Genomic DNA, 57,671 nt, shown 5'->3' with positions numbered 1-57,671 from the left:
TTAAAAAAAGTATGACAAACAGGTCTTAAACAATTCTTTCCAGACTCCGCCGAAGGCGAGCTGGTTTGTTACGCGTTCTTCTCCATAAAAAAAGGCGCCCTGACCATGGCCGGGGCGCCTTTTCATTTTCTTGCGGGTGGGGTTATTTCAAGAAGGCGAAATGATCCCCGGGGCTCAATCCCTGGGTGGAGTAGGTGACCAGGATGGTGGAGGTCTCCTCCTGGGCGTCCAGAACAATAAAGTTGCCGATGTTGACGGGAACTCGAAGGCCCTTGTCACTCAGGGCGTCGGTGGGCTTTTTGGTCTCGTAATAGAACGCCGTGTAGGTCTGGCCCTTAACGATGCCGTCGGAGGTGCCCCGGTTGATGAAGCCAACCATGTCCTGGCCAAAGGTGGTCTCTCCCTCTTCGGCGGTGATGATCTCCCCTTCCATGGATTCAAGGCCGTCCAGGATGGGAATGTTCCGGGAGCGCTTCTTGTAGGGCATGATCATGTCGTTGAGCTTGATGGATCGGTAGGAGTCGGTGATGCGGCCAATGAAGAAGCCGCCGCGCTCGCCCGTGATCTCCACAACCCCGCTCAGGTAATGCTGGGTGCCGATTTCCTTGCGGACACGATTGAGCTTTTTACGGTCCACGTCCAGAAACCGCGCCGTGATCTGCCTCGGAGTGAGGGTGCGGTAGGTGACGTAGCGCGCACCGATGACAAGGGGCGTTTCTTCGCTGGCCTTGATGTAGATGGTGTCGCCTTCTCCCAGCATCAGCTGGTCGGTGCCCTTGAGCTTAAAGACAGAACCGTGGGGGGTGATAGGCTCCCGTCGCATGAAGCCGACCCGCTCGATTTTTGAGTAGTAATATGTGCGGGGCTCCGCTTTTTTTGCGGTTTCTCCGGATTCCATGGCCCCTGCATCCTCAATGGCTGCGTCCATGGCCTCATCGGCGGTGCCCAGTTTGTCCAGGTCGCTGCGATGGACGAGTTTGATTTTCTGGCCGGGGTAGATCAGGTGGGGATTGGACAGCTGGCCGTTTTTGCTCCAGAGGTCGGGCCAGGTGTACGGGTTGTCGCTGAATTTTTGAGAGAGTCCCCAGAGGGTGTCCCCTTTTTTGACCGTGTAATACACCCCTGTTTCCGAGGAAACCTGCGTGGTGGTGTCGGCCAGGCCCGATACCCCGGAGGAGAGAATGAAAATCAGTGAGAGTAGGGCGGCGTATCGGAGTTTTGCCTTGATATCCATAATCGCTCCGGTATGATGATTGAGGTAAGTTGGTATAGACCGTATCCGGTCTGAAATAAGGCCCCTGCGTCACTCTTTACTGTCCGGTTTTTTCATCCTTGTGTCAACACAAAATAGTGGAAAGTGCTCACGTATTTTTGGCCCTGGCGGAGCCTGAAATATAAGGTGAACCCAAGGGATGGGCGCCATCGGATGCCTCTTTTTTTCATGGGGGGTTGAGATGGCGGAACAACCCCTGTATAGGGTGGCAACGGCTGCCGCCCGGATTGTCTTGTGAGGGGCCGCAGGGGGTACATACTGCTGATATATCCTGTATTATCCTGATTTGTCAATGTATTCAAAAATGGTCCTCCGACGGTGGGAGTAAATGCCGACAGGTTGCCGGGGAACGGGCCGTACAGGGAGAGGATCGTTATATGGAACGGATTGCCGATTTTTTGTTTGAAGCGGGGATGTTGAAGCGGATCCCGCGCTCCGGTTACCACTTTCTCGGGGGGGGCAAGGAGAGCATTGCCGAGCACTCCTTTATGATCACCACCATCGCCTTTGCCCTGTCCCGCATGGATGAGGCCGTGGATGCCGGAAAGCTTCTGGCCATGTGTCTGCTCCATGACCTTCCCGAAGCCCGCACCGGGGACCTGAACTATGTCCAGAAGAAATACTGCTCGGCCGATGAGGCCCGTGCCGTGGCCGATCAGGCCAGGGGCCTTCCCTTTGGAGGTGAGTACGCCGAGCTGGTGGCCGAGTTCAATGCCGCTGAGACCCGTGAGGCCAAGCTGGCCAAGGATGCGGATCAGCTTGCCTTTGTCCTGGATCTGCGGCAACTCATGGACACCGGGCATACCGGTGCGGACAAGTGGCTGGCCGTGGTTCTGGATCGCCTGAAGACGGACGCCGGGCGGAAGCTGGCCGATGCCATCGTGTCCAGGGCCTGGGACGACTGGTGGCTGACGGGTTACACCGAATAAAGCCCGTACGCGCCTTGTGGCCCCGGTGGGTAGGCATCCCGAAGGAGGGCCGCGGATCGTGCTGTCTCAGCTTATCCCGGGTGGGACGGGGAGAGAAAAGACGAAAATGGCTTTAACTTCGGGGCCGGTTTGGCCGATCAAGAGGAATGCATTCGGTATCAGAACGGATGGCCACGCGAGGCGTGACGGACAACATGAAGGGGGAGGCGTGCCCGGTACGTGTTCGGGCCAAAGGGCGGAAGGCATGGAAAAAATGGATACGGCGAAAATTTTGTACGTGGATGATGATCAGGACCTGATCCAGATCTACACCCGGTTTCTGGAAGGGGAGAACTACAGCCTCAAGACCGCAGGCGATGCCGAGGAGGGGCTGGAGGTGGCTTTGGATTTCATGCCGGACCTCATCATCAGCGATGTGGCCATGCCCGGCATGGACGGCCTGGAGTTCTGTCGCAGGGTGCGGGCATCCGAGACCCTTGGGGACGTGATCTTCATGCTGGTCTCCGGCATTGACGTGGAGCCAAGGGATGTGGTGGCGGGCCTGGGGGCCGGTGCCGACGAGTATCTGGTCAAACCCTTTTCCCGCGATGAACTCGTGGCCCGCATCGGGACCCTCCTGCGGATAAAAGGGCTAAAGGAGAAGGCTGAAAAAGCCGATACTTTTTTCAAAGACGAACTCCGGAACCGCGACACCCTGGAGGCCAGGCTGGCAGAGCTCAAGGAGGAGCTCGCCGGTGAACGGGAGGCCCTGTCCGGGGCCCTTAAGCAGGTGGCTTCACTTGTGGGAGAGCGGCAAAAAGCCGTGGAGCGGGCCGACACCATGGAAGCCAGGGCTGCAAAGACTCTGGAAACCTGTGTGGGGCTGCTGGCATCGGTTTTGGATGCGCGGCCTTCATTCAAAAAGGGGCACGGTGTGGATGTGACCCGCCTGGCACTGGCCATGGCCGACGAGCTCGGACTCGACGGCGACAAACGCCGCGAACTGGAACGGGCCGCACGGCTCCACGAACTGGGGCTGCTCTTCGTGTCGGAGGAACTTGCCGGAAAGAACCCCCTGGACCACACCGAGTCGGAAGCTGATTTTCTCTCCCGGCACCCCGAGCGTGCCGGCAAGATCCTGGCCGGTGTGGAAGGGCTGGAAGAGACGGCCCGCATTGTCCGCCACCTGTTTGAATATCTTGACGGGAGCGGGACCCCCGGTGGCCTGAGAAAAGAGGCCATTCCCCTTGCATCGCGGATCATTTCTGTTGCAGATGCCTGGGAGACCCTGGCGGCGTGGCCCGAGGGCGGCAGCGAAAGAGATCGTCTGAACAGGCTGGAAGAAGAAGCAGGGACGCGATTCGACCCCAAGGTTGTGCACAGTCTGCGCAAGTGTCTGGGACGAAAGCCTGAAACGGAAATCGGTGGTCGTGTGGAGATGAGTGTGTTTGATGTGAAGCCCGGAATGGTCCTCGCATCCGCCATCTATACAGCCAAGGGAGCCATGCTCCTGCCCGAAGGTACGGTCCTCACGGATGAGTACATCAGGCAGATCGCACGCTACAACCGGATCGAGTCCCTGGAAGAGACTGTATTTATAAAGGGATAGGTTGGGTTGATATGGATCTGGCTTCATTGATAGGTGTGATTTCCGGGGTTGGCTTTACCGCCGCGTGTATTCTTCTTGGCAGCAGCCTGATGCTGTTCTGGAACCTGCCGTCGGTCATGATTGTCGTTGGGGGGACCATTGCCTCCTCCCTCATTGCCTACCCCCTCAAAGAGTTCCTTGGCGTGTTCAAGACCGTGGCCAAGGTGTTCATGTTTAAGATCGAGAAACCCGAAGACCTGGTGAAGAGCCTGGTGGAGATCTCCAACAAGGCCAGGAAGGGCGGCCTCCTCTCCATTGAGGCGGACATCAACAACACCGAAGACCCCTACCTCAAAAGCGCCCTTCAAATGACCGTGGACGGGGTGAAGACCTCGGACATCGCCGCGGTGATGCAAAAAAGGATGGAGCTTACCCACCGGGAGCACAAGGTGGGTTACTCGGTCCTTGCCTCCATGGGGGCCTATGCACCGGCTTTCGGCATGGTGGGCACCCTCATCGGCCTGGTGCAGATGCTGGCCAACCTCGACGACCCCTCATCCATCGGACCCAAAATGGCGGTGGCCATGATCACCACCTTTTACGGCGCCCTGATGGCCAACCTGTTTTTCATTCCCATGTCGGACAAGCTGAAGCTTCGCAGTGAAGAGGAGATCATGAACATGACCCTGCTCTACGAGGGCGTGGTTTCCATCCGCGAAGGAGAACACCCCAGGCTCATGGAAGACAAGCTCAACGTCTACCTGACGGCAGGGGGCGGAAAAGCCGCCAAAGAGGAGTAGACCATGGCTGAAGAAAACAGCACCGGCGCAGGCGAAGAGGAGGCGGCCCCGGCCCTCAACCCTCCGGCCCCCATCGGGGGGGATGACGAAGAGGGGGGCGGCGCCCCTGAATGGATGTGCACCTTCTCCGACCTGGTCACCCTGCTCATGTGTTTTTTTGTGCTGCTGTTTGCCATGAGCACCATCCAGGAGGAGACCTTTAAGGAGCTTGTCCAGTCCCTGAAATCCGCCCTTGGCGTGCAGCAGGTCCCCGAGACCGGCACCCGTGAAGGATTGAGGATGGACCCGGGCACCGACACCACCGATCCCCAGGCCCATGCCGTGGACGAGTTGGGCGGGATGGTCCAGAAGGAGATGGAGGAGATCGTCAGCGATGTGCGAGAGCTGATCATGTTCAACAAGCTCGGCGGCCAGGTTCGGGTGGAGGAGACCGAAGACGGCGCGGTGATCACCATCGCGGATATGGTCATCTTCGGGCCCGGTGAGGCCCGCCTCTCCGAGGACGGGCGTATCGTCATGGAGAAGGTGGCCATGGTGCTGGCCCAGTTCCATTACCCGGTCACCGTGTCGGGGCACACCGATGCCCTGCCCATGGCCAGGCGCAACGACGACTCCAACTGGGAGCTCTCCACCCGCCGCGCCACAAGTGTGGTGCGTTTTCTCATCTCCATGGGTATCGACCCTTCCCAGCTCAAGGCCCAGGGCTTTGCCCACTACCGGCCGGTGGCCGACAACCGGACCCCTGAAGGCCGTGCCAAGAACCGCCGGGTGGAAATTACCTACGAGCGTACCTACATCGCCCGCGCCCTGAGCGGAGGCCTTTACAGGTAGCCCCTTTTTGCTGGTTTCTGAATGCGTTCACCCTGCCCCTGTCCATGATTGCGGTTGAACTCTCAATTTCTATCGGATAGAATACGAAGTTTTTAAAATATCGCCGGGACGACGGCGCGTCGGGGAAAACGTGTTCCCGGACCGTCGGTCGGCCCTGTTTTTGACGTTTTTTTTTGGTGACGGATATGAAATTGAGATTGGATGAGCTTGCCGAGGCCATGGACCTGCCGCGGGATACCCTGGAACGCTGGATTCGACAGGGGCGCATCCCTGTAAAGAAAAGCGGGGCAGAGTGCTCTTTCAGCTTTGCGACCCTTAAAAGCTGGGCCGGAAAGCACAACACCTCCTTTGTGCTCAAGGAGCCGTCCTCGCCCGCGGGCGATACCCGTGAGGCGGTGATTCTCTCCCAGGCCATAGAGCGGGGCGGGGTGGTTTTCGATCTTGATGGCGACGACGTTCCTTCGGTTCTCAAGAACATGACCGCCTCGGTGCGGGGTTTCGGTGAGGGGGAGCGGGACGCTCTTTTTCATCTCCTTGACGAGCGGGAGCGCCTGGCCTCCACCGGCGTGGGGCGCGGCGTGGCCCTGCCCCACCCGAGAACGCCCATGGACGCCTGCAGGGTTCCGTCCATCACCACCTTTTTTTTGAAGCATCCCGTTGATTTTGATGCCGTGGACGACCTGCCGGTGCGCGTGCTCTTCCTGATCCTGAGTCCCGATGTGGGGACCCACCTGCAGCTGCTGTCCAAAATCTCCTTTTGTGTGCGGGAACCCGCGTTTTTGCGATTCCTGGAGAGCGTGCCTTCGGAGGCGGCCCTCCTGGAAAAAGTGGCGGAGTTCGAGACCAGGCTTTAAGAGGGCTTTGGAGGAGCCCGAGGTTCCAGCAAAAAAGGGGGATGGGGTCCCCTTTACAACGGGGGTGGAATCTGTTAGTCCGGCGGTGTCGGTTCGGTACCGACAGTGCTTTAGAATCCAGCCGGGAGAACCCCTGGCCCGGAGACCCTGCGGACGGGTTGGAACCCGATGCCGCAGTGTGTCCGAACCAGGCGTTTTTCAAGGCTTTTTTGCGTCGTGACACCGGGGCGCTTTTCTTGTTTATCGTCGGGAACCCGTTTCCGAACTTTTTTTGGGGATCTTTTAAATGCTGAAAAGGCTGTGTAGACTTCCGTCGAAATTGCCGCGTATTCAGTCGGATGATCGGTTGATTTTGATGGTGGCCGGCGTGATGGTGGGGATTGCAAGCGGGCTGGCGGCCCTGGCCCTGAACCGGAGCCTTGAGGCGATGATGGAGTTTGTGCATCACCTGAAGGACTACCCCTGGGCCTTTGTGCTGCCCGGGATCGGTGCGGCCGTCTCTGCCATTTACCTTGATTACGTGATGAAGGAGGGGGCCGGCCACGGTGTGCCGGAGGTGATCTATGCCGTCTCCCGCTACGGTGGGCTCCTGAGGCTGCGCTCCAGTATTTCCCGCCTGATCTCCAGTTGCCTGACCATCGGCAGCGGCGGCTCTGCAGGTCCTGAGGCCCCGGTGGTGATGAGCGGGGCAGCCATCGGCTCCAATATCGCCAAGCTGTTCAACCTGAATGACCGTCAACGCGTCACCCTGGTGGGGTGCGGGGCGGCCGGTGCCATCTCTTCCATCTTCAACGCCCCCATTGCCGGTCTGGTTTTTGTGCTGGAGGTGGTGCTGGGCGAGTGGTCCACGGTAAACATCGTGCCCATCGCCATTGCCGCGGTGGCAGGCACCGAGGTGAGTCGCTTTTTTAACGGCAACCAGATTGCCTTCAGCCATACCGGTTTTGATATCGGTGTTGCCGATACGGTGGCGGCAGCCGGGCTGGGTCTGGCCACGGCCCTCTTTTCCATCCTTCTCACCCGGGCCCTGCGGTCCATGCACGGGGTTTCTTCCCACGTCAAGCTCCCCAAATGGGGGCGGGCGGCCGTGGGCGGTTGTCTGGTGGGTCTTCTGGGGCTGGTCTTCCCCGATGTGCAGGGGGAAGGGTACCACGCCATCCGTGAGATGATCGTGGGGGCCTACAACGGCGCTTTTCAGCTGGCGGCCATTGCCATTTTTGCCAAGATCCTGGCCACCTCCCTGACCCTGGGGTGGGGGGGCTCCGGCGGGATTTTTGCTCCCTCCCTTGTGGTGGGCAGTTTTACCGGTCTGGCCTTTTACCGGGGCGTGACCCTGCTCTGGCCCTCCATTCCTCTGGTGGGGGAGGGCTGTTTCGCCCTTCTGGGTATGGCCGGGCTCATCAGCGGAATCCTTCAGGCTCCCCTCACCGGCATTTTCCTTATTGTGCAGATCACCGGGGGGTACGAGGTGATTCTGCCCCTCATCGTGGTCTCTGCTGTTTCCACCACCATCACCCACTACTTTGAGCCCGCCTCCTTTTATATGAAGGACCTTGTGGACAGGGGGCAGCTTCTGCGTCCCGGCACCGACGCCCGGGTGCTCAACGACCTTTCCCTGGGCGAACTCATCGAAAAGGATTGCCTGGCCGTGACGCCCCATATGACCTTAAGGGAGTTCGTGGAGGTGGTCAAGCGCTCCACCCGCAACCATTTTCCCGTGGAAGACCCGGGCAGCGGTGATTTTCTGGGCATGGTGGACCTCGACAGGGTGCGGCCCTACCTCTTTGACACCATCATGTACGATGCCGTGGTGGTGGAGCAGATCATGGACCGGAAGGTGGCCACCGTGGCCTACGGGGATGAGCTGACAGAGGTCCTGCACACCATGGACACCCAGGGGCTTTTTACCATTCCCCTGGTGGTAAACCGGCGGTTCGTGGGGATGATCTCCAAGGCCACCCTCCTTGACAAATACCGAAAAGAGCTGATGGTGCAAACCACCGACAACGCGTGATACGGGTAGGAGACCGACATGGACACTCAACTTTTTCACATTTTCCGGAACACGCCCACCGGGCGGGAGACCTTTCTTCAGTCACTCTACTTCTGTCGCCTCATGGGGGCGTCGCCTGTGGTGTATGTGCCCAAGCACACGAAGTTCCTGATGTATTTCGAGCGGGACGTGGTCCAGGTGGATCTGGACAGCTCCTACCTCACAGCCCCGGAGACGGCCGAAAAGCATGCCCGGGAGCTGGCCGAACAGGAGGGGCTGGAACCCGGGGTGTTCAAGGCCAAGAATTTTACGGCCTCCACCCTGCCGGACATTCCCGTGGATTTTGATTTCATGTGCTGCCCGCGCAGCATCAGCGACCTGACCAGCAAGATCGGGCTGGGGTTCATCGGCTCGCGGGTGAGGCGCATCATCCGGTCGGCTTTTTTTCCCGTGCTTATCACCAGCCCCTCCTTTCGTAAGTGGAACAGCATCACGGTTTTTTTCGGTGGTTCCAAAAACGCGGTCAATGCTCTTCGCTTGGGGGCCCGCATTGCCCGCAAGACCGGTATGAAGCTCAGGCTCTTTACCCAGGTGGAGGGAGGCAAGACCCGGGACGATTACGAGAAAGTGATCGTGGAGAGCGGTCTGGGGGATGATATGTCCGCCTATGTGGATGACTGGCTCCTGTTTTTTGGCGGCAAGTTCGAAGAAAACCTCTTTGAAGTGCCCCATGACAGCCTCCTGGTCCTGGGGGCCTACGGTCACGGACTGATCCGTGATCTGCTCTTTGGAAGCAAGATGGAGACCATTCAGTCGGTGATGCCCAATAACCTGATGGTGGCGGGGCCCAATTACGTGGACAGGGGCGCGTGATTGGATGATGCGTTATCCCGGGGCGTTGTGGAAGAGCCCCGGATGGGGGCCCGGCAGGCTTGGCAAAGCCTTTTTCAGGGACCCCTGAAAAGTGTGAGAAAACCCCTTGACAAAGGGAGGGGGATGACGTAAATCTTCTCTCGCTTTTGGGGCAGTGTTCAACAACACGCTGCTCGATGAGCGCGGCGCTTCCCACCGGCCTGGTCGGTAAGAGTGAGCGCCAGACATAAGGGTAATATGCGGAGAGGTGACCGAGTGGCTGAAGGTGCACGCCTGGAAAGCGTGTGTGCTGTAACAGGTACCGAGAGTTCGAATCTCTCCCTCTCCGCCACTACCCCTTGTGCCTGAATCAAAGGGCCGCCAACAGTGAACAGGTTTTCACCACTTCCTTGACAGCAACGGACGTGGGGCGCCTGTTTTTTTCGTTTTGGCCCTTTGCCTTGCCCGCGGCGGCAACGGGATGCACGGGGCGCTTGCAGTGCCCATCGTTTTATGGTTTCATCCCTGGTAGTGACCCCATGCGTGATGTGGGGCTTTTAAGGCGGCACCAGGCCGCGGCTGATTTGATGACACGCCGGCACCTTGCCCGCGTTCCGGTCCGGAACCGGTCTTCGGCCGGCAGGGAGAACCGGTCACCATGTCCTATCTTGTCCTTGCCCGAAAATACAGACCCCAGCTTTTTGACGATGTGGTGGGGCAGTCCCACGTCACCACCACGCTGACCCGTCTGCGCCATTTCCGCCGAGCGTGATGACGATTTCTCTTTTCCGGCCCCCGGGGCACGGGAAAAACCTCGGTGGCGCGCATCCTGGCCAAGGCCATGAACTGCTCCGGCAGGCGGGAGACCGGTTCTCCTCACCCCTGCAACTCCTGCCGTTCCTGTCGGGAGATCACCCAGGGCAGCTCCGCCGACGTCTTCGAGATCGACGGTGCCTCCAACAACAGCGTGGAGCAGGTGCGGGAGCTGCGCAGCAACGTCAGCTACATGCCCGTCTACAGCCCCTTCAAGATCTACATCATCGACGAAGTGCACATGCTCAGCACGGCGGCCTTTAACGCCCTGCTCAAGACCCTGGAGGAGCCCCCTCCCCATGTCCTGTTCATGTTCGCCACCACCGAGGTGCACAAGATCCCGGTGACCATCCTGTCACGCTGTCAGCGCCACGACATGCGGCGCGTCTCACACCGTGACCTCAAGGCTCACCTTCAAAAGCTCAGCTCCCTGGAGAACGTTTCCGTTCCCGACGAGAGCCTGGATCTTATCACCGTGGAGGCGGGGGGCTCTGTGAGGGACTCCCTCAGCATCCTCGACCAGGTCATTGGCAGCGCCGTGGACGGCCGCTACCGATGAACTCGTTCCTGACCACCCAGGCCGTGGAAACCAGCGACGTTATGGCCCTGACCGAGGCCCTGATCCGGCGGGACGGCGGGGCCGTTCTCTCGGCCGTGAACCGGTTTTATATCCAGGGCAACGACCTGCGACGCCTCTTTTCCAGCCTCACCCAGACCTTACGGAACCTGTTGGTGCTTGAGGTGGCCGGCCCCGAGGTGCTGGACCTTCCCGACGGAGAGATGGCTGCCATGGGGGCCATGGCCCAGTCTTCCACCCGTGGGTTTCTCACCAAGGCCCTGGAGGTGCTCCTGGCCGAAGAGTCGGCCGTGCGCTATGCCGCCGCCCCCAAGATGGCCCTGGAGCTGGCCCTGATCAAAATTCTTCAGGTGCCCGATGCCCTTTCCATCGATGCCCTGATTCGAAAGATTGACACCCTGCAGAAAAACGGCGGCGGTCCCCCTGCGCCTTCGGGGCCTTCCGGTCCTTCCGGGGGCGGGGTTTCCGAAACACGTGCGGCCTATGCCCCGGCGCCCCCTGCAGCTCCCTCGGCCAAGTCGGCACCCGTCACCCCCGAACCGGTCGCCCCGGTCCGAAATCAGCCGCCTTTGAGTGGCTCGGCTCCGGCAGTGTCCGAGCAGGCGCCCCGGCAAATATCGCCACAGGCATCGCAGCAACAGCCGCAGCAGGCACCACCGAAGGCGCCGCAGCAAGTATCGCCACAGCCCTCGCAGCAAGCGCAGCAGCAGACACCACCGCAGGCATCGCAGCAAGTGCAGCAGCAGGCGCCACCGCAGGGATCGCAGCAAGCGCCACAGCAGGCACCTCAACACGCGCCCCAGCTGCCGCCCTCGCCGGTGCCTGACCGGGGGGCAGCGCCCGCGTCGTCCGGGGCCCCGGGACCCTCGCCGGCCTGGAACCCCTCGGATTCCCCGGAAAAGGCCTGGGGGGCATTTCTTGATGACTTGCGGAAAAATCGGCCTTCGCTGGCCCCGCTCCTGGCCAAAAGCGCCTTGAAAAAAGTGGCGGGAAAGAGTATTGAGATCGAAATCACCGCCAACCGTTTTGCCGTGGGGCGACTCAAAAACGGCAAGAAAAAAGAGTTGGAAGATGAGATCCGGGCCTGGTTCGGCTCGGAGATGGACGTGACTTTACACACCATCATTGCCGGAGAAGAGACCCATTCCGGGGGGCGCCACGGGAACGACCGCATCGTGACCGAGGCAAAGGAACACCCCGTGATTCACGAAGCCATTCGGGTCTTCGGGGGCAAGGTGGATGTCAACATCATTAAGGAGGAAGACCATGAAAGGCATGGGTAACATGATGAAGCAGGCCCAGAAGATGCAGGCCAAGATGATGAAGCTTCAAAACGAGATGGACCAGTTCACCGCAGAAGGCACCGCCGGGGGCGGCGTGGTCAAGGCCGTTGCCAACGGCAAACAGAAAGTGCTCTCCGTCACCATCGACCCGGAAGTGGTGGATCCCGAAGATGTGGAGATCCTCCAGGACATGGTGGCCGCAGCCGTCAACGATGCCCTGACCAAGGTGGGGGCCATCGTCAACGAAAAGATGAGCAAGGTAACCGGCGGGATGAATATCCCCGGCCTGATGTAGTTATTTACCCTGCTTTGTTGTCCCGGGCTGCCGGAGGGATTCCTCCGGCACGCTGATTTCGGGCCGTGCGTTTTGCTTTGCACCCATTCCCAGGTCCAGCATGAATCATTATCCAGCCTCGTTGAAGCAGCTTATCGACAATCTCGCCCGTTTGCCGGGGATCGGCCGTAAAAGTGCCGAACGACTGGCCCTTCACATCCTGAAGGCACCGCACCGCGAAGCAGACCTCCTGGCAGGCAGCATCGCCGAGGTCAAGCGCCGGGTGAGGCTCTGCCGCCGCTGTTTTGCCCTTGCAGAGTCCGATCACTGTCCTGTCTGCGCCAACACGGGGCGCGACCAGTCCCGTATCTGTGTGGTGGAGAAGCCGGCCGACATGGCGGCCATCGAGACCTCCGGCGGGTACGCGGGGACCTATCACATCCTCCAGGGGGCTTTGTCTCCCATGGATGATATCGGTCCGGACGATCTGCGTATCGCAGAGCTCCTCAACCGGGTCAAGGCCGAGGGCACCGTGGAGGTGATCCTGGCCACGGGGACCAATGTGGAAGGGGAGGCCACCGCCGCCTACATTGCGGAGCAGCTGCATCACCTGTCGGTGCGGGTGACGCGCATTGCCTCCGGGGTGCCCATGGGCGGGGATTTGAAATATGTGGATCAGGTGACCCTGAAACGGGCCATGGAGACGCGACATGACACATAGTAGCACCACAAGCGAAGATATTTTCGAGTGCACCCAGTGCGGCGAATGCTGCACGGGGTTTGGGGGCACCTACATGACGGAGGAGGACGTGCAGCGCATCGCCGCCTTCATCGGCGTGTCCCCCGAGGAGTTCGTGGCCACCCGCTGCCAGATCGTGGACGGCATGCCGGTTATCGCCTCAGGCAAAGACGGCAAGTGTGTTTTTTTTAAAGACAACTGCACGATTCATTCAGTCAAGCCCCGCATGTGCAGGGCCTGGCCCTTTATCGACGCCGTGGCCCGGGTTCCCTCCAACTGGGACCTCATGGCCGATGCCTGTCCGGGGATCCGCAAAGGGTTTCCCCACGAGGTGATTCGCCGCATTGTCTGCGGGGAGCAGGAAAAGCTCAACGAGGCCAGGCACGAGGTGGGATCAATCTCGCCACATCTCAGGGGGCAGAAGGCGTAAAGGGTCTTCGGTCGTTTTGGAAACGGCTATGATGCCGCGGCGTTCAAGCTCTTCAAGGGCCGCATCAAGCCCCGGGCCATCCCCGGCCCAGAGACGCGTCACCTCAGGGCGGGTCAGGGGAAGCTCCTGATCGGCCAGGCCGGTGAGGAGCAGGTAGCACGAGACGGTCTCCGTGGGGAGGCCGAGGGTAAATATTTTCTGGTCCATGTGCATGGGACCTCCTTGTGGAAAAATGTGTGCATGACCGGAAGCGGGGACTCCTTCTGGGAGCCTCACTTCGCTGACACTGCGGAGTATACCAAACGGTGTCCAATTCACAACCTTTGCAGGGCCATGGCCGACACCGGTGGACCCTTCAGCATGAAACACAGGCGTTTTAACTATTATGATTGGTATTTTTGATTCGGGCATCGGTGGGCTAACCACCTGTCGTGCCCTGAAAGAACTTCTGCCCGGTCACGAGATGATCTACTTTGGCGATACCGCCCGCACCCCTTACGGCAGCAAGAGCCGGGAGACCGTTGTGCGGTACAGCCTTGAAAACACCCGCTTTCTCATGGAGATGGGTGCGGAGATGATCGTGGTGGGGTGCAACACCGCCTCCAGCGTGGCCCCTGCGGCCATCCGGGAAGCCTATGACGTGCCTGTGTTTGAAGTGGTAACTCCGGCTGTGGAGCAGGCCCTTGCCGCCTCGAAAAAGGGGCAGATCGGGGTCATCGGGACCCGCGGAACCATCACCAGCAAGGTGTATGAGACCCGTATCAAGGAGATGCGGCCCGACGCGTCGGTGCACTCCAATCCCTGTCCCCTGCTTGTTCCTCTCGTGGAGGAGGGGTGGTTCGACCGCCCCGAAACCCGAAGGATCGTCAAGAGCTACATCCACCCCTTACGGGTCCGTCAGATCGACACCCTGATCCTGGGGTGCACCCACTACCCCATGCTGGAGCCCATCATCAAGCAGAAGGCGGGGAAACGGGTGACCATCATCAACTCCGGCGCGGCCGTGGCCCGCCAGGTGAAGGCCTTTGTGGATGCTCACCCGGAGTGGCGGGACAAGGGTGGCAGTCGTCGCGGGTGTGATCGGTTTTATGTCTCCGATTATACCCCCCAGTTCCGCTCCATCGCCGAATCCATCCTCAACCAGAAGGTGGAGCTCCAGCTGGTGCAGCAGTAACCTCCCTTCCCGGTTCCGATTAAAGATTGATCAAAAATCCGATTGATATTATAAATAAATACGGCGTCTTCTTCGGGCGCCGTCTTTGTCCGGGCCGTTGACGTTGGGGCATGCCCCCTTAAGCCGCCCGAGCCCTTGTCCGGCTGATTCGCCTCTTTTCCCGTACGCTTTTTTCCCCGCCGCGCCTGTCCCCATGCCGGATGTGTTGCCCTTTCTTCTTCCGTGACATCCACGCCAGTGCATCATGCATTTCCCACCCGCAATACCGTGTGAGGAGGACTCCATGACCGTACGCAAGATTTTTATCGCCGGGGCAGGCAATGTCGGCTCCGCCGCCGCAGCTTTTATGGCCACAAAACAACTGGGGAATATCTACCTGTACGATATTTTGGAAGATTTTGCCGTGGGGCAGGCCATGGATATCAACCAGTCCCTTCCCTATTGGAGATCTGACTCCAAGGTGACGGGGTGCCGATCCTTAGGAGAGATGGAAGGGGCGGACGTGGTGGTGATCACCGCCGGTGGCAAGCGGGCCGAAGGCATGACGCGCCTGGACCTTCTCTACCAGAACCTTGATATCATGTACGAGATCGGGGAGGTGGTGATGACCCTGGCTCCGGATGCCTTTGTCCACGTCACCAGCAACCCCGTGGATGTGCTGACCTGGGCCCTGAAAGAGCGGTGGCCCAAGATGAAGGTGACGGGCCTCGGGTGTGCCCTGGATGCCATGCGGTTTCGGTTTTTCCTTGCCGAGCACCTCAACGTCTCCCGTGAGGCCGTGAACTGCACGGTTATCGGGACCCATGACGACAACATGATCCCCCTTGTAAACCGGGCCGATGTGGGAGGCACCCCGGTGAGGGAGCATCTCTCCGCCGACGATGAGGCGCGTCTCATCACCCTGGTGAAACATGGGGGCGGGGACATCGTCAAGCGCCTGAAGACCCGCAGCGGGTTTTTTGCCGCAGCCACCAAGGTGACCCAGATCGTGGAGTCCCACCTTCACAACAAGCAGCACATCTTTCCCTTGAGCGTGATTATCGACGGAGAGTACGGCTATTCGGACATGGCCCTCTCCCTTCCTGTCTCCATCGGGGAGCGGGGGGCCCACAAGGTGTTTGAGTTTGACCTGAACGATGAGGAGCGTGCCCAGCTGGATGTCTGCGCCGACTCCATGCGCACGGTGATCGCAGAGATCCGTGCCCGGGCTTAAGATGTGGGTGGCGTGCCGTATACAGAAGCAGGACGGAACGCCAGATCCATGGCCCGGATGCCCGACAAACCGATCCCTTTACAGGAGGTGACGGTGGTTGATTCAGGCCCTGAGGTTCCCGTCGAACGACGGATGACAGTGGACAGACGAGTGTATTCCTACGACAGGTACTACCCGGAGCGTCGAAAAGGAGGCGACCGGAGGGCTGAAAGCGAGTCCCTGCCCGAAGAGGCGAACTGTTCTTCGGCAGGGGCGGTCCCCCGCCCCTCGATTCCCTGAGCCGAGTCATGCTGCCCGCACGGGTGGCTGGCTTCCTGCCATTTGATGGTGTGTACCGGTTACCCTTTGGTGTCCAGGCAACTACCATTGCGTTTTTTTGTGCACACCCTTTCCCGCCTTTTTGATCCCCCTTTGATTTTTCTTACCCTTGCGCATCCTGCTGTCTGGTGATGTTGAGCTGCCCGATTTTTGTCAGCAGGGTTTTGTAGCTGATTTTAAGGATTTTTGATGCGCGGGTCCTGTTCCAGTTCGTCATGTTTAAAATCTGAGAAATGGCCTCTCTTTCAACGATATCAACAGCGCTTTGCTTTACTACTTTGAGTGAGAAATCAGCCAAATCATCAGGCGATTTCTCCGTGAGGTCACTGATCTGGCCCAGAAGGTTGCCCACCATGGGCGGCGGCGAGGACCCGTTGATGCGGGGAGACTCCTCGTCCAGAATTTCACGTAAGGTCTCTTCGTCACAACCGATGAGCAGGACCCGCTTCAGGGCGCTCAAGAGCTGCCTGACATTGCCGGGCCAGGAAAACCGGCAGAATCGGTCGAAGATGTCTCCGCTGAGGGGAGGGATGTGCCGATCCGCGTATGCTTCATCGTAGACCCTGGTGTAGTGGCGGATCAGTTCCGGAATATCCTCGGGGCGTTCACGCAAAGGGGGGATGTGGATACGGACCATGTTCAGGCGGTAGTAGAGGTCGTCTCTGAATTCTTTGGTCTTGATTTTCTGTCGAAGGTCATGGTTGGTGGCGGAAATAACCCAGGTGTCGGATTTCATACTGCTTTCCGAGCCAAGGCGGCTGTACTCCCCGCTCTGGAGGACATGGAGGAGCTTTGCCTGGAGGTGGAAGGTCATGTCTCCGATCTCGTCCAGGAAGAGGACCCCGTCGTCGGCCAGTTCAAACTTGCCTTTCCGTGTTTTGAGGGCGCCGGTGTAGGCGCCCTGCTCGGTACCGAAGAGTTCGCTTTCAAGGAGTGTGTCCGGAATGGCGGCACAGTTGACCTTGACGAACTCGTTTTTATTTCGCGGAGACGCTTCGTGGAGGCATCGTGCGACGACCTCTTTGCCTACGCCGGTTTCGCCTGTGATGACGACGTTGAGGTCGGCGTTGGACGCGATGCGGTTCAATGTATCACGAATTTTCCTGATGGCGGGGCTAACCCCGACGAGGATGGTGCTCATGGTGTTACCCCGGGGAATGTAAAGGTTCGGCATCACGTTTTGTGATATGCCAGATTGTAACTGCTTGCTTTGAAAAGATTAGGTGCGTTGGGGGCGTGACGTGATTACCGACATGTCTCTTCGTCTGTGCGGTCGTTTTGTGACCGCTCCGCACCCGGCTCGAGCCCTGAGACTCAAGGCACCGATGGGGGGGCGATACGAATCGGTGTCTCTGGTCTGTCTAAAGACGTTATTCCCACGTTTGTGCTGTGTCGTAATAGAACCAGAAATGTAAAATTAAGGAGTTATTAATAGATGAAAAAACACTTTGTGGCAAGAGTAAAAAAGACTTTTCGCCAAGATCGTGTTGCCGTGATCCTTGACAGGTAATAACGTATTGTATTTTTTAAATCTGTTGACGCATGCTGTTCGCATGGGTATATAAGTTAATCTTCATGTACTCGATATTGTCTTCTACTATGACTATGTGTGGGGTTTGATGGGGGAATCGAGTAGTAATATCAATATTGATTTTGAGTTTATCGCAGGAATGGTAGTCAAGTGGTACTGGATCCTGCTGATCCCTCTTACGATGGCCGCCCTGGCGGGGATTTATCTTATTTACAGCTCCCAGAGGTATTATGTGGCCAGTACGGTGATTCTGGTTCAGCCGCAGAGATTACCATCGGATGTCGTGCGAAATATCATCGCTGAAGACATCAATACACGTGTCAGTACACTGTCTCAACGCATTAAAAGCCGAACAAATCTTGAAAAAGTTATCGACGAATTCAATCTGTTTTCCAGTGATGAGTCAAAAGACATGTATATGGAAGACAAGATCGATACCCTTCGTCGTCGCATCTCATTTAAGGTAACCAACGGGCGAAATCGCAATGCGGATTCTTTTGCCGTTACTTACAAGGGCACCGATCCCGTTCGTGTGACCAAGATTACCCAGTCCCTTGCGTCCTACATCATCGATGAGAACCTGAAGCTCAGGGAAACCCAGGTGCTGGGAACCAACTCCTTTCTGGAGGATGAGCTGGAGGCCATGCGCAAGAAGCTTGTCAAGACCGAGACGGAACTCAAGGAGTACCGTGAACGGTACATGGGGGGATTGCCGGAGCAGCTCAACAGCAACCTGCGCATCCTGGCCTCGTTGAGTGAGCGCCTTCCCCATGCACGTGATGAGGTCAGGGCAACGAAACTCCGGCTGGATGCCGTGCGCCAGAAGATCAGCAATGGCCCCGTGCCGGCCGGGGACCCCGGCGCAGGCCCTCCGACCAGTGAGCTGGATCGACTCAAAGAGGAATTGCGTGTGGGGCTGGAACGCTACACGGCGCGGCATCCGGATGTCCGTCGGCTCAAAGCGGCCATTGCCGCCTTGGAGCAGCAGCCCACAGAGCCCGAGGAAGCCCCGGAAGGGGACACCCCACCGGAGGCGGCGGCAAGGCCCCGGGGCCTCTCCATGATTGAGCGCCAGAAGCAGGAGATCCTGGCCGAGCTGGCCGCCGAGGAAAAAGAGGTCAAACAGCTAAAGGCCCAGATCGGGGTGTACAAAAAGAGGGTGGAGGACACCCCTCGACGGGAGCAGGAGCTCCTCTCCCTTCAGCGGGATTACGAGAACATCCGCAGCGCCTACCACTCCCTTCTGGGGCGTCAGCTGGAGGCCCAGATTGCCGTCAACATGGAGAAGAAGCAGAAGGGCGAGCAGTTTCGCATCATCGATCCGGCGCGGGTGCCGCAAAAACCCGTGGAGCCCGACATGAAGAAAATCGTGCTCTTTGTCCTGGCGGCAGGCTTGGGGCTCGGCTGCGGGGTGGTGGGGCTTCTGGAGTTTCTCTTCCAGACCTTTCGAGGGGTCCGTGCCGTGGAGTCTGCGACGTCGGTGCCGGTGATTGCCACCATCCCGGAAGTAGCCGGCCCGGTGCGGGGTCGAACCCTCTTCTGGAAGCGCATCGTTCCCCTGTCCGGAGGTGCCATGGCGGTTTCTCTTCTGGGGGTGTTTCTCTGTCTGGCATACATCAAGGGGTGAGCCCATGGGCATATTTCGGAAAGCCGTTCCCCGCAAGGGGGCGGGGAACGGCGGCGGCGGGGGGCCCGGAACGCTGGTGGCCCGGTTCGACCCCTGGGGGTTCGGGGCGGAGCAGTTTCGCGCAGTCAAGACCTCCATCATGTTCCCGGCCGACGGCCGCGAGATACGGACGCTCCTTGTGACAAGCGCAGTGCCGGGGGAGGGCAAGACCTTTGTGGCAGCCAACATCGCGGCCTCCATTGCCGGCAGCATGGACAACCATGTGCTCGTGGTGGACAGCGACATGAGGCACCCCTCCATGGCCGCCTATTTTTCCCTGTCCCCCCAGGCTCCGGGGCTGGATTACTACCTGAATCACCGATGCACCCTGGAAGAGGTGATCTATCATACCGACATTGAAAAACTGTCCGTCCTTCCTGCGGGGGGAGGTGTGCCCAACCCGTCGGAGCTGATTACCTCCTCCACCATGACCCGCATGATTGGTGAGGTCCGGGGACGTTATGAGGACCGTTACGTGATCATCGATTCTCCGCCGCCCTTGTTTGCGCCGGAAACCATTGCCCTGGCCAAGCATGTGGATGGAATCATCGTGGTGGTGCGAAACGACAAGACGCTCAAAAAGTCCGTGGCGGATTTGTTGGAGCGGTTGGACCGCTCCCGGGTGGTGGGCATTGTCCTGCCCAACTGAGGATCCCCTTTGGCGTGGGGTACGGCTACAGGACCCATTACCCTTATGGAAAAAGCGGCAGCGGAGAAGGGTAAGCCCTTTGCACCGAGAAGTACAAATTCTCTCCTTATGGTTTTGGCCGGGCCGTGTTCCCATGAACTCTCCCGGCAAGGGGCCTGCGGGTTCCCAAGTGACAATCCCCATCCTTAATACCATCGGGGCTGTCTTACGAATCAACGGATCATAGATGGTGGATGTGGATTGACATGATTGAAGTGTTCAGAAGGTATTATACCATTCGCAACCTGTTTTTGATTGCCCTTGAAAGCGTGCTCCTTTACCTGTGTATCCTGCTGGCCTCGGCCCTGTTTGTGGAGGGGCAGGGGGCAGGGGACCTTTCGGGTCTCTCCCTCAAGGCGGGCCTTGTGGTCTCCACCTGTATTTTTTGTCTTTACTGCAACAATATTTACAGCCTGAAAGACACAAAAGGGTACACGGACCTTGCCTTTAAGCTGTTTCAATCCTTTGGCGCGGCCATGATCCTTCTGGCGCTGTTCTACGCGGCATTCAGCCAGGCCATCATCGGCACGCGTTTCTTTTTTATCTACATTCCGGTGGTGGTGACCATCCTGTCCATCTGGCGGTTTTTCTATGTTTACCTGCTCAAGTCCGGTGTGCTGAGCCAGAGTATCTACATCATCGGGGACGGCGACCTGGCCATCGATATCTGCCGGGAGACCGAGACCGAGATCGACTGTGGGTATTGTGTGAAGGGAATCATTTCGCCGCGTCCTTTGGATGGGATTTCGTCGGTGAAGGCCCCCCAGATCGATACCTGTCAGGGCCTGGCGGTCCGTGCCAGGGAGAACGGTGTTAAGCGCATCGTGGTGGCCCTGAAAGAGAAACGTGGCAATTTTCCCATCGACGAGCTCCTGTTGTGCCGGGTCAGCGGCATCGACGTGGTGGAGGGAAACACCTTTTATGAGATGCTCACGGGAAAATTCCTCGTCTCCTCCATCAATCCCACCTGGCTGATTTTTTCCAACGGCTTCAGAAAAAGCAGGGTCCGGAACATGGTCAAGCGCCTGGAAGACCTGGTGGCCTCTGTTGCGCTCCTGCTCTTTTTTTCTCCCCTGATTCTGGTGACTGCCCTTTTTATCAAATGGGATTCCCCTGGCCCGATCTTTTTTTCCCAGGATCGCCTGGGGATTCGGCACAAACCCTACAGACTCTACAAGTTCAGGTCCATGGTGGAGAACGCCGAGGCCCTGAGCGGACCGGTATGGGCCAGCCGGGAAGACCCCCGGGTGACCCGGGTGGGCAGATTTATCCGAAAATGGCGGATCGATGAGCTTCCCCAACTCTTCAATGTGCTGAAAGGCGACATGAGCCTTGTGGGCCCCCGTCCCGAGAGGGCGCACTTCGTGGAGCAGCTGGAGGCCCAGGTGCCTTATTACGCGGAGCGGTTCATCGTCCGGCCCGGGGTCACCGGGTGGGCCCAGGTGCGCTACGAGTACGGGGATTCCGTGGAAGATGCCATGGAAAAACTCAACTACGATCTCTTTTACATCAAGAACATGAGCATTTTCATGGACGTGGTCATTGTGTTCCGCACCATCCGAACGGTCCTTTTTGGGGTGGGCGCCCGATAGCGGGCAGCCACGGGGCCGTATCGGAAGAGGTGTTGTCAGGCGGTTGGTTTGAAGATGATGGTGACGCGACAAAACGGGGAAAAAAAGCGGGGCATGTAACCCGAGGGGCGAAGCTATGTCTTGTGGTCGGCTTGTGGCGGTGATGATGATGGTGCTGATGCTGGCGTCATCGGCCGGAAAAACGGTTTTTGCGGCCCCGAAAGGCAAGGGCGAGGAGAAAAACTATACCCTGGGCTATGGGGATGTTATTGATGTCCTGGTCTGGAAGGAACCGGATTTTACGGTGGAAAACATCGTGGTGCGCCTGGACGGGAAGATCACCCTGCCCCTGGTCAACGACATCCGGGCCCAGGGCCAGACCCCTCGCCAGCTCAAGGCCCACCTGGAGATTGTCCTGCGCAAGTACATTGAGTCTCCTGTGGTGACGGTGCTTCTCAAGGAGGCGCGGAGCCGTCGGTTCTATATCCTGGGAGAGATCGCCCAGACCGGGGAATACGCCCTGACCAAGGAACTCACCGTGCTCCAGGCCTTTGCCCTGGCCGGAGGCTTCACCGAGTGGGCCAGGAAAAAGGAGATCTTCGTGCTCAGGCGGGGGGAGGGAAAGGATACGGTGATTCCCGTTAATTATCTCGACATCATCTCGGGAAAAGACCTCAAGGGCAACCTCGTCATCCAGGCGGACGACACCATTGTGGTCCCGTGAGATGGCCGGTACTTACCCGTGCTCTCCTGGCTGCCGTGCTCTGGACGGCCGGGGCGTGGATTGGTCCAGTGGCTTGGGCCGAGATTCAGGTGGGGGTCACCTCCCAGGTGGAGTACAACGACAACCTCTTTCTTGAACCCTCCGGCGGGAGCTCTGATGTGTTGTTCAGGCTGCTGCCCTGGATGGATGTAGCCCATGGCGGACACCGGCACTCCGCCACCCTGTCCTACCGGCCGAGTTATACCTGGTACCGGAAAAACCCGGAACTCGACCAGGCGGGCCATGAAGCGGACCTGGAGGTGGCTGCGGACCTCTCCCGGCGTGTGGACCTTTTGTTTAACACCCGTCTGGAGCGCAGCGAAGAGGGGACCTCGGACCAGCAGCCCGTGGAGGGGACCTCGCGCCTTCCCGTAACAAACCTCTCGTCAAGTCTTTCGGTGCACCGGAAAACAGGGCGGGATGAATTTTTTGATGTGACGTGTACCGGTCGCTCCCTGGACTACGACAGCAGGAGCGTTTCCGAGGACAGCCGTGAGGTCGAAGGAGAGGTCGCCCTTCGGACAATGGCGGGGGACCATCGGGCAGCCATCTTTGAGGGGCGCTATGCCAAAGGGTGGTACGATACGAGCGCATCGTACAGGCAGGGATGGGGCAGCCTGGAGGTAGAGCAGACGGTGAGCGCCACCAAGCGCCTCTTCGGCAAGGTGGACGTCTCCACGTACACCAGCGACGGGCGAACGGATTACCTGACCGTCAACCCCTATGCCGGGCTGGCCGGGGAGTGGCCCCATGGGCGCTACGACCTGGGTGCAGGGGTCCTGATCCGGGATGAAGAAGGCGGGGACACCACCTGCGAGTTCTCATTGGTGGGCACCGCCGAGATAGAGAAAACCTGGCCGCGGGGGAGCCTGACGGCCTCCCTTGAAACCGGCCACGATGAGGATTATATAGACTTTGATACACCGGGGTTTACCACCTATGCCACCGGCCTTGTTACCGGGAGCTACCTCCCGGTCAGGGGATGGAGCCTGGACGGGCAGTGCGAGGTGCGGGGGGATGATTACCAGGAGAATCGCCCGGCAAAAGAGGACCGACGCGACGTGACCGTCACCCTGACGGGAGGGATCCAGCGTCAGATCTGGAAGTGGGGCGTGGCCCGGCTTGATGGCAGCCACCGCTTCAGGCGATCGACCCTGAATGACCAGGAGTACGACGAAAACAGCATTACCCTGACCTTTAATGTCTATACACGCTGAGGGCAAGGGACCTTTTCTTGCCTTTCACAATGCCAACAACATAACCGAACTGGGTGAACCGTGATTCCTGAACAAGAGATGAAGATTGCCGTGATTGGCCTGGGGTATGTGGGCCTTCCCCTGGCCGTGGCCTTTGGCAGCCTGTTTGAGACGGTGGGCTACGACATCAACGACGCGCGTGTCCGAGAGCTGCAAGGGGGAGAGGACTCCACCCTGGAGGTTTCCCCGGAGGAGCTGGCCGGTGCCACATGCCTCTCCTATGCGTCGGACCCGGAGGCCCTGAAGTCCTGCAACGTGTATATCGTCACCGTGCCCACCCCCATCGACGGGAACAAGCGCCCGGACCTGACCCCCCTTGAGGCGGCCAGTGAGCTTGCGGGCCGCGTGATCGGCAAAGGGGACGTGGTGGTCTATGAGTCCACGGTGTATCCCGGGGCCACGGAAGAGGTGTGCGTGCCCATCATCGAAAAGGTCTCGGGCCTGCGCCTGAATACCGATTTTTATGCAGGGTACAGCCCGGAGCGCATCAACCCCGGGGACAAGGAGCACCGGGTGACCTCCATCCTCAAGGTCACCTCCGGCTCCACCCCCGAGGCCGCCGAGTTCGTGGACGGCCTCTACGCCAGGGTGATCACCGCAGGGACCCACAAGGCGGGCTCCATCCGCGTGGCCGAAGCGGCCAAGGTTATCGAGAACACCCAGCGGGACCTCAACATCGCCCTCATCAACGAGCTTGCCATCAACGTCTGGACATCTACACCGAGGAGGTGCTCAAGGCTGCAGGCACCAAGTGGAATTTCCTCTTTCCGCCCCGGCCTGGTGGGGGGGCACTGCATCGGGGATCTGACCATTTGACCCACAAGGCCCAGGAGATCGGCTACCACCCGGAGATTATCCTGGCGGGCAGGCGGATCAACGACGGCATGGGCGCCTACGTGGTCTCCGAGGTGGTCAAGCAGATGATCAAGCGGCGGATCCAGGTCGAGGGCGCCTCGGTGCTTATCATGGGCCTCACCTTCAAGGAAAACTGCCCGGACCTTCGCAACACCCGGGTGGTGGACATGGTCCAGGAGCTTTCCGAGTACCATGCCGAGGTGTCGGTGTACGATCCGTGGATTGACGCAAACGAGGCCGAAGGGGAGTACGGGATCACTCCGGTGAAGGAGCCGGTGAAAGGCGGCTACGACGCGGTGATTTTGGCCGTTGCCCACGACGCCTTCCGGGATATGGGCATCGACGCCATCCGGGCCCTGGGCAAAGAGCAGCACCTTCTCTTTGACATCAAGTACCTGTTCCCCACAGACCAGGTGGACGCGAGGCTGTGATCATGACGCCCTTTGAACGCCTTGAACAGGAGCTTGCAGGGACACCGCGGGCCTGGCCGTACTTTCGCCCGGTTTCATCGGATCCAACCTCCTGGAGGCCCTGTTGAAGCTGGACCAGCACGTGGTGGGGCTGGACAACTTTTCCACGGGCCATGAAGCAAACCTCCGGGAGGTGCAGTCCCTGGTAACAAAGGCCCAGTGGGCCCGCTTCGACCTGATCCGGGGAGACATCATTGACCCGAAGACCTGCCTTGCCGCCTGTCGGGGCGTAGATTACGTCCTGCACGAGGCTGCCCTGGGATCGGTGCCCCGCTCCATCGAAGACCCCCTGGCCACCCATGCCAGCAACAACACCGGGTTTCTGAACATGCTGGTGGCGGCCCGGGACAGCCGGGTGAAACGGTTTGTCTACGCCGCCTCCAGCTCCACGTACGGGGACCATCCGGGTCTGCCCAAGGTGGAGGAGACCATCGGCAGACCCCTGTCGCCCTACGCGGTCACCAAGTATGTCAACGAGCTTTACGCCGATGTCTTTGCCCGAACCTACGGCACGGCTTCGGTGGGGCTTCGTTACTTCAACATCTTCGGCCCCCGCCAGGACCCCGAGGGTGCCTATGCGGCGGTGATTCCCAAATGGATTGCCGCGTGCCTCAACCGGGAGCCCGTCTACATCAACGGGGACGGCGAGACCAGCCGGGATTTCTGCTACGTGAAAAACGCGGTGCAGGCAAACCTTCTGGCCGCCACGGCGAAGTTGGAAGGGGACCTCAGCCAGGTGGTGAACGTGGCCGTGGGGGATCGCACCTCTTTGAACAGCCTTTTCGGATCCATCCGGGAGAGCCTGTCTGTCCGGGTAAAGGGTCTGGTGTTGCCCGAGCCTGTGTATCGGGATTTTCGTGCAGGGGATGTGCGGCACTCCCAGGCCGATATCTCCAAGGCAGAGCGCCTTCTGGGATACCTGCCCACCCATCGCATCGGGCAAGGCCTTGAAGAGGCCATGGACTGGTATGTGGCTGCCTTAAGGCCCGGGAAGGCTCTATGACACAGCCTGCCCGAAGAAAAATTCCCCACGGGCGCCTGTGTCTGGCTGCCCTGCTCATGCTTGGCTCAGCCCTTTTTATAAGGGCCTTGGATGTCACCGAGGCCGTGCCCTTAAAACAGTCCTTTGAGTCCTTTCCCATGGAGATCGGGACGTGGTCCGGTGAGAAGGGGCGTTTTGACGAGGCCGTTTACAGGACCCTGGGCGTGGACGACTCCATCCTGAGCAACTACAGGACCCCCCGGGGCGATCTGGTCCAGCTCTACATCGGGTATTACCACAGCCAGAAAAAGGGGGATCTCATCCATTCTCCCAAGAACTGCATGCCCGGATCGGGGCCATCATCGAGTCGTCCCTGGAAGAGGTTCCCGGCCCTGATGAGGCCGACCCTTTTCAGGTGATCCGCCTGGTGGTGGAAAACAGCGGGAAGCGCAACGTGGTGCTTTACTGGTTCCAGTCTCGGGGGCGGATCATCTCCTCGGAGTACATGCAGAAAGTCTATCTTGTGGTGGACTCCATTTTGAAACGGCGCACCGACGGCTCCTTTGTCCGGCTCATTTCCCCGGTGCGGGACGGGGATGTCGAGGCCAGCACCCAAACACTGAAATCCTTTGCCCATGAACTGGCGCCACTTCTTCATGCATACCTTCCTTCATAGGCTGACACAAACCAATTCCAAGGCGGTGGGCTTCGCTTACGGGGCGCTTTTTGTGGCCTCCTTCGGTTTCTTGTACTTAGGGACCCTCACCGAACTCACCATGGACTGGAGCACCAACCCCAACTTTTCCCACGGGTACCTCGTACCCTTGATCTCCGGGTTTCTGGTCTGGCGGGACAAAGAGCGGCTCAGGGCCCTTCCCGTCACCCCATGGAACCTGGGGTTGGCCGTGTTGGGGGGCGGGTTGCTGCTCTTCTGGGTGGGGACCATAGGTGCCGAGCTCTTTGTGATGCGATGCTCCATGCTCATTACCCTGGCCGGCGTGATCCTCTTTTGCCTGGGCAGGCAGTGGGCCAGGGCCCTGGCCGTGCCCCTGTGCTACCTGGTGTTCATGATTCCCCTGCCGACCATCATCTGGAACAAGATCGCCTTTCCCCTTCAGCTCATGGCCGCTTCCGGAGCGGCTCAGGCTCTGTCCCTGCTGGGTGTGCCCGTGTTTCGGGAAGGCAACGTCCTCCAGCTGGCCACCACCACCCTGGAGGTTGTGGACGCCTGCTCCGGGCTCCGGTCCCTCATGAGCCTTTTGGCCCTGGGCGCTGCTTTTGCCTTTCTTTCCTGCCTGTCTCCCTGGAAAAAATGGGTGTTCGGTTCCCATTGCCGTTCTGGTGAATGTGGTCCGGCTGACGACAACCGGGCTGCTGGCCGTGTACGTCAGCCCTGAGACGGCCAAAGGGACCATGCATGATCTTTCCGGCATGGTGGCCTTTGGGGGGGCACTTTTTTTTCTCTATTTTGTAAATCAATGTTTAGACAGGTGAATGTTCGTATCATGGACTGTCCGGTTGCTGTAACCCATTTTACCTCCGGTCGGAGGCCCTCACGGCCTCGGGCGTTCCTCTTCACCGTGGATGTTGAAGACTGGTTTCAGGTGGAGAACTTCAAGCCGTGGATTCCCTTTGAATCGTGGCCGCACCGGGAACTGCGCGTGGAGAAAAACATCCACCGGCTCCTCGATCTTCTGGACGGGGGAGAAGAAAGGCGGGAGGCCACTTTTTTTGTGCTGGGCTGGCTTGCCGAGCGGTATCCCCACCTGGTCCGGGAGATTCACGCCCGCGGCCATGAGATCGCCTCCCACGGGTTCAATCATCACCTGCCCGCCATGCAGACCCAAAAGGCCTTGCGGGAAGACCTGGTGCGGAGCCGAAAGCTTCTGGAGGACACCATCGGCGAGACGGTGCAGGGGTACCGGGCCCCGAGTTTTGCCGTGAACAAAGAGGTGCTGGCCCTTATTCAGGAGTGCGGGTACCGCTACGACTCCAGTTACAACTCCTTTGACCGGCACGGTCGGTACGGCAGGCTGGATGTCTCGGGTTATCCCCGAAAGGGCATTGCCATTGAACTTGACGACTCGTTTTATGAGATGCCTGTCAGCAACCTGACGGCAGGGGGCCAGGTTATCCCCTGGGGAGGCGGGGGGTACTTCAGGATGATCCCGGCGCCGGTTTATATGGCGGGGTTGCGCCGCCAGATGGACCGGGACGGGGCCTTTGTCTTTTACACCCACCCCTGGGAGCTGGATCCCGGTCAGCCCAGGGTGAAGGGGGCATCGGCACAGTACGCCTTCAGGCACTACGTCAATCTTGGGGCAACGGCCCGAAAGCTGAATCACTGTTTTCGCGGGCTGAAAGGGAGCCGGTTCACAGGATGCCGGAGCTATCTGAACAAGGTGACCGGCGAAGGACGCGCTGATGCGCAACGGTGCGCGTGATGGCAGAGGGTGATGTTTGCAGACGGGAAAGGGGAGAACACGCATGGTAACGGTGAGGGTTTTTCAACCCGGGGATGAAGAGCGGTGGGATCGGTATGTCAACGGTCATGCCGATGGCACCTTTTTTCACCTGGTGTCGTGGAAACGCGTGGTGGAGACCACCTTCGGGCATCGGTCCTGGTATCTGATAGCCGAAGACGAAGAGGCCAGGATCGTGGGCGTTTTGCCCCTGTTTGAGATCAAGAGCCTTTTGTTCGGGCACTTTGTGGTTTCCACACCCTTTGCCGAGACCGGGGGGCCCATTGCCGACTCGGAGGAGGTGACGGCAAAACTCCTGGATGAATCGGCCAGGATTGCCAAAAAGACAAGGTGTCACTACGTGGAGTTTCGAAACCGCCACGGCATGCCGGATCTGCCCACCAAGGATCTCTATTACAATTTTAAAAAAGAGATCTCCTCCAGCGACGATGACAACCTGAAGGCCATCCCCAGAAAATCACGGGCCATGGTGCGCAAGGGCATCAAGATGGGGCTCACCTCGGAGTTCGGGGATCATCTCCTCGACGAGTTTTACGATATCCTCTCCAAGAACTACCACCGGCTGGGCACCCCGGTATTCCAGAAGCGGTTTTTCGCCAATTTTCTCTCCTGCTGCGGGGACAATGCCCGCATCATGGTGGTGCGGACCCCCGAGGGCAGGGTGGCCTCTGCAGTGCTCACCTTTTACTACAAAAACAATGTGATCCCCTACTATGCGGGCTCGGATTTCCGGCTCAGGCACCTGGCCCCCAACGATTTTATGTACTGGGAGCTCATGCGGGACGCCAGCTGGAAGGGTTGCCACTGCTTTGACTTCGGCCGCAGCAAAAAGGGGACAGGCTCCTTTCACTTCAAGAAGAACTGGGGCTTTGAGCCGGAACCCCTGGCGTATCAGTATCACCTCCTGGACGTGGGCGAGATGCCCGACCTGAGCCCGGCCAACCCCAAGTACCAGAGGCGCATCGAGATGTGGCGGCGCATGCCCCTGCAGGCTACCCGGGTGGCCGGGCCCATGCTGTCCAAGTATCTTGTCTGAGATTCTATTGCCTCCGGCGGGTCGCTTTTTTGAAAAAAAGCTCCGCAAAAAACGTTTCGGTTGTCTTCCCTTCTGGTGCTCAGCCTTTGGGGCTGAGCACCAGAAGGGAAGACTTAAACGTTGCGTTTTGAATTGTCGAGTTATCAAGAGCTAACAAATGAGCCGGAGTTATACGCAAGACCTGTTTGTCAAACCCGTTTTTAATAACTCAGGCAAAAGTTTGGCCCCCGGCAGGGCCGCCGGAGGCAATATGACCCTTTCTTTATTGACCAGGTGGAGCCCATGAGTCGCGTCCTGTACCTTGCCCACAGAATTCCCTACCCCCCCAACAAGGGGGATAAAATAAGGTCCTACAACACCATCGGTATCGCTTTAAACCACGAGGTGGACCTGATCTGCCTTGCCGACGCCCGGCGGGACCTCAAGCACCGGAAAGAACTTTCCGCTTTGTGCCGGAAGGTGGCTGTGCTGCCCCTGAACACTCTCAAAGCCAAGGTCAACGGGGTGTGCAGTTTTTTGAAGGGGGCGACTATTTCCGAGCGCTACTTTTATCGCCGCAGGTTTCAGCGGATTTTCAACGCCTGGACCCGGGAGACGCCCTACGATGCGGTGATCTGCTTCTCCTCTCCCATGGCCCAGTACCTGCTGGAGGATGATTTTATCGCCACAAAGGGCGGTTCCATGCGCCTGATCATGGACTTTTGCGACGTGGATTCGGACAAATGGGTTCAGTATGCCGGCAAGACGAAATTCCCATTGAATGCATTGTATAAAAACGAAGGGCTGCGCCTGCTGCGTTATGAGCAAAAGGTACACCGAATGTTCGATCGCTCCATTTTTGTCTCAGATCACGAGGCGTCTTTGTTTAAGGCCTTGTCAAAGGATGAGGAGCGGATATTCGTCGTCCCCAACGGGGTGGACAGCGACTATTTTTCTGAGCATGAACGCGACGTTTCAGAACCTAGCGGAAAACCCACGCTGATGTTTGCCGGGGCCATGGATTACTATGCCAATGTCGACGGGGTCCGGTGGTTTTGCCACGATATCCTGCCGGAGGTTCGACGGGGGCACCCGGACATCGTGTTCAATATCGTCGGCAGCAATCCCCTTCCCACCGTTACAGAGCTTTCAGCCATGGGCGATGTCCATGTGACAGGCTTTGTCAAAGACATTCGCCCCTACTATCAGGAAGCCGATGTCTGCGTTATTCCCCTTCGCATCGCAAGGGGGGTTCAAAACAAAGTCCTGGAAGCCATGGCCATGGGAAAGACCGTGGTGACGACACCTGCGGCGATTCAGGGGATTCAGGTGACACACGGGAAGCACGTTCTGGTGGCCGACAGCCCCAAAGGGTTTTCAGAGACCATTTTGTCCCTTATGGATGACCCAGAGCGAAGGGTCGCGTTAGGACAGGCCGCAAGGGCCTGTGTCCAGCGCGACTATTCGTGGAACCGGAATGTGTCCAAACTGATGGATATCGCCCTTCATTAAAAACTTTCTGGCCAACGAGTAAAGGCATCACATGAAAATTCTCCATATTCTCGATCACAGCCTGCCCCTGCACAGCGGGTATACCTTCCGAAGCCAGAGTATTTTTGAAGCCCAGAGAAACATGGGCTATGAGCCTGTGGTGTTGACGACTCCCAAGCAGGAGGAAAACTGGAAAGGCGATTCCACGGACAGGGACGTTATCAACGGGTTTCACTATTACAGATCGGGCAAGGTGGAAGGCAGGACGTGGCCGGTGCTGTATGAAGCAAAGCACATGGTGAAAACCTATCGCAGGATCATGGATATTCTTAAGCGTGAGGAGATAGGGTTGATTCACGCTCACTCCCCGTCCTTGAACGGTATTCCCGCATTGATCGCCGGGAAAAAGACGAAGACGCCTGTTGTGTATGAAATTCGCGGCTGTGGATCACGGGTCTTACAAAGAGGGCGCCTTCAAATACAGGCTGACGAAATATATCGAAACAAAGGTGTGCCAAAAAGCAGGCCATGTCGCCATATTGTGCAATGGGCTGAAAAAGGACCTTGAGGAACGGGGCATTGCCGGTGACAAAATCACGCCGGTGTTCAACGGGGTGAACCCCGATGATTTTGCTCCATGCAAATCCGACGAGGAATACGGGAAAAAATGGGGCGTGGAAGGAAAAAAAGTCATCGGCTTTATCGGCTCGTTCTATCGATACGAAGGGCTGGATCTGCTGGTGAAGGCCTTCGGCAAACTGAGCCGGCACGATGACGGGTGCGTGCTCCTCCTCGTGGGGGGCGGGGAGATGGAGGCTGAGCTGCGCGCCCTGGCCAGGCAGATGGGGCTTGAGGATCGGGTTATTATGCCGGGGCGGGTGCCCCACGAGCGGGTCGCGGGGGTCTATGCCATGGTCGATGTTCTTGTCTACCCGCGATACCCCATGCGCTTGACGGAGCTGGTGACCCCCCTTAAGCCCCTTGAGGCCATGGCCATGGGAAAGGCCCTCATTGCAAGCAATGTCGGGGGACACCGTGAGCTCATCAGCGATGGGGAAACAGGGGTGATGTTTCCCGCAGGAGACCTGGACGGCCTGGTGGCCGCACTGGGCAGGGTGCTTTCGGACGAACACCTCGCAGCAACCCTGCAGCAGCAGGGAAAGGCATGGGTGTCCCGGGTCCACACCTGGGCGAAAACCACCTCTGTGTATCGCGATATTTATGACGCCCAGGTTCACGGTGGGTAGTGTCCTTTTTTATGGGCTTGGAGACATAGTGCAATGTGCGGAATAGCAGGGATCATCAACACGGATCGTGCGCCGGTATCGCCCGATATCCTGAAAAAAATGGCCGATGTTCTGAAACATCGCGGGCCGGATGATGAAGGTTTTTTCATGAACCGCCCCGAGGCTGAACCTCGCCCAAAGTGGAAGCACGTCTCGGGGCAGGGGCATGTGGGCCTGGCCCACAGGCGGCTCAGCATCATTGCCCTGGACAGCGGGCATCAGCCCATTCCCAATGAAGACCGGTCTGTGTGGGTGACGTACAACGGGGAAATATACAACTATGCGTCCATCAAAGCCGAGTTGACGGGAAAAGGACATCGTTTTGCCACAGACTCGGATACCGAGGTGATTGTCCATGCCTATGAAGAGTGGGGGGATGCGTGCGTACAAAAGTTCAGGGGGATGTTTGCCTTTGTCCTGTATGTGAGTGAGGGACAGGGTCTTTGCAGCCCGGGACAGGGTGGGAATCAAGCCCTTATACTACTTTTTTGAGGCTAACCGGTTTATCTTTGGCTCAGAGATCAAAGCGATTTTAGAGCACCCCGATGTTCCCAGAAAGGTGCGTTTCTACTGGTATCCGATTACTTTCACCTGATGTATGTCCCGGGTCCGGAGAGTATTTTTAAGGGCATACACAAGCTCTTACCCGGGCATACCCTGAGCATCGAAGACGGCACCATGCGCATTGAGGAGTATTGGGATATCTCCTTTGCCCGGACCCTTGACCTCACGGAGGATGAGTGGTGCCGCAGGGTTCTTCATAAACTTGAAGAAGCCATTGACTTACGCATGCTCAGCGACGTCCCCCTGGGGGCGTTTTTAAGTGGCGGGGTGGACTCCGGTGCTGTTGTTGCCCTTATGGCAGGCTTAAGCGAGGCACCGGTCAAAACAGCCTCCATCGGGTTTGCAGACGAGACCTTCAACGAGCTTCCCTATGCCCGAAGGGTTGCCGAGCAATACAACACACACCACCATGAAAAGACCGTGAATGCCGACTCCCTGGCAATCCTGGATAAGCTCGTGTGGCACTTTGACGAGCCCTTTGCCGACTCATCGGCCATCCCGACCTACTATGTGTCCCGGATCGCCAGGGAAAAAGTGACCGTTTCACTTTCCGGGGACGGAGGGGATGAAAACTTTGCAGGCTACAGGCGACACCTCTTTGATTTTGCAGAAAATCGCCTGCGGGGCGTGTTCCCCGAATGGTTCAGGAAAACCGTTATTTCGGGGTTGGCGGATGTTTACCCCAAGGCGGATCGCTTGCCCCGGTTTTTACGGGCCAAAACCCTGTTGACCAATTTGTCCAGGGAGCCCGTGCAAGGGTATTACAACTCCATGGCGTGGTTCCAGGGGGCGCCTGACCTGTTCACTCCTGAGATGAAAAACGAACTCAACGGGTATTCGCCCGTATGCCACTATGAAAGGTATTTCAGGAAAAGCGATGCCTCATGCCCCCTGTCCCGGATTCAATACACGGACATGAAGACCTACCTGGTGGACGACATCCTCACCAAGGTGGACCGCGCAAGCATGGCGAACTCACTGGAAGTGAGGGTCCCGGTCCTGGACCATGAGTTCATGGAACTGGTGGCCGCCATGCCCTCGAACCTGAAGCTGAAAAAACGGGAAGGCAAATACATCTTTAAGAAATCCCTGGCCGGGCATCTGCCCCACGACTGCATGTACCGGGAGAAAAAGGGTTTCTCCATTCCCCTGTCCTCCTGGGTGAAAAACGATCTGAAGTCCGTCTTTGAAGATACCGTCCTGAGCAAGAACAGTTTTTGCGGCGACTACCTCAACGAAAAGGCCGTTAAAAGGCTTTGGGGCCAGCACCAGAAAGGGCAACGGGATTTTGCCTTCGAGATCTGGGCGATTCTCATCTTTGAGCTCTGGGGACGGCGATGGCTTTGGTGATGGCGTCCTTTATGGGCAAAATAAGTTCAAAAAACGTGCCTCCGGCGGCAAGGGGCTGAGCCCCTTGATCCCAGGTTCGCGAATGCTTTCGGCCTTCGTTCCTCAGGCCGATCACATTCGTTGACGGGTCTCGTCCGTTGTCATGTTGTAACATCGCTCTGTGGCCCTGTGATCATCCATGTTGACCATAGAAGGCACGGTGTTCTGCCAGGTCACATGTGCCGAAAAAGAGAGAAATCAACCACCCACATGGTCTATCCCATCTTTTATCTTCTTGTTGTGGTCGTCGGGTGGGTGGCCGGTTTGTGCCGTGGGCCTTTTTGGGCGGTGTTGACCTATGTCTTTGTCTACTTCAATATCCCTTCCCATCAGTGGTGGGCCGCCAGCGTGCCGAGCCTTCGGTGGAGTTTTCTCTCCGCGGGCATAGTCCTGGTAAGCTGCGTGATCCATAAGGATCAACTCAAGGATGGCATGAACGCTCCCTTGAAGGCGCTCATCTTTCTTTTGGTCCTCATGATCTGCATCATTCCCCTGGCCTACAATGCCGATCGATCCCTGGTGAGGATCTACGATTTTTTTCGGTATGTCCTCTTCTTTTACCTGGTGTGCAGGATCATCAAAACCTTTTCCCAGTATCGCTGGTTTGTCCTGGCCATTTTGTTCCACTGTTTTTTTCTCTCCCTTCTGGCAAGGCACTACTTCAGCGGAATGCGCTTGGACGGCGTGGGCCTGCCGGACGCCGCGGACGCTAACATGCTGGCGGCCCTTGTGGTGCTGGTGCTGCCTTTTCTCGTGGTGTTTCTTTTTTTCGGCAGCAGGTTTGAAAAGGTGGCCGCACTTCTGTTTACCCCCTTCATTCTCAATATGTTTGCCATGACACGGAGCCGGGGCGGGTTCATGGGCCTGCTGGTGGCAGCCGGGGTCTTTGCCTGGGGCGCTCGCAGGGACGTGGACATCAAAAAAATGGTCCTGGGGTTTGTGGCGGCCGCAGTGGTGGTGCTGGGGATCATGGACAAAGGGTATGTGACGCGGGTGACCCGTCTGTTCGGCGGGGAAGAGAACATCGAGGATCAAAGTGCCGGGCGTACCGATATCTGGAAGTACGGGCTGCATATGATCAAGGACTACCCCCTGGGGTGCGGGGGCGGAGGGTTCTCTTTGTTGAGCACCTCTTATCTCCCGGACCATTTGATTGAAAAAAGGGTGGGGAGGCGCGCCTCACACAACACCTATGTCCTTGTGGTGACCGAGCAGGGGGTACTGGGGCTGGGCATTTATCTGGTGTTTATCCTGCTTCTTTTCAAAGGGACTCGACGGGCTCGCAGCAGCCTTCACGGGATCACGGGCATGGACAAGGGCCTTCGGAATCACATGCTGGCCCATACCTACGCCTTGGAAACGGGGCTTGCCGGTTTTTTTACGGCGTCGATTTTTATCGATCGCCTCTATTTTGAATGCATCTACCTGATTGCGGCCCTTGTGCCAGTGTTGTCCGCTGTTGCGGACGCAGCCCAAGGCCCTGAGGGCACGGAAGGAGTCCAGCCATGACGGCGGAAAATGTGAATTCCATAGATCCCGTCCTGGTCAATGGCTTTGTGGGGGTGGTGGGCAGCCCGTCTTCGCTGCGCGACACCTGTTTGCCCCCGAGGCCCCTGTCGGCCTACGGCCAGCTTAGAGGACAACCCGAATGTTCAGGTGAAACCCAGGGAAGGTCTGTAAATATCCTTTTTTCATGCGTCGCCCTGTTTCGGAACCATCCGGTAACGGGAGGACGTGGACCCAGGTGGCGGGGGTGTTCTCCGGAAGCCCCTCTCCAGGTGACAGCGGTCCTGAAGAAGTTGTCGGGTCCCTCCAGGGGCAGTTTTTCGGTGTGGCGGTGGACGAGGAGCGCTGCAGAGTCACCCTTTTTTCCGACCACGCAGGGGTTCTGAAGGTCTATCATGCTCACCGGGACGGTCTCTTTCTTTTTTCCACCTCGTCACTGGCACTGGCCGCGGTGCTGGGCCCCCCTCACCAGATCTTCGGGTGCGCCAGTTCTCTTCCATGGGGTACATGCAGGGCGACAGGACCTTTTACAAATGGATCCATGTCTTCCCCCCGGCCTCTGCCTGGGTGTTTGACGGGAAAAACCAGGCAGCGCCCCGTAAACTTCGGTACTGGCAACCGTTATCGGGCTATGGGGCGGACCAGCCCCCCCTCACGACCCAGGGCTGCGTGGAAAAAGCCCTCATGTCCCTGGACAGACACGCAAAGGCGCTGGCCGCCACTTACGATCGTCCGGTGTGCGACCTGACGGCCGGGTTTGACTCCCGGGGGGTTGTCTCCACCCTTCTCAAGGCAGACCTACCTTTTGCCACGGTCTGCAACGGGTTTTCGGGGAGCGACGATCTCAGGGTTTCGAATGGCATCGCCCGCAGGCTTGGCTGGCATCATGAGGTGAACGATCTGGGGAATATCGTGGACCATTATGCCATCGCTGATCGACATGGCGCTTACTACGTTACCGACGGGGAGATTTCCGTATCGGATTACGTGATCACCATGGCCGTCCATCAACACCACAGTGTAACGAGTACGAATTTGGCTTTTAACGGCAGCGGAGGAGAGCTGTTCAGGGGGCGCTGGTGGGAAGGGGAGCTATTTTTGAAAGGCGGGAAAAGGATCGTCAACAAGGAGCGGCTGGTGAAACGGCTCCTGGCCCCCGGCCACGACTGGTCGATCCTGAATCCTGCCCTGAAAGAGGGGTTTTATAAGGCGGGAACGCATGAGTCTATTCCAAGACCTGTCAAAGAAGAACGCCGCCTTTCCCAACACTTCCAAGATCGATCTGTTGTACCTAAACAGCCGCATGGGTCGCTGGCATGGCCGGTACTATTCGTCGACCTTTCAGCTCATGCCGTGCAGCACCCTGTTTTTGACCGGCGAGTTGTTGGAGCTCATGTTCCGGCTGCAGTGGTACGTGAAATACAAAAATTACATGTACAGGCACCTGCTCCAGGCATCCCACCCGGCCCTGGCCCGGGAGCCCATGGGCGACAACCTGCCTGCAACTCCGGTCTCCTTTGCCCATGGCAGGGCCCATCTTGGATGCTGGCTGCGGGGCGCAGCAGGGAAGGTCCGGACCAGGCTCGCCGGAGGCCAGCTTCAACAGGGTGCCCAGGGCATGGATATACACGGACGTGTTCTGGCAATGATCCATGATGCCGCGCCGTTGACGGACGTTTTTTCATCACAGGGGCTCAAGACAGAGGAACTCTACGACAAAGGCGCCATGGCCGAAGTAGTCCGGCAGTCCTGTGCTTCGGGATTCTGTCTTGCTTCAGCCCAGTTGATGCGGATGGTCACCCTTGAGCGTGCCTTTGAAAAGGCGTGCTCCATGGTGTGTGAGTGAACTGAATTCTTCGGGAGTTGTCATGACCAGAAAACGCGTGCTGTGCATCAGCTACCAGTTCCCGCCCTTTGCCGGGACAGGGGTCTTTCGTGTGCTGAATTTTGTGGAGCACCTCCCGGATCGGGGCTGGGACCCGGTGGTGCTCTCCGTGCTACCCGGCCATTACGAAAAGGGCACGGCCCTTGATGATGGGCTCTGCGCCAGGGTGAACGGGTCGGCGCGAGTTCACAGGACAAAGTGCTTCCAGGGGATTGAAGCGATGCTCAGCCTCAGGGGAAAGTTCAGGCGCCGCGTCACCCCAGCAGGAGCGGGACAGGGAGAAGCAGCAGGGCCCGCCCCGGCCGGAAAGGGGCTCTGGCAGGAGGTTAAGGACGCCGTCACCCTGGCATACCGTATTCCGGACAAGCAGGTGGGCTGGCTTCCCTTTGCCCTGGCTGAGGGGTTCCGTATATGCCGCCATGAAAAACCCGAGCTGATCTATGCGTCGGGGGGGCCCTGGACCTCGTTTCTCATCGGGCTGGCTTTAAAGGCTCATTTTAGTCCGTCTGAGGTCATCGATTTCAGGGACCCGTGGATGGGCAACCCTTATGACGAGCTGAACGTCGAGCTCAGGCGGGTGAACCGGTTTCTGGAGAGATGGTGCCTCCGCCGGGCCGATGCGGTCATCGCCAACACGGAGCCGCTGCGCGCCCTGTTGGCCGACACGGCGGGCTCTGGAAGCAAGTGCCATACCATCACCAACGGATACAACGAGACGGAGTACGTCGGCCTGGAGACCAGGGCATCCGGCACGGTACCCATGGTGGTGACCCATGTGGGTACCCTTTACGGAAAACGCATCCCCGACAGCTTTCTTTTGGCACTGGCCCGACTGATGGACGCCGGGAAGCTGAGTACCCAAGATGTCGAGGTTCGTTTCATCGGCGATGTGGACGAAGCCCGCATCAACAATCTTATCGGCCCTCATCCATTGCGTTCTGCCGTTACCTGTGTGGGGCTGGTCCCCAAGCAGGAAGCGTTAAGGATGCTGTTTCAATCGGACATCGCCCTTCTCATCCAGCCGGACACCCATCTGCAGATACCCGCCAAGCTTTTTGAATATATCCGTTCCCAAAAGCCTATTCTTGCGGTGTGCGGGAAAGGGGCCACCCAGGAGCTGATTGAAGCCCACAGTCTCGGGGTGGTAGCGAATGCCGACGACCCAGAGGAAATGGAAGGGGCCATTCTGGATGTGCTTCGGCAGGCACGGTCCGAGGAATGCGCAGTGAAGAAGGATTACCTGACATTTGAAGCCGGGGCCTTGACGACGCAGCTGGCAGGGGTTTTTGACGAGATTTTCCAGTCATCTCCGAGCGACGCGGTGAAGCATTGCGTTGAATTAGCGAACGAAGGCTGAAGGCAGGGTGCTGCACGTGGTGCTCTCTTTGGGGATAGGCGGGGCCGAGCGCATTGTTGCCTCTGATGGGAGGAGCCCAGGATGTCATGGGGTGTGCTGTCTGGATGAGAAAGGGCGCCTTGCAGAGGCCCTTGAAGACGCAGGCCATGATATTCATCTGGTCAAGAGGAAACCGGGCATTGACCTGTCCCTGCCTTTCAAGGTGGCAAGGCTGGCGGTTCGCTACAGGTATACCACCCTTCACGCCCACGGGGAGACCCCGTGGTTTTATGCTGTGCTTGCGGTGATTCTGACCCTGGGGTCGAGGTTTCGATGCCTGACCACCATCCATGGCTACAGCGGCGGGGACAACTCCGAGTTGGCCCATCCTCGTCTCTGGCGTTTCCTGATGTTTTTTACCCGTCGTGTCATCGTTGTTTCAGGTGCCCTTGAGCACGAGATGAAGGCGGTCTATCCGGTGCTGGGGAGAAAGGTCGAGACCATTCGAAACGGGATTTCGTCGAACGAGATGGTGCCAGCCCAGTCGCGGGACGCCTGGGGGCTGCCGAAGGCCGTCACAAGGGTAGTCTCTCGCTTGTCCCCCGTAAAGAATCATCTGCTGCTGCTCCAAGCCACGGAGCGGCTTGTCTGTCAAGGTCGAGATGACCTTGTGGTGATGATCGTCGGGGACGGTCCCGAGCGAGAGACCCTTGAATCCTATGCCCAAAGGCCGGGGCTCAATGGGCACGTGATCTTTACCGGTGAGCGTCTCGATGCCATCGGCTTGCCCCTTCTTGACATGTTTGTGCTGCCCTCCTATTCTGAGGGGATTTCCGTGGCCCTGCTGGAAGCCTCGGCCTTTGCATTGCCTCATCGCCTCCGGTGCAGGGGGCAACACGAGTATTCTCCCGTATGGGCACGGGGCTGGTCTTTGAGTCGGAGAACCTGGATGGTGGCTGCTCTACCAGATTGAGGTAGCCTTGAATACCCCGTCACTTGCCGATCGGCTCTCCGCCGGTGCCCGAGCCTGGGTCAGGGAGACCTTTTCGGTGCGAACCATGGTGGACAGGTACAATCGCCTTTATCTGGGGATGGCCGACTGATGAAGATTCTGGTTTTCTCGACCCTGTTTCCCAACAACACGGCCCCTGCCCACGGGGTGTTCATCAAAAACAGGATGAAGGCGGTCTCGGAGATGGATGGTCATGAGGTCCGTGTGGTGGCCCCTGTCCCCTATTTTCCGCCGATCAAGCGATTCAAGGCGTGGTATCGCTTCTCTCAGGTGGCCGCCCGCGAGATAGTGGACGGCCTGACGGTTTATCACCCCAGGTACCTTGTGACCCCTAAGGTGGGGATGACGACCTACGGGGTGTGCCTTTTCCTTGGGGCTCTGAAAACCGTCAAGGCCTTGGAAAAGAGCTTTTCCTTTGACGTTATTGATGCCCACTACATGTACCCGGATGCCTTTGCGGCTATCCTTTTGGGCAAGGCTCTGAACAAGCCGGTGACGGTCTCGGCACGGGGCAGCGATATCCATCAGTTTTCAAACCTGGCAATGATTCGGCCCCTGCTTCGCTACACCCTGACACAGGCCGATGCCGTCATTTCAGTGTGTGCTTCCCTCAAGGCCATGATGGTGACGCTGGGCGTCCCCCCACACAAAGTGAGTGTCATCCCCAACGGCATCGACGGCACCGCCTTTTACCCCGCGGACCGGGCAGAGGCGCGGCAGCGCCTGGGGATCTCCCCTGATGCCAGGATAATCCTCTCCGTGGGATCCCTGATCCGGCTCAAGGGGCATCATTTCCTGGTTGAGGCCTTTGGCCGGATCGTGGCGGAGGAGCCGGACCATACCTGTTTGTACATTGTGGGCGACGGGGTGGAACGAGGCTCCTTGCACCGCCAGATAGAGAATCTGGGACTGGGAAATCGGGCCGTTCTCTGCGGGCAGGTCCCCCACGGAGTCCTGGTGGATTATTACAACGCCGCCGATCTTTTTTTTCTGGGGAGCGAGCGGGAGGGCTGGCCCAACGTTATCTCCGAGTCCCTGGCCTGCGGGACCCCGGTGTTGGCCACCCGGGTCAACGGTATTCCCGAGATTGTCCGGTCCGATGATTTAGGGGTTCTGGTGGCGCGGGATGTGCCCTCCTTTGTGGCGGGAATTCGCCGGGCCCTGGACACCCATTGGGACCGCAGTGCCATCGGTGCCTATGGGCAGTCCCGGTCCTGGGCCATGGTGGCAGAAAACGTTGTTTCTGTTTTAAAGAGGGTGTCTATGCGTTAATATAACAAATAATCAATCCCTTACATATCGTGTGATGCCTTTTACGGCTGGTCCTGGCCCCTTTGCGAATGCCCTGCAAAGTTCATGTCCTATGGGGAACCCATAGTATCACGGTCGATGTTTTTCGCATGGCGAGAAACGTTGGAACGGTAGTCGGTCTGTTCTTTCCACTTCGTTTGACCATGATAGGTGAACATGATGAAAGAAACCTTGCAGGGTATCCTGAAGAGGCGTGTATGGTGTGTTGTTGTCGTGATGTTTTGCGTTGGTGGCGTTCTCCCGACCCATGGCGAGTGTGCGGTGGATCCTGCCGTGAGGATCGAGGTTCGCGAGTTGCTCCCGGAGGGCGTATCTGGGCTGGACAGGACCCATGAAGCGGCCACCTTCGGGGTACCCTTAAGGGACTGTGACGGGATTCAAACCATCAATCAGTTGGGACTTTCCGGACTATGGGATTATCAGTTCCGGGTGCTGCACAGGTATCCGAGCGGCAACATTCAATGGGTGCTCATCGACACACTGGCCTCGGTTCCGGCGGGGCAGAGCACGGTTATCTGGCTCACCAACGGCTCTGGCAATAGCTCGGGAAACAGTCTGCCAATAGACCTGGCCGCGGATAACGGCAACACTATCACGGTAGACACCGGTGCCGCCCGGTTTGTCATTAGAAAAGCCCGTTACAACGTCTTTGATTCGGTGGTGGCCGGGGGCACCTCTTTTCTTTCGAACACAGGCGGCATCACGGCTGTCAGCGGAACAACCCAGTACTCCTCGGCAAACGACGAGCAGTCTACGGCGGTCATTGAAGAGAATGGCCCCATCAAGGCCGTGATCCGGTGCGAAGGTCACCTTAAACCCGCAAGTGGTCCGTGGCTCTTTGGCTACACCATGCGCATGTACTTTTACAAGGGCTCAGGTCGTACCCGCCTGGACCTGATCCTCAAAAATGCAGAGATCAGTTCCTACTCCGTGAAAACCTTTGAATCCGTCCGTATTGAGCTTCCCACCACCATGGTCGCCCCTTCCTATCTGTTTTCAACCGGTCCGGGGGTACAGGCCGGAGGGTTTATCGACGGCAGCGCTCACCTGTACCAGGGCTACAGCAGCTACAAATATGTGCAGTACCTGGGCGGTGCGGATTTGCTCAAGGCACGCCTGGTCCCGGATGTGGGGCTTGAGGTTGTCAATGGGACCTCGGTGATCCACGCCTTGGGCGACGAGAAGAATTACAGTGAAGGGTTCGCCGCCATGACTACCCAGGGCATGCAGATCAACTGCGGCATCCGGAACCTTTACGGCATGTGGCCCACGGGGTTTACCATGACCGAAGACGGGCATCTCTATATTGATGTGTTCAGCCCCCGCAACACCAAAGACGATATTCGCTTCGCCTTTTTTGCCCACGATAAGCGACAGGTGGTTCTGGAGTTCACCCCGGAGGCCAAGGACCCCAAACAGACCTTTTATACCCTTCAATACCCCCTGGCTGGCCGGGCGGATTTTGAGCATTACGCGGAGGCAAAGGCCGTTTATGGGGAAGATCGGCTGGCAACCCATGGAGAGACACGGGACTTTCTTGCCGATATTGGACTGGAGAGTTATGAGATCTCCAATGTGGATACCCTGCGCAGGTATTATGTGTGGGGGCAGGGCGGAGGCTCCAATCAGTATGACCTCCAGCTGTGCAAGTACCTTCATTACCTCCAGACAGGCAACGGGGGAGCCTTTCTGGCCGCTCAGAATGATGATCACCATAAGATGTTCGGATCGGTCAAGCACTCGGATGATTTTGATGTCTATGTCCAGGGGCCGACTCTTTTTAAAAACGTGAACACCACCTCCCCACCCGACCAAAACCTGACATACAACAGCAAGTTTTTCGACCGGGAGCACTCCCACGATGTGTCCGTACCCGTGGGGTATTTTCTCACCGGGGACGAATCGTTGATGGACGCGTGGCGTGATTACGGAGAATACACTCTCTACGATCAGGGCTCAGGAAAAGGCCCCATCAACAGTTACTACGACGGGACAACCTATGTGGGGTTCCCCCGCATTTTTTCAAGGGCGTTAAGGCGTGCCGGAGCCTATGGGCAGTATGCAAGCACGAGTGTCTGGCGGGAAAAGATCGGTCGAATGGTAGGAAATTTTATGGGGATGCGGGCAACTCCTGCAGACGACGATCAAGACGGATGGGACTTGGACCGTGGTTTTTTCTATATGAGCAGAGATGGAAGCAGACCCGATGGCGAGCGTTCCAATAAAGTCTTTATGGCCTACGATATATTCCCCAACGCCTTTTGGTATTATGCCCCCGAAAATTTTGATGCCCCCTTGATGTATGAAGATTATCAGGACTATATTCTCGGACTTGCCTACCATTCATTGCGTGAGATCATTCCCCTGGAGCACCAGCCCTATGGCTTTAAACTTGATGAAGTCAATGCGTCGGACCCTACCGGAGAGTATCCGTTTTCCTTTTTGATGGCTGCCGGGTATGAAATGACGGGGGATGACTCTTTCTTGGATCAATACACATCCCATTATCGCGTGATGCTGATTGTCCAGAGCAAAGAACGGGTTTATTCTCCCTATTCGTCAAAATTTATACACAACCATGAAAACCGTGATATTTTAACGGGCTATGTGTCTCCTTTAGGGGCCGGACGTGTTGACTTGGGAAACTCCGATGCACCGGGTGTTTCGCGTTCCGGTTCTGTGTACACATTGACCTGGCAAGCGCCCATGGACGAGATTATTCGTTATCAGATAAAGTTCTCTACGGCACCAATGGTCGAGAACCTCAATTTCGATCAGGTGACAAGGGCGTATGAATACGCTCCTTCAGCATATGATAATTTCTGGGCGGCGTTGAACATCGCCAATGAGCCCACTCCCAAGCAGTCTGAAGGGGATGTGGAGACAGTATCCATAGACGTTGCGCAGGCAATCAACGCTTACAATACCCGGTATGGCCTGACCGCCGGCCAGCCCGCCTATCAAGTCTATGATGACCAGATAGATTACTTTTTTTCTGTAAAGTTTTTTGCTGTGATGCCACCCGATTGTCAGATGAATACACCCCATTACTGCCTTGCCCCCCCTAACATGGGAAGTCATTCGTTTCCCCCCCTTATTTTTGAATGGCCTGGTGACTGCATAAACAAACCGAGACAAAGAATACGCTTCATCGACGCCAGGTATATTGGTTGTGTTGTTGAGACGGTTCGCGATCTCCATTGTGCTGCATGACCGGGAGTTGAGAGCTATAAGGGGGACAGATGTACATGACGATTCGTGGCGTGGGTAGTGGCCTGCGGAAGAGTTCGCTATGGCTGTTTTTGTTAACGTTCTGCTTCTGCTGTGGGGTCACGGTACATGGATACCCTGCCATAGGTCATCCTGTGGAGATCAGGATACACGAACTTCTTCCCGATGGCGTAAAGGGGCTGCACAGGAACCATGAAGTCGCATCCTTCGGGATACCGTTGAGTGAGGCGGCCGGGGTTCAATCCATCGACGAATTGGGTCTTGTGGGGGGAGGGGCATATCAGTTCAGGGTGCTGCACAGATACCCCAGCGGCCATGTTCAGTGGGTCCTTGTGGATACCCTGGCATCGGTATCGGCAGGGGAAGAGAGCATTGTCTGGCTGACCAACGGGGCCGGCAACAGCTCGGGGCCTCAGTTGGCCACGGATCTGGGGGAAAAAATATCGGTGGACACCGGTACTGCCCGGTTCGTGATCACGAAAAAGAACTACAATGTTTTTGATTCCGTTTTAATAAAAGGTGAGCCTTTTGTTACCCCAACTGGGTGTATTGCAGCCGTCGGTGGATCAACTCGCTACTCGTCGGTCAATGACGATGACTCCACGGCAGTGATTGAAGAAAACGGCCCGGTAAAGGCTGTCATCCGATGCGATGGGCATCTGAAGTCACCCCTTCGTGACTGGCTTTTCGGGTATACCATGCGTATGTACTTTTATAAGGGTACAGGCCGCACCCGCCTTGACCTCATCATCAAGAATGCGGAAATAAGCTCCTTTAGCATCAAAGAGTTTGAGTCCGTTCGTATCGAACTCCCAACTACCATTGAAAACCCTACCTTCCTTTTTTCAACCGGGCCGGATTCGATATCCTCAGGGCCTGTTGACGGAACAGCGTATCTGTACCAGGCCTATAGCTGCCACAAGTATGATCAGTACATGGGTGATTCCGATCGGCTGAGAAATCGATTGGTACCCGACGTGGGGCTCAAGGTTGTCAATGGTGCATCCGTGATTCATGAACTCGGAAATGAGACAGATCATACTGAAGGATTTGCTTCGTATTTCTCACGTACCAAGCGCATTAATTGCGGAATTCGTAATCTTTACGGCATGTGGCCCGCAGGGTTTACGATGGATGATGAGGGGCATTTGCATATTGATATATACAGTACCTACAATTCAAAAGATGATATCTACTTTGCCTTTTTTGCCCATGACAAAAGGCAGGTTGTCCTTGAGTTTACCAAGTCGGCAAAGGAACCCGAACGAACGTTTTACGCCGTGCAATATCCTTTGACCGGCCGGGCCGAATTTCAACATTACAAAGATACCCGGGCCATCTATTACCACAACAGACTGGCAACACACGAGGAAACACGCAATTTTTTAAAAGAGATCGGATTGGAGAGCTATGAGATTTCGAATATGGACACCATGCGCAGGTTTTATGTCTGGGGACAGACCGGAGGTTCCAATCAGTATGATGTGAATTTATGCCAGTATCTTCACTACCTGCAGACCGGCAATGGAGGGGCGTTTCTGGCAGCACAGAACATGGACCACCACAAAATGTTCGGTTCAACCCATCATTCCGATGACTTTAATGTGTATACCGAAGGGCCTAAATTTTTCCCAAATGTGAATACTGCATGCCCGCCGAATCAAGATAAAGTGTCCTTTAACTATAAATTCTTCGACCGAGAGCATTCCCATGATGTCTCCGTCCCCATCGGGTATCTCTTAACCGGTGATGAGTCGATCATAAACGCCTGGAAAGATCACGGAGAGTATACACTGTATGATCAGGGCTCAGGAAAACATGGGGTGGACAGTTATTACGACGGAACAACATACTTGGGGTATGTACGAGTTTTTTCAAGGGCATTCCGTCGGGCAGGTGCTTTTGGCCTGTACACCGAAGATCCGGTGTGGGTGGAGAAGGCCGGACGTATGGTAAGGACGCTGCTCAGTTTGAGGGACGACCCTGAGGATGTGAGCCGGGACGGATGGCAGTTGGACCGGGGCTATGTGTATATGCACGGTCACGGGAACGAAACTTTCGGTGGAAAACGGACCAATACCTTGTTTATGACATGCGGGATTTTTGCTGACTCCCTTTGTTATTATGACTTTTTTGGCTTTGGGGCTCCAATGTACTACGAAGACTATCGCGATTACATGCTCGGTTTGTCGTATCATGCATTGAATGAGTTGGTTTCTCTGGAGCGTCAACCCTATGTATACACGTTAGATCAGCCAGCTATTATGGAGGGCCTTGGGTCATACCCTTTATCCGGCCTGATGGCCCATGGATATGAGATGACGGGAAATGATCTCTTTCTGAGCCTGTATAAGCATCATTATAATTGGATGTTGACATCCCAAAGCAAAGAGCGTGTTTACTCTCTGTATTCATCGCGTTTTATCCATGACTATTACAACAGAAACGTGTGCACCGGCTATGTGTCACCCATGGGTGCCGGGCGTGTGGATATGGGTAATTCTGAGTGTGGGAACATCTCACGGACAGGTTCAGTGTATACCTTGACGTGGGGCGTCCCCGAAAAAGGAATCAAGCGTTATCAGATCAAATGCTCATCGCAGCCCATGGTGGAGAATCTCGAGTTTGATCAGAGAAAAAGGACCTATACTTATAACCCGGACCTTTACGACAATTTCTGGGCTGCATTGAACGTGGACAATGAACCCCAACCCAAACAGGTTGAGGGAGCAACAGAATCCGTGGCAGTAAGATATCGACGTTCGACAGGTTATCCGTGAGTACAATCCGCAGGCAAATCCTGAGTGAAGCAGATCCCGCTCATCGGGTCTACAATCCGGAGACAGATTATTGTTTTGCCGTAAAGTACTCTACCGTGCTTCCCCACTCTTTTAGTGGCACGTTTCCTGCCGTGCCATGCCCGAACTGATGGGATCAGAGGGCTAACCTAAAGAGGTTCGTAACTACTCAGCTCAAACAAGCCTCCGGCGGCCCTGCCGGGGGCCAAACGTTTAGCCTGATTTATAAAACCGGGTTTGACAAACAGGTCTTAAGCAAGCCTTTCCAGACTTCGCCAAAATAATTTCCACTTTTTCACATTAGAAACGGTTTTTGCGGAGCTTTTTTTCAAAAAAGCGACCCGCCGGAGGCAAGGTGAATAGTTACAGAGGTTCCTGGGATTTGAGAAGGATTTTTGAATTCCGTGCCTTCAATTTCTTCGTTTTATGAGGAAACTCAGGGGAGCTATCAAACAGAGCGATGAAAAGGTGCATCTCGGTGAATAATATTGTAAAAACGGTTGTACGCGTTTTCGTTATGGCTTTTTTTGCGGTTTTCGTTGGTGGGGCTTCCGGGGTCTGTGCCGTGACTCCACCTGTGAAGATCATGGTTCATGAGCTCCTCCCCGAAGGTGTCACAGGGTTGGACAGAGTTGAGGAGGTTTTCTCGTTCGGAGTCCCATTGAAAGATGCAGATGCGGTTCAATCAGCAGGTGAACTGGCGCTTAGGGGGCCTTCGGCATATCAGTTCAGGGTGCTGCACAGATACCCCAGCGGCCATGTTCAGTGGGTCCTTGTGGATACCCTGGCATCGGTATCGACAGGTGAGGAGACCATTGTCTGGCTGACCAACGGGGCCGGGAACAGCTCGGGGCCTCAGTTGGCAACGGACCTGGGGGAAATAATATCGGTGGACACAGGTCCCGCCCGGTTCGTGATCACGAAAAAGAACTACAACGTGTTTGATTCCGTTTTCGTAGGCGAAACGTCCTTCCTTGAGCCCACCGGTGGGGTTACGGCGGTCAGTGGATCAACCCGGTACTCGTCTGCCAATGATGGTGATTCCACGGCAGTGATTGAAGAAAACGGCCCGGTAAAGGCTGTCATCCGATGCGATGGGCATCTGAAGTCATCCCTTGATGACTGGCTTTTCGGGTATACCATGCGTATGTACTTTTATAAGGGTACAGGCCGCACCCGCCTTGACCTCATCATCAAGAATGCGGAAATAAGCTCCTTCACTGTCAAAGAATTTGAATCCCTTCGCATTGAACTTCCCACCACCATCGCAAATCCCTCCTATCTTTTTTCCACCGGTCCGGGGACCATATCCACAGGGCCTGTTGACGGAACAGCGTATCTGTACCAGGGCTACAGCAGCCACAAGTATGTTCAGTACATGGGGGAGTCCGGTTTGCTAAGGGAGCGCCTGGTGCCCGACGTGGGGCTCAAAGTGGTCAATGGTGCCACTGTGATTCATGAACTGGGAAACGAGGCGGACCATAGCGAAGGGTTTGCATCGTATTTTTCTGAGGCTAAGCGCATCAACTGCGGGATTCGTAACCTTTACGGTATGTGGCCGGCGGGGTTTACCATGGATGACGAGGGCCGCCTGTATATTGATATCTACAGCACCCACAACTCAAAAGATGATATTCATTTTGCCTTTTACGCCCATGACAAACGGCAGGTCGTGCTGGAGTTTACCACGGAGGCAAAGGCATCCCAACGGACATTTTATGCCGTGCAATACCCTTTGACCGGTCGGGCCAAATTTCAACATTACAAGGATACCCGGGCCATCTATTCTCACGACAGACTGGCAACCCACGGAGAAACACGAAAATTCCTGAAAGAGATCGGCCTGGAAAGCTTTGAAATTTCAAATGTAGACACCATGCGTCGATATTATGTCTGGGGGATGGGGGGAGGGCCAAACCAGTACGACATGAATTTGTGCCAGTACCTTCACTATTTGCAAACCGGCAACGGGGGAGCGTTTCTGGCAGCCCAGAACATGGACCATCACAAAATGTTCGGATCCACCCGTCACTCGGATGATTTTGATTTTTATCGTTACGGCCCTGAACGGTTTAAAAATATCAATAATATTGATCCGGATAAGCAACCCCTTGCCTTCAACAATCGCTTTTTAGACCGGGAGCATTCCCATGATGTCTCTGTTCCCATAGGCTACCTGCTGGCTGGCGATGAATCCATCATGAATGCCTGGAAGGATCACGGTGAGTACACACTGTATGACCAGGGCTCCGGAAATCACGGTGAGGTTAGCTATTACGACGGTACAACATACCTTGGGTATGTTCGTATTTTTTCAAGGGCATTCCGTCGGGCAGGTGCCTTTGGCGGACCAAAGATCCTGTTGGCACGAGAAGGCCGGGCGTATGGCAAGGACGCTGCTCAGCTTGAGGGACGACCCTGAGGACGTGAACAAGGATGGGTGGCAGTTGGATCGGGGGTATGTATATATGCACCGCCACGGAAACGAAACCTACGGTGGAAAACGAACCAATACCGTGTTTATGACATACGGGATTTTTGCTGATTCCCTTTGCTATTATGATTCAGTTGGTTTTGGAAACCCATTGTACCACGAAGACTACTACGATTACATGCTCGGTCTTTCCTATCATGCATTGAATGAGTTGGTCCCCTTGGGGCGTCAACCCTATACATACACTTTAGACCAATCAGCCATTTTGGATGATGCCGGAGCATATCCCTTATCCGGGCTGATGGCTCATGGGTATGAGATGACGGGAAATGATCAGTTTTTCAACCAGACCCAAGCCCCATTATAACGGAATGCTGACATCTCAGAGCAAAGAGCGTGTTTACTCTTTGTATTCATCGCGTTTTATCCATGACTATTACAACAGGAACGTGTGCACCGGATATGTGTCACCCATGGGGAACGGGCGTGTGGACATGGGCAATTCCGTAGGCATGAACATTTCGCGAATCGCATCCGTCTACGCCTTGACGTGGGAGGTCCCCAGAAAAGGTATCAAGCGGTATCAGATCAAATGCTCACCACAGCCTATGGTGGAGAATCTCGGGTTTGATCAGAGAAAAAGGACTTATACCTATAATCCGGCCTTTTACGACAATTTTTGGGCTGCATTGAACGTGGGCAATGAACCCACACCCAAACAGGTCGAAGGAGAGATGGAATCCGTGACCATCGACGTACGACACAATACAATGCCAGGTACGGCCTTGAACCCGGTGAAGCTGCCTATCTATCCTATGATTCAACCAGGGATTATTTCTTTGCTGTGAAATATTATACTGTGGTTCCTTTTTTCCATGGAATAACGATACCGTCGCTTTTTTGTCCTCCTTGATCATGTCATTGAATGATGAGAAATGGCGGTTCGTACTGCATGCCCCCCCCGTGTTATCACTTCCTGTTATGTCCATGCCTGTTTACTCATAAAATCTTTCTTGTCGAAATAATAGTGCTTGATTTTGTTGGAAAATATAAAGGATATGAGGTTGATGCATTCATATGAAAACCATTGTCTTGCATATGTTAAAGATCGTCGGATTTTTTAAAATAGCGAAGCATTTTTCAAAACGTAACCTGTTGATTCTCGCATACCACGGTGTTGAGATAGAAGATGAATCCGAATTCAGCCCGAAGCTTTTCATCAAGCGTACGACACTCAAGGAAAGGATGGCTTGCCTTAAGGAGCACGGTTTTCATGTCGTGCCGCTGAATGAGGCAACGGACATATCGAACTGGGACAGACTTCCCGATAACAGTATCGTGATTACCGTTGACGACGGATGGTTCTCAACCCTGTCCGAGGCCCATGATGTTTTTTCTCATTATTCATTTCCCTATACATTGTATGTAACTAGCTATTACGTCGACAAAGAGTCCCCGGTGTTGAATGTGGTATTGCGCTACATGATCTGGAAAACCAACATCAATTCGGTCGGGTTCGATCAATTGGAAGAAGAGGGCCTGAAGGGGACATATTCTCTCGCGAGTTTGCATGAAAAAAAGAGGGCGGAGATTGGTCTGGTGAAATACCTGAATGCGTTGCCCACCCATGAAGAAAAGGTGAACTTCATATCGAAACTGGCAAATGTGTTATCTGTTGATTATGGAGCCATAGAAAAGAGTCGTCGTTTAAGCCTTCTGTCTCCAGATGAGATCACTGATATGGCTGAACAGGGTGTAAATATTCAATTGCACACGCATCGCCATACGATGCATCATAATGATGTCGATGGTTTTAAAGATGAAATCATTCAAAATCGGCTGGTCTTGGAACGCGCTGTGAAGAGTAACATGACACATTTTTGCTACCCCTCAGGCGATTATGCTCCTGGTAGCGAAGTCTGGTTGAGGGAGCTCGGCGTTTACTCTGCAACAACGTGTCATGCCGGATTTGTTTCGAAACAAACGAACCCGTATTATTTACCGAGGTTTTTAGATGGTGAAAATATACCTCACATAGTCTTTGAAGCTGAAATTTATGGTGTATTGGAGTTTTTTAGAAAAGTGAAACGCATGATGAAACCATTAAATCATGTCCTACTATAAGCATAATCAGTGAAGAGGACTTTCTTAGCAGCTAAAAAGTTTAAGTGTGAAGGAATAGGCTGTGGACACGATGTGTCGAAAGGGCTTCCAATGGTATGGAATGTATAGATGCATATACGGATACATTGAGTGTTTTGAAAGAAGAATGTGAACCACATCTCATTAAGTATACCGTCTCAAAAAAACCGGAAGAGCAGCTTTATGCAGTCAGGTCGTTTAAACCAGAGTCTCTTGTGGCTTTATTTGAAAAAGTAAAAAGTAGCATTGGCGTGGAAGCGTTGGAACCTATTCGAAAAGTGATGATTCTCCAATCATTGTTGGCAAATTGGGATGATTTATTGTCTGAGAAATACCCGAACAGCATCCAGCAACAGTTTATGAAAAGTGCTCGACGTTTTTTAGGTATGTGTCAGAGTCAAGAGGGCTGGATGTGCCATAGTGACGACGTGTACTGGAAAGATCTCGCCATCGCGAGGCAGAAGGTGTTTCCCGCCGGTGCTCAAATAGTCGAGGCATATTCGGGGTTCGGTTTGATGCAGGGACTTTCATTGAATCCTTTTCAGGTGCTTAGCTTTCTGAAACTAATTACTCATTGTGGTGGCCGTACGGGATATTATCAAATTCATACACACGTTCCGGATTTGGACCAGTTTAATAATCAAGGTTGGATTGATTGTTTTTTACGTATCGCGGCGATGCTGAGGGGCAATAAGCATATCAAGGGGCTCTTTGGCGGTAGCTGGTTTTATGATCCTCAGCTGGTTGGAGTCAGCCCCCATCTGACATACTTACAGTCCATACCGATGGATAATGGTGCTTTTCGGTTTTATTTAGGACGGGATCGAACCGGAAATGCCTTTTCTACGTCTAAGAAAAGGGTCGATTTGTACAATGAGGGAAAGTACACACCGAAATCTTATCTGATGGTATGGCCACGAGATGCTTTGATTAGATGGGCTGCGAATCAGTAAAATACTTGTCGGGTTTGTATGGAATTGATTTGTGATCTCTTTTGATCAGGTAAACCAGGTACATGTTTGGAGTGGTTGCATGCAAGTCGATTTTTTCCTCTTTCTAATGTTTATCAAATTTTTAGGTGTGCATGGTGGTAAATACGTTGGCAGGCTCTTAAATCAGTTAAATGCGCCTTGTGTTACTTTTTCATGGTGTCTCGCATCGGTGGCGTGATCCCTATGCATGGGATGTGCGGTATCGACTCGGCAGTTAAGATCTTTGTTCATGAACTCCTTCCCGAAGGAGTGACAGGGGAAGAGGGCCGGTGAGGTCGCATCCTTCGGCATCCCCCTGAAAGCATCTGATGGGATTCGATCCGTCAGTGAATTGGGCCTGGTCGGTTCGTCGGACTATCAGTTCCGAGAACTTCACAGGTACACCGACGGCACCATTCAGTGGGTGCTCGTGGACACGTTGGTGTCGGTTGAGGCAGACGGGAGCAAGGCGATCTGGCTCACCAACGGTTCCGGCAACAGCGCGGGGTCTCACCTCGCAGTGAATGGACCTGAACATATTACGGTGAATACGGGCGCTGCCCGGTTTGTGATCAGGAAGAAGAACTACAATGTGTTTGACTCTGTCGTTGTGGGCGATACCCCGTTTTTACGTGGTACGGGAGGGATCACAGCCGTCAGCGGAACAACCCGCTACTCGTCGGCCCTGGATAACAATTCCTCGGCAGCAATCGAAGAGAACGGTCCTGTGAAGGCGGTTGTCCGGTGTGACGGGCATCTTAAGCCCGAAAGCGGACCGTGGCTTTTCGGCTACACCATGCGCATGTATTTTTACAAGAACACCGGCCGAGTCCGGCTTGACCTGATCATCAAAAACGCCGAAATGGCATCCAAGTCGGTCAAAATCTTCGAATCCCTTCGCATTGAGGTCGCCATGATGGTCTTGGCCTCTAGTATTTTTTCTCCACCGGGCCGGGGGCCGAGTCCCACGGTTCCATAGACGGGACCGCCTACCTGTACCAGGGCTACAGCAATCACAAGTATGTGCAGTTTCTGGGCGGCACCGCCATGCTCAGGCAGCGTCTGGTCCCCGATGTTGGCCTGAAGGTTGCCAACGGGGATTCGGTGATTCTCCCTCCGGGGGATGAGACCCACTACAGCGAAGGCTTCGGGGCCATGCATTCGGCAGTAAAACAGATCAACTGCGGGATCCGCAATCTTTACGGCATGTGGCCCGCAGGCTTCACCATGGAGGACGACGGTGACCTGTTCATTGATATCTTTAGCCCCTGGAACTCAAAAGATGACATCGGATTTGCTTTTTTTGCCCATGACAAGCGACAGGTGGTGCTGGAGTCTTTAAGCTACGCCCGGCGACCGTGGGCAGACCTTTTACGCCATACAATACCCTCTCACCGGCAGGGCGGCATTTCAGCATTACAAGGACACCGGGGCCGTCTATTACGAAAAGAGGCTGGCGACCCACGAAGAGACGCGGATGTTTCTGGATGAGATCGGACTGGAACGCTATGAGATCGCTAATGTAGACAACATGCGCAGGTATTATGGGTGGGGGCAGGGCGGAGGCCCCAATCAGTATGACCTGAATCTGTGCCAGTACCTCCACTACCTGCAGACAGGCAACGGCGGTGCATTTTTGGCGGCCCAGAACATGGATCACCATAAAATGTTCGGGTCTACACGGCATTCGGATGATTTTGATTTCTATGCTGACGGACCCGGACTTTTTCCCAACGTGAATACAATCAACCCTCCGGATCAGGAGAAATTGTCCTTCAATTTTAAATTTTTCGACAGGGAGCACACCCACGATGTGTCTGTTCCCATCGGGTATTTCCTGACCGGTGACGAGTCCTTTTACGAAGCATGGAAAGACCACGGGGAGTATACGCTCTACGACCAGGGCTCCGGTAAAGGGGCCGTCGGCAGTTATTACGACGGGACCACCTATGTGGGGTATCCCCGGATATTTTCAAGGGCTCTCAGGCGTGCCGGGGCCTTTGGCCTCTACGCAGGTACGGATATCTGGCGGGAGAAGATGCGCCTCATGGTCGGGAATTTCATGGGCATGAGGGCGGCGCCCCTGGACTACAATCAGGACGGGTGGGATCTGGATCGCGGTTTTTTTTATATGCGGCAATCCGCGAGCTGCCCGGAAGGTGTCAGGTGCAACAAGGTGTTCATGGCATACGATATCTTTCCCAACTCGCTCTGGTATTATGCTCCCGAAAATTTTGACGACCCCTTGATGTACGACGATTTTCGGGATTATCTCCTTGGGAGTGCCTACCATTGCCTGTCGGAAATCGTACCCTTGGAGTTCCCGACGTATGAAATTTTTTTGGATACAGCCAATGGGGCGGCTGAAAAAGGGGAGTACCCCCTTTCGTTCCTGATGGCCCTGGGGTACGAAATGACGGGGGATGACACCTTTTTGGCTCAATACAAGTTTCATTACAAGGCGATGCTGTCTGACCAAAGCGAAGAGCGGATCTACTCTCCCTATTCGTCAAAATTTATCCATGATTACTACAATCGAGACGTGGTTGCAGGCTATGTGGCCCCTGTGGGCAATGGGCGTGTGGACATGGGAAACTCCAGTGCGGCATCTGTTTCGCGCCACGGCTCCGTGTACACCCTCACGTGGAACGCCCCCCTGGACGGGATCCATGGGTACCAGCTCAAGGTTGCCCCGGTGCCCATGGTGGAAGACCTGAACTTCGACCAGATGGCCCGATCCTACCAATATCATCCGGACTTGTATGATAACTATTGGGCAGCACTGAACGTGGACAATGAACCGATGCCGAAGCAGAAGAGGGGGGATGTCGAATCTGTCTCTGTGGATGTTGCGCAGGTCATCAGCGCTTACAATGACAGATATGGCTTGTCTGAAGGCGACCCTGCATACCGCTCGTATGACCCGTCCATCGATTACTATTTTGCCGTAAAGTACAGCAAAGTGGCTCCCGTTGCCCACGAAAAGACCGTTTCTTCGGTACCCTGTCCATAAAGGCCAAAACTTAAAAAAAAGGATTATGGGCTTGGAAGGCCCGGTTTCATCGCAAATCACTCCTTTTTGTCTCTCATACCGAAGCTGCTTGCGGCGTTTTGAATCGCATCGCCCGAGGTGACTTGCCTCATTACCTACTCCAAGGATACTTTTCGAAACATGAGTTTGAAAAACAAGGTCCTCCACTCACTGAAATGGCTCACCATCGGCAAATTCATGGGCCAGGTGTTTACCTGGGCCGTCACCATTCTGGTGATCAGGCTCCTGTCGCCCTCGGATTATGGGTTGATGGCATCTGCCGGGATTTTTGTGGGGTTTTTGCAGCTCATCAGTGAGCTTGGGTTCGGGGCTTCTATTGTTCAGGCCAGGGAAATTGAGGATTCAGCCATTCAACAGATTTTCGGGTTTGTTATCTGTGTGGGGGCGGTGCTTTTTGCCATGTTGTTCCTTTCGGCACCGTGTATCGGGCTGTTTTTCGACAGCGACGCCCTGGTGCATGTGGTGCGCGCTCTCTCCTTTCAGTTTCTGGTGATCCCTTTTTTGACCATCCCAAAGGCCCTCATCGAAAAAGAGCTTCTCTTCAAACAGAAATCCATCATCGATTTTTTGGCAAGTGTGGCCAGCGGGGCCACGACGTTGGTTGCTGCGCTTCTTGGTCATGGGGTCTGGGCCCTGGTGTCGGGAAGTTACGTACTGATCTGTGTTCAGATGGTAGGCTATCTTTTTGTGTCCCCCATCCGGAAACGGCCGGTGTTTCGGTTTCGAGCCATCGGGGCCTATGCCTCGTTCAGCGGATATGTCACCTTTGAAAAAATCGTGTGGTATACCTACACCCAGTTCGACGTGATCTTGATCGGAAAGCTCCTGGGGCAGGAGGTCCTCGGGTATTACTCCGTTGCCATGCACCTCTCTTCCATTCTCCTCAATAAGATCTCCCCGATCCTCTCCCAAGTCGCCTTTCCCGCCATGGAGACCAGGTCCAGAAGGTGTCCTTCTATTTTTTAAGGACGGTGAAATTTTCAAGCCTGGTTGTGTTTCCTGTTTTCTGGGGCTTGTCGAGCATCGCCCCGGAGGTGATCTCCATTTGTGTGGGGCCCAGGTGGGACGCGGTTGTTGAGCCCTTTAAGCTGCTGTGCCTTGTCATGCCCTTCAGGATGCTTTCGGTTCTGCTGCCGCCTTTGTTGAAGGGCATCGGCAACCCTGGGTACTCGCTTAGAAATATCATGATCACCTTTGCGGTGATGATGGTGTCCCTTTATGTGGGCGCTACCCGGGGGGGCGTTCTGGGCGTCTGCTACGCCTGGGTCGTGATGTATCCCGCGTGTTGGCTGGTGGTCCTTATTCTGTCCCTTCCGTTGATCCGGATCCGGGTTGCTGCGTATCTTCGCGCAATCAGCGTTCCGTTGAGCGGCAGCGTCCTTATGTACGGGGCCGTTTCTTTTTCCGGTTTTGCCCGGGGCGTGCATCCGTATCTGTCGGTTGCGCTGCTCATCGGGATCGGTGCCTTTGTTTACGGGGTGTGGCTGTACCTGTTTGAGCGGACCTGGTTTTCAGACGTTTTTGCCATGCTGAAAGGTCACGTGATGATATCCCTTCCATAAACGCTCGTTTTATTGAGCCCTCGCATGCTTTTCCATTAATCATTCTTTCCATCGAGACAACCGACGGCAGACACGGCCGCACCGGTTGCTCATCACAGGATCCCTATGTCTTTATTGTTCGGTATGTATCGTTTTGGCCACGGTGACGTTTCTTTTGAGCCGTTCAAAAAAACTGTGTTGTCGGTGCTGTCTGCGAAAAATCGTAACACCACCACGTACGAAATTAAGCGGTTTTGTTTGCTGAAAGTCGATTACGGGCTGTTTTCAGACAGCGGGTACCATGCAGATGTCTCCGGTGACGTGTGTGCAGTGGCAGGCGAGCCCTTTTTCAACCACGGGACATCTTCGGATCGATACGCCCAATTGCGCGCACTGCACCATCGGTTGCAACAGGGGAGCATCGATGTCCTCAACGGGTGCACGGGGACCTATTCATTGTGCGCTTATAACCGTGAGAACCACTCACTGACCCTGGCCACGGACAAAGTTGGTGTGAGGCCT

General features: G+C 56.1%; 50 protein-coding genes, 1 tRNA gene and 5 pseudogenes (1 of these 56 cut by a window edge). 53 read left to right on the top strand and 3 right to left on the bottom strand.

Translation table 11 applies throughout. The features are described 5' to 3' along the window. Positions 1–142: 142 nt before the first annotated feature. Positions 143–1,234, bottom strand: a complete 1,092-nt coding sequence (locus ACOYW2_RS19950; RefSeq protein WP_482767710.1) for a LysM peptidoglycan-binding domain-containing protein — start codon at positions 1,232–1,234, stop codon at positions 143–145. Between the two features lie 416 nt (positions 1,235–1,650). Here ACOYW2_RS19950 and ACOYW2_RS19945 point away from each other — a divergent pair, with 416 nt between their 5' ends. The 13 genes and pseudogenes from ACOYW2_RS19945 (at position 1,651) to ACOYW2_RS19885 (ending at position 13,215) form a co-directional block, all read left to right on the top strand. After that, complete coding sequence (locus ACOYW2_RS19945; protein WP_482767709.1) at positions 1,651–2,202, top strand: HD domain-containing protein; 552 nt, start codon at positions 1,651–1,653, stop codon at positions 2,200–2,202. 244 nt (positions 2,203–2,446) lie between these two features. Further along, positions 2,447–3,790 (top strand): HD domain-containing phosphohydrolase, encoded by a 1,344-nt coding sequence (locus ACOYW2_RS19940; RefSeq protein ID WP_482767708.1) that lies wholly within the window; start codon positions 2,447–2,449, stop codon positions 3,788–3,790. A gap of 11 nt (positions 3,791–3,801) precedes the next feature. Beyond that, a complete protein-coding gene (locus ACOYW2_RS19935; protein ID WP_482417751.1) occupies positions 3,802–4,569 on the top strand; it encodes a motility protein A in 768 nt (255 codons plus the stop codon). 3 nt (positions 4,570–4,572) lie between these two features. Then, positions 4,573–5,400: an OmpA/MotB family protein gene (locus ACOYW2_RS19930; protein ID WP_482417750.1), complete on the top strand. Its 828-nt coding sequence runs from the start codon at positions 4,573–4,575 to the stop codon at positions 5,398–5,400. A 185-nt stretch (positions 5,401–5,585) separates the two neighbouring features. Then, positions 5,586–6,254 carry a PTS sugar transporter subunit IIA gene (locus ACOYW2_RS19925; protein ID WP_482419695.1) on the top strand — a complete coding sequence of 223 codons (669 nt, stop codon included), beginning with the start codon at positions 5,586–5,588 and terminating at the stop codon, positions 6,252–6,254. 355 nt (positions 6,255–6,609) lie between these two features. Then, positions 6,610–8,268 carry a chloride channel protein gene (locus ACOYW2_RS19920; protein WP_482418820.1) on the top strand — a complete coding sequence of 553 codons (1,659 nt, stop codon included), beginning with the start codon at positions 6,610–6,612 and terminating at the stop codon, positions 8,266–8,268. Between the two features lie 18 nt (positions 8,269–8,286). Continuing rightward, a complete protein-coding gene (locus tag ACOYW2_RS19915) occupies positions 8,287–9,120 on the top strand; it encodes a universal stress protein (RefSeq protein ID WP_482417748.1) in 834 nt (277 codons plus the stop codon). 241 nt (positions 9,121–9,361) lie between these two features. Beyond that, a tRNA-Ser gene (locus ACOYW2_RS19910) sits at positions 9,362–9,451 on the top strand. A gap of 438 nt (positions 9,452–9,889) precedes the next feature. Beyond that, positions 9,890–10,471, top strand: a pseudogene (gene dnaX, locus ACOYW2_RS19905) (DNA polymerase III subunit gamma/tau); the annotation flags it as partial. Then, entirely contained in the window at positions 10,468–11,772 is a 1,305-nt protein-coding gene (locus ACOYW2_RS19900) for a hypothetical protein (protein WP_482767707.1), read from the top strand. The pseudogene dnaX and the gene ACOYW2_RS19900, both read left to right, overlap by 4 nt. After that, the gene (locus ACOYW2_RS19895) at positions 11,756–12,067 is read left to right on the top strand and encodes a YbaB/EbfC family nucleoid-associated protein (protein WP_180139578.1); all 312 of its coding nucleotides are present in this window, start codon (positions 11,756–11,758) and stop codon (positions 12,065–12,067) included. The genes ACOYW2_RS19900 and ACOYW2_RS19895 overlap by 17 nt, the downstream gene beginning before the upstream one ends. Before the next feature lie 100 nt (positions 12,068–12,167). Beyond that, the gene (gene recR, locus ACOYW2_RS19890) at positions 12,168–12,767 is read left to right on the top strand and encodes a recombination mediator RecR (protein ID WP_482417746.1); all 600 of its coding nucleotides are present in this window, start codon (positions 12,168–12,170) and stop codon (positions 12,765–12,767) included. Beyond that, a complete protein-coding gene (locus tag ACOYW2_RS19885) occupies positions 12,757–13,215 on the top strand; it encodes a YkgJ family cysteine cluster protein (RefSeq protein WP_482419691.1) in 459 nt (152 codons plus the stop codon). Before recR ends, ACOYW2_RS19885 begins: the two co-directional genes overlap by 11 nt. Here ACOYW2_RS19885 and ACOYW2_RS19880 read toward each other — a convergent pair. Beyond that, the gene (locus ACOYW2_RS19880) at positions 13,180–13,422 is read right to left on the bottom strand and encodes a hypothetical protein (protein ID WP_482417744.1); all 243 of its coding nucleotides are present in this window, start codon (positions 13,420–13,422) and stop codon (positions 13,180–13,182) included. The genes ACOYW2_RS19885 and ACOYW2_RS19880 overlap by 36 nt on opposite strands. A 178-nt stretch (positions 13,423–13,600) precedes the next feature. Between ACOYW2_RS19880 and murI the strand changes: the two genes are divergently transcribed. The 3 genes from murI (at position 13,601) to ACOYW2_RS19865 (ending at position 15,881) form a co-directional block, all read left to right on the top strand. Continuing rightward, positions 13,601–14,389 carry a glutamate racemase gene (murI, locus tag ACOYW2_RS19875; protein ID WP_482767706.1) on the top strand — a complete coding sequence of 263 codons (789 nt, stop codon included), beginning with the start codon at positions 13,601–13,603 and terminating at the stop codon, positions 14,387–14,389. Positions 14,390–14,672: 283 nt separating this feature from the next. Then, positions 14,673–15,602: a malate dehydrogenase gene (locus ACOYW2_RS19870; protein ID WP_482417743.1), complete on the top strand. Its 930-nt coding sequence runs from the start codon at positions 14,673–14,675 to the stop codon at positions 15,600–15,602. A gap of 93 nt (positions 15,603–15,695) precedes the next feature. Further along, on the top strand, positions 15,696–15,881 hold the full coding sequence (locus ACOYW2_RS19865) for a hypothetical protein (RefSeq protein WP_482419690.1): 186 nt from the start codon (positions 15,696–15,698) through the stop codon (positions 15,879–15,881). Positions 15,882–16,023: 142 nt separating this feature from the next. Here the strand turns inward: ACOYW2_RS19865 and ACOYW2_RS19860 are convergent, their stop codons facing one another. Beyond that, a complete protein-coding gene (locus tag ACOYW2_RS19860; RefSeq protein WP_482767705.1) occupies positions 16,024–17,061 on the bottom strand; it encodes a sigma-54 interaction domain-containing protein in 1,038 nt (345 codons plus the stop codon). Positions 17,062–17,539: 478 nt separating this feature from the next. On the opposite strand from ACOYW2_RS19860, the pseudogene ACOYW2_RS19855 reads away from it, so the two are divergent. The 37 genes and pseudogenes from ACOYW2_RS19855 to ACOYW2_RS19675 all read left to right on the top strand — a co-directional run. Further along, positions 17,540–17,818 (top strand): annotated as a pseudogene (locus tag ACOYW2_RS19855) (Wzz/FepE/Etk N-terminal domain-containing protein); the annotation flags it as partial. 45 nt (positions 17,819–17,863) lie between these two features. After that, positions 17,864–19,078, top strand: a complete 1,215-nt coding sequence (locus tag ACOYW2_RS19850) for a GNVR domain-containing protein (protein ID WP_482771061.1) — start codon at positions 17,864–17,866, stop codon at positions 19,076–19,078. A gap of 4 nt (positions 19,079–19,082) precedes the next feature. After that, on the top strand, positions 19,083–19,766 hold the full coding sequence (locus tag ACOYW2_RS19845) for a CpsD/CapB family tyrosine-protein kinase (protein ID WP_482767704.1): 684 nt from the start codon (positions 19,083–19,085) through the stop codon (positions 19,764–19,766). A 245-nt stretch (positions 19,767–20,011) separates the two neighbouring features. Further along, positions 20,012–21,397, top strand: coding sequence for a sugar transferase (locus ACOYW2_RS19840; protein ID WP_482767703.1), 1,386 nt, complete (start codon positions 20,012–20,014; stop codon positions 21,395–21,397). 115 nt (positions 21,398–21,512) lie between these two features. Then, a complete protein-coding gene (locus ACOYW2_RS19835; protein WP_482767702.1) occupies positions 21,513–22,100 on the top strand; it encodes a polysaccharide biosynthesis/export family protein in 588 nt (195 codons plus the stop codon). After that, positions 22,097–23,356 (top strand): outer membrane beta-barrel protein, encoded by a 1,260-nt coding sequence (locus tag ACOYW2_RS19830; RefSeq protein ID WP_482767700.1) that lies wholly within the window; start codon positions 22,097–22,099, stop codon positions 23,354–23,356. The genes ACOYW2_RS19835 and ACOYW2_RS19830 overlap by 4 nt, the downstream gene beginning before the upstream one ends. A 60-nt stretch (positions 23,357–23,416) precedes the next feature. Continuing rightward, on the top strand, positions 23,417–24,211 hold the full coding sequence (locus tag ACOYW2_RS19825; protein ID WP_482767699.1) for a nucleotide sugar dehydrogenase: 795 nt from the start codon (positions 23,417–23,419) through the stop codon (positions 24,209–24,211). Next, entirely contained in the window at positions 24,208–24,681 is a 474-nt protein-coding gene (locus ACOYW2_RS19820) for a UDP binding domain-containing protein (RefSeq protein ID WP_482767698.1), read from the top strand. Before ACOYW2_RS19825 ends, ACOYW2_RS19820 begins: the two co-directional genes overlap by 4 nt. Positions 24,682–24,784: 103 nt before the next feature. Next, the gene (locus ACOYW2_RS19815) at positions 24,785–25,723 is read left to right on the top strand and encodes an SDR family oxidoreductase (protein ID WP_482767697.1); all 939 of its coding nucleotides are present in this window, start codon (positions 24,785–24,787) and stop codon (positions 25,721–25,723) included. After that, complete coding sequence (locus ACOYW2_RS19810; RefSeq protein ID WP_482767696.1) at positions 25,720–26,121, top strand: exosortase C-terminal domain/associated protein EpsI; 402 nt, start codon at positions 25,720–25,722, stop codon at positions 26,119–26,121. Before ACOYW2_RS19815 ends, ACOYW2_RS19810 begins: the two co-directional genes overlap by 4 nt. Continuing rightward, positions 26,118–26,378, top strand: coding sequence for an exosortase C-terminal domain/associated protein EpsI (locus tag ACOYW2_RS19805; protein ID WP_482767695.1), 261 nt, complete (start codon positions 26,118–26,120; stop codon positions 26,376–26,378). Before ACOYW2_RS19810 ends, ACOYW2_RS19805 begins: the two co-directional genes overlap by 4 nt. Next, a pseudogene (locus tag ACOYW2_RS19800) lies at positions 26,338–27,196 on the top strand (exosortase/archaeosortase family protein). Before ACOYW2_RS19805 ends, ACOYW2_RS19800 begins: the two are co-directional and overlap by 41 nt. Positions 27,197–27,207: 11 nt before the next feature. Beyond that, positions 27,208–28,146, top strand: coding sequence for an XrtA system polysaccharide deacetylase (locus ACOYW2_RS19795; RefSeq protein ID WP_482767694.1), 939 nt, complete (start codon positions 27,208–27,210; stop codon positions 28,144–28,146). Between the two features lie 43 nt (positions 28,147–28,189). Next, positions 28,190–29,221 (top strand): FemAB family XrtA/PEP-CTERM system-associated protein, encoded by a 1,032-nt coding sequence (locus ACOYW2_RS19790; RefSeq protein ID WP_482767693.1) that lies wholly within the window; start codon positions 28,190–28,192, stop codon positions 29,219–29,221. 282 nt (positions 29,222–29,503) lie between these two features. Beyond that, positions 29,504–30,712, top strand: coding sequence for a TIGR03087 family PEP-CTERM/XrtA system glycosyltransferase (locus ACOYW2_RS19785; protein WP_482767692.1), 1,209 nt, complete (start codon positions 29,504–29,506; stop codon positions 30,710–30,712). Positions 30,713–30,743: 31 nt separating this feature from the next. Further along, a complete protein-coding gene (locus ACOYW2_RS19780) occupies positions 30,744–31,259 on the top strand; it encodes a glycosyltransferase (protein ID WP_482767691.1) in 516 nt (171 codons plus the stop codon). Further along, the gene (locus ACOYW2_RS19775; RefSeq protein WP_482767690.1) at positions 31,231–31,938 is read left to right on the top strand and encodes a glycosyltransferase; all 708 of its coding nucleotides are present in this window, start codon (positions 31,231–31,233) and stop codon (positions 31,936–31,938) included. Before ACOYW2_RS19780 ends, ACOYW2_RS19775 begins: the two co-directional genes overlap by 29 nt. A gap of 33 nt (positions 31,939–31,971) precedes the next feature. Next, positions 31,972–32,572, top strand: a pseudogene (locus tag ACOYW2_RS19770) (asparagine synthetase B family protein). 83 nt (positions 32,573–32,655) lie between these two features. Further along, positions 32,656–33,891, top strand: coding sequence for an asparagine synthase-related protein (locus ACOYW2_RS19765; protein WP_482767689.1), 1,236 nt, complete (start codon positions 32,656–32,658; stop codon positions 33,889–33,891). A gap of 216 nt (positions 33,892–34,107) precedes the next feature. Then, the gene (locus tag ACOYW2_RS19760) at positions 34,108–35,439 is read left to right on the top strand and encodes an O-antigen ligase family protein (RefSeq protein ID WP_482767688.1); all 1,332 of its coding nucleotides are present in this window, start codon (positions 34,108–34,110) and stop codon (positions 35,437–35,439) included. Between the two features lie 1,216 nt (positions 35,440–36,655). Beyond that, a complete protein-coding gene (locus ACOYW2_RS19755; RefSeq protein ID WP_482767687.1) occupies positions 36,656–37,282 on the top strand; it encodes a hypothetical protein in 627 nt (208 codons plus the stop codon). Positions 37,283–37,304: 22 nt separating this feature from the next. Further along, the gene (locus tag ACOYW2_RS19750) at positions 37,305–38,678 is read left to right on the top strand and encodes a glycosyltransferase (RefSeq protein WP_482767686.1); all 1,374 of its coding nucleotides are present in this window, start codon (positions 37,305–37,307) and stop codon (positions 38,676–38,678) included. A gap of 91 nt (positions 38,679–38,769) precedes the next feature. Further along, positions 38,770–39,630, top strand: a complete 861-nt coding sequence (locus ACOYW2_RS19745) for a glycosyltransferase (RefSeq protein ID WP_482767685.1) — start codon at positions 38,770–38,772, stop codon at positions 39,628–39,630. Between the two features lie 7 nt (positions 39,631–39,637). Continuing rightward, positions 39,638–39,760: a hypothetical protein gene (locus ACOYW2_RS19740; protein ID WP_482767683.1), complete on the top strand. Its 123-nt coding sequence runs from the start codon at positions 39,638–39,640 to the stop codon at positions 39,758–39,760. Next, complete coding sequence (locus ACOYW2_RS19735; RefSeq protein ID WP_482767682.1) at positions 39,760–40,941, top strand: glycosyltransferase family 4 protein; 1,182 nt, start codon at positions 39,760–39,762, stop codon at positions 40,939–40,941. Before ACOYW2_RS19740 ends, ACOYW2_RS19735 begins: the two co-directional genes overlap by 1 nt. 195 nt (positions 40,942–41,136) lie before the next feature. Next, entirely contained in the window at positions 41,137–44,193 is a 3,057-nt protein-coding gene (locus ACOYW2_RS19730; protein WP_482767681.1) for an exo-rhamnogalacturonan lyase family protein, read from the top strand. A gap of 29 nt (positions 44,194–44,222) precedes the next feature. Beyond that, on the top strand, positions 44,223–46,991 hold the full coding sequence (locus ACOYW2_RS19725; protein ID WP_482767680.1) for an exo-rhamnogalacturonan lyase family protein: 2,769 nt from the start codon (positions 44,223–44,225) through the stop codon (positions 46,989–46,991). A gap of 478 nt (positions 46,992–47,469) precedes the next feature. Beyond that, a complete protein-coding gene (locus ACOYW2_RS19720; protein ID WP_482767679.1) occupies positions 47,470–49,431 on the top strand; it encodes an exo-rhamnogalacturonan lyase family protein in 1,962 nt (653 codons plus the stop codon). Further along, positions 49,394–49,810 carry a hypothetical protein gene (locus tag ACOYW2_RS19715; protein WP_482771111.1) on the top strand — a complete coding sequence of 139 codons (417 nt, stop codon included), beginning with the start codon at positions 49,394–49,396 and terminating at the stop codon, positions 49,808–49,810. The genes ACOYW2_RS19720 and ACOYW2_RS19715 overlap by 38 nt, the downstream gene beginning before the upstream one ends. Before the next feature lie 127 nt (positions 49,811–49,937). Then, entirely contained in the window at positions 49,938–50,291 is a 354-nt protein-coding gene (locus ACOYW2_RS19710; RefSeq protein ID WP_482767678.1) for a hypothetical protein, read from the top strand. A gap of 229 nt (positions 50,292–50,520) precedes the next feature. Beyond that, positions 50,521–51,567 (top strand): polysaccharide deacetylase family protein, encoded by a 1,047-nt coding sequence (locus ACOYW2_RS19705; RefSeq protein WP_482767677.1) that lies wholly within the window; start codon positions 50,521–50,523, stop codon positions 51,565–51,567. A 95-nt stretch (positions 51,568–51,662) separates the two neighbouring features. Beyond that, positions 51,663–52,538 carry a hypothetical protein gene (locus ACOYW2_RS19700; protein ID WP_482767676.1) on the top strand — a complete coding sequence of 292 codons (876 nt, stop codon included), beginning with the start codon at positions 51,663–51,665 and terminating at the stop codon, positions 52,536–52,538. Positions 52,539–52,908: 370 nt separating this feature from the next. Then, positions 52,909–53,535: an exo-rhamnogalacturonan lyase family protein gene (locus ACOYW2_RS19695; protein ID WP_482767675.1), complete on the top strand. Its 627-nt coding sequence runs from the start codon at positions 52,909–52,911 to the stop codon at positions 53,533–53,535. Positions 53,536–53,579: 44 nt separating this feature from the next. Further along, on the top strand, positions 53,580–54,047 hold the full coding sequence (locus tag ACOYW2_RS19690; RefSeq protein WP_482767674.1) for a hypothetical protein: 468 nt from the start codon (positions 53,580–53,582) through the stop codon (positions 54,045–54,047). After that, the gene (locus ACOYW2_RS19685) at positions 54,034–55,569 is read left to right on the top strand and encodes a hypothetical protein (protein ID WP_482767673.1); all 1,536 of its coding nucleotides are present in this window, start codon (positions 54,034–54,036) and stop codon (positions 55,567–55,569) included. The genes ACOYW2_RS19690 and ACOYW2_RS19685 overlap by 14 nt, the downstream gene beginning before the upstream one ends. A gap of 159 nt (positions 55,570–55,728) precedes the next feature. Next, positions 55,729–57,170: pseudogene (locus ACOYW2_RS19680) on the top strand (lipopolysaccharide biosynthesis protein). A 237-nt stretch (positions 57,171–57,407) separates the two neighbouring features. Beyond that, positions 57,408–57,671 carry the start of an asparagine synthase-related protein gene (locus ACOYW2_RS19675; protein ID WP_482767672.1) on the top strand. 1,323 nt of this gene lie beyond the right edge of the window, so only the first 264 of its 1,587 coding nucleotides appear in the window; the start codon lies at positions 57,408–57,410; the stop codon falls past the right edge of the window.

The sequence above is a fragment of the Desulfoluna sp. CLI2B genome, assembly GCF_056847375.1.
Note: the sequence above shows the minus strand (reverse complement) of the source record. Positions and strands in the feature narration are given on the sequence as shown.

Excerpts from the sequence above, each read along its gene's own strand:
- ACOYW2_RS19950 (WP_482767710.1), bottom strand. The coding sequence starts at position 1,234 with ATGGATATCAAGGCAAAACTCCGATACGCCGCCCTACTCTCACTGATT.
- ACOYW2_RS19945 (WP_482767709.1), top strand. The coding sequence starts at position 1,651 with ATGGAACGGATTGCCGATTTTTTGTTTGAAGCGGGGATGTTGAAGCGG.
- ACOYW2_RS19940 (WP_482767708.1), top strand. The coding sequence starts at position 2,447 with ATGGAAAAAATGGATACGGCGAAAATTTTGTACGTGGATGATGATCAG.
- ACOYW2_RS19935 (WP_482417751.1), top strand. The coding sequence starts at position 3,802 with ATGGATCTGGCTTCATTGATAGGTGTGATTTCCGGGGTTGGCTTTACC.
- ACOYW2_RS19930 (WP_482417750.1), top strand. The coding sequence starts at position 4,573 with ATGGCTGAAGAAAACAGCACCGGCGCAGGCGAAGAGGAGGCGGCCCCG.
- ACOYW2_RS19925 (WP_482419695.1), top strand. The coding sequence starts at position 5,586 with ATGAAATTGAGATTGGATGAGCTTGCCGAGGCCATGGACCTGCCGCGG.
- ACOYW2_RS19920 (WP_482418820.1), top strand. The coding sequence starts at position 6,610 with ATGGTGGCCGGCGTGATGGTGGGGATTGCAAGCGGGCTGGCGGCCCTG.
- ACOYW2_RS19915 (WP_482417748.1), top strand. The coding sequence starts at position 8,287 with ATGGACACTCAACTTTTTCACATTTTCCGGAACACGCCCACCGGGCGG.
- ACOYW2_RS19900 (WP_482767707.1), top strand. The coding sequence starts at position 10,468 with ATGAACTCGTTCCTGACCACCCAGGCCGTGGAAACCAGCGACGTTATG.
- ACOYW2_RS19895 (WP_180139578.1), top strand. The coding sequence starts at position 11,756 with ATGAAAGGCATGGGTAACATGATGAAGCAGGCCCAGAAGATGCAGGCC.
- recR (WP_482417746.1), top strand. The coding sequence starts at position 12,168 with ATGAATCATTATCCAGCCTCGTTGAAGCAGCTTATCGACAATCTCGCC.
- ACOYW2_RS19885 (WP_482419691.1), top strand. The coding sequence starts at position 12,757 with ATGACACATAGTAGCACCACAAGCGAAGATATTTTCGAGTGCACCCAG.
- ACOYW2_RS19880 (WP_482417744.1), bottom strand. The coding sequence starts at position 13,422 with ATGGACCAGAAAATATTTACCCTCGGCCTCCCCACGGAGACCGTCTCG.
- murI (WP_482767706.1), top strand. The coding sequence starts at position 13,601 with ATGATTGGTATTTTTGATTCGGGCATCGGTGGGCTAACCACCTGTCGT.
- ACOYW2_RS19870 (WP_482417743.1), top strand. The coding sequence starts at position 14,673 with ATGACCGTACGCAAGATTTTTATCGCCGGGGCAGGCAATGTCGGCTCC.
- ACOYW2_RS19860 (WP_482767705.1), bottom strand. The coding sequence starts at position 17,061 with ATGAGCACCATCCTCGTCGGGGTTAGCCCCGCCATCAGGAAAATTCGT.
- ACOYW2_RS19850 (WP_482771061.1), top strand. The coding sequence starts at position 17,864 with ATGTATATGGAAGACAAGATCGATACCCTTCGTCGTCGCATCTCATTT.
- ACOYW2_RS19845 (WP_482767704.1), top strand. The coding sequence starts at position 19,083 with ATGGGCATATTTCGGAAAGCCGTTCCCCGCAAGGGGGCGGGGAACGGC.
- ACOYW2_RS19840 (WP_482767703.1), top strand. The coding sequence starts at position 20,012 with ATGATTGAAGTGTTCAGAAGGTATTATACCATTCGCAACCTGTTTTTG.
- ACOYW2_RS19835 (WP_482767702.1), top strand. The coding sequence starts at position 21,513 with ATGTCTTGTGGTCGGCTTGTGGCGGTGATGATGATGGTGCTGATGCTG.
- ACOYW2_RS19810 (WP_482767696.1), top strand. The coding sequence starts at position 25,720 with ATGACACAGCCTGCCCGAAGAAAAATTCCCCACGGGCGCCTGTGTCTG.
- ACOYW2_RS19795 (WP_482767694.1), top strand. The coding sequence starts at position 27,208 with ATGGACTGTCCGGTTGCTGTAACCCATTTTACCTCCGGTCGGAGGCCC.
- ACOYW2_RS19790 (WP_482767693.1), top strand. The coding sequence starts at position 28,190 with ATGGTAACGGTGAGGGTTTTTCAACCCGGGGATGAAGAGCGGTGGGAT.
- ACOYW2_RS19785 (WP_482767692.1), top strand. The coding sequence starts at position 29,504 with ATGAGTCGCGTCCTGTACCTTGCCCACAGAATTCCCTACCCCCCCAAC.
- ACOYW2_RS19780 (WP_482767691.1), top strand. The coding sequence starts at position 30,744 with ATGAAAATTCTCCATATTCTCGATCACAGCCTGCCCCTGCACAGCGGG.
- ACOYW2_RS19765 (WP_482767689.1), top strand. The coding sequence starts at position 32,656 with ATGCGCATTGAGGAGTATTGGGATATCTCCTTTGCCCGGACCCTTGAC.
- ACOYW2_RS19760 (WP_482767688.1), top strand. The coding sequence starts at position 34,108 with ATGTGCCGAAAAAGAGAGAAATCAACCACCCACATGGTCTATCCCATC.
- ACOYW2_RS19755 (WP_482767687.1), top strand. The coding sequence starts at position 36,656 with ATGAGTCTATTCCAAGACCTGTCAAAGAAGAACGCCGCCTTTCCCAAC.
- ACOYW2_RS19750 (WP_482767686.1), top strand. The coding sequence starts at position 37,305 with ATGACCAGAAAACGCGTGCTGTGCATCAGCTACCAGTTCCCGCCCTTT.
- ACOYW2_RS19735 (WP_482767682.1), top strand. The coding sequence starts at position 39,760 with ATGAAGATTCTGGTTTTCTCGACCCTGTTTCCCAACAACACGGCCCCT.
- ACOYW2_RS19730 (WP_482767681.1), top strand. The coding sequence starts at position 41,137 with ATGATGAAAGAAACCTTGCAGGGTATCCTGAAGAGGCGTGTATGGTGT.
- ACOYW2_RS19725 (WP_482767680.1), top strand. The coding sequence starts at position 44,223 with ATGTACATGACGATTCGTGGCGTGGGTAGTGGCCTGCGGAAGAGTTCG.
- ACOYW2_RS19720 (WP_482767679.1), top strand. The coding sequence starts at position 47,470 with ATGAAAAGGTGCATCTCGGTGAATAATATTGTAAAAACGGTTGTACGC.
- ACOYW2_RS19715 (WP_482771111.1), top strand. The coding sequence starts at position 49,394 with ATGGCAAGGACGCTGCTCAGCTTGAGGGACGACCCTGAGGACGTGAAC.
- ACOYW2_RS19710 (WP_482767678.1), top strand. The coding sequence starts at position 49,938 with ATGGGCAATTCCGTAGGCATGAACATTTCGCGAATCGCATCCGTCTAC.
- ACOYW2_RS19705 (WP_482767677.1), top strand. The coding sequence starts at position 50,521 with ATGAAAACCATTGTCTTGCATATGTTAAAGATCGTCGGATTTTTTAAA.
- ACOYW2_RS19700 (WP_482767676.1), top strand. The coding sequence starts at position 51,663 with ATGGAATGTATAGATGCATATACGGATACATTGAGTGTTTTGAAAGAA.
- ACOYW2_RS19685 (WP_482767673.1), top strand. The coding sequence starts at position 54,034 with ATGTTTCTGGATGAGATCGGACTGGAACGCTATGAGATCGCTAATGTA.